Source organism: Desulfosporosinus lacus DSM 15449, assembly GCF_900129935.1.
Classification (GTDB): domain Bacteria; phylum Bacillota; class Desulfitobacteriia; order Desulfitobacteriales; family Desulfitobacteriaceae; genus Desulfosporosinus; species Desulfosporosinus lacus.
This window is the reverse complement of sequence record NZ_FQXJ01000014.1, coordinates 1-57671: the sequence shown is the minus strand read 5'-3', so window position 1 is coordinate 57671 and position 57671 is coordinate 1. Positions and strand designations below refer to the sequence as shown.

Genomic DNA, 57671 nt, shown 5'->3' with positions numbered 1-57671 from the left:
ATTTTACACCCTTCATCTGGATGAGAAAGAAAATGAACCCAGCATACCCATCTTCTACAGCTTTGATCATTTCATAGATATGCTTGCAGCCTCTCTGGGTAGGCGCATCTGGGAACATGGCAATACCTTCGGTTTCAAGGGTTACCCCTTTTACTTCTATAAACCCTCTCTGTTTTTCGGTTTCAAAGTACAAATCAAATCTAGAATTACCATAAACAATCTCTTTGGACAGCTTTGTAACATCACGAATTTCTTTGATTTTCCCTTCCGTTATACCATGATAGACAACCATATTTGGAATCTGTGAATCGATATTGATCAGAACATCTCCCTTGTATGCGGCAATAATAGAGTACTTTGTCTTCCGTTCTGGATTTTTTGCTTCTTCTAAAATCACCAAATTTCCTTCCTGGAGTAACTCTCCGCAGCGCCCCGTAGTCTTAACATGAACAATTTCTTCTTTATTGTCTAGAATCACATGCGCTATAAATCTATTAGGACGTTTTATAAATTTTGCGACTTTAACTGATGGATACTTCATGCTTGCACCTCTTTATCATTAGATCATAGCCTACCGTTAGCATTCTATCAAGAAGTTGAGGATTTCAAGGTAATCATTTCGGCCTTATAAACTATATGATTGGGCCAGATATATTGAAAAAGACGCCCTAGGGGCATCTTTTTTAGATTAATCCATTATTATTTGGTCTATTGCTGAAAAGCTTCCCTATCAAAGGACTCTGGCGGCTGTTCCATCCAGCCTCTTTCAATCATCAGCTTCATACCTTCCTCACCATATCTCGCAATTTCCACCATTAGGGCAGCATAATGAAAGGCTAAATCTTTCCTAAAAGATAGAGACATGGCATAAGCACATAAATAGATTCCTGCCGTAACAGATGTTGAAACCAGAAACATAATCAACTTATCTGAAAAAGGCGAGACGGTTGAGTCAGTTACTTCCATACTTACCGGCAAATTGCCCAGATGTTGTTCTTCCTTAAGAATTTTATTAAAGATATCAATCTGCTTTTGAGCAAGATCTTTTCCTTTCAGCAGATAATCTTTAATTTCTTGGTCACGCATAACTTGAATGAAACCCATTAACATAAGTATGCCAATATAATTTCTCTCAATAATGTAAAATATCTCGCCTAATTCCATTGCATTCAGGGGTCTATGCTCACCAAACCATGTTTCTAAGAGAGAATCTCGTTTTTGAATAAATTCTACTTGGTGAGGATAAGGCATTTTAGGAGGTCTATCATAAATACCTTTAGACAACATAAGGTTTAAAGCTTTCTTAAATAAGGCACCACTCAAATTTAAACATTCATAAAAAAATTCAACAACATCTGCACGTGCTACTTTAGTTATTGTCACAGCATAATCACTAAAAACCATTTGGTTAAATCTGTAGACATAGCTAAGTCCAAATAAGTCTGTGTAGAGGGCAGGGGCAGAAAAATTTATATCCTGGTCGGAAAAACCTTGAGGTACAGGGAAATTTTCGTCTGAGAATATCTCTCTAATTTTCGCTGTGAATTTATGCAGTAGATTAATTTGCTCATCAACTAGAGGCTTAATTTCTGAGTCCTGAATATAGGGCTCAAAATGCTTAAAGACGTATATATTTGACGTATTCTGCATGTATGTTTTCCATAAACCCGCAATCTCAGGAGTTGTTAAGTTTATGTGATGTTCTTTCATTAGTTCCTCCAAAAAGAATTAGATTTTTGAATAATATGTGCCATAGTCTTTGGAGTTATTCAGAATTTTTGCCAGCCTCCCTAATGGAAAATCATTGCTGGCATAAAGAAGGTTCAAACGCTCTTATTTCTTAATACTACAGAATCTGCGATCTTTCGATATTTGTAACTTTTTCGTAATATAATTTAAGGTTTTTGTAAAGCACTGATACTCTAAACTTGGTATGGTTAAAAGGAGAAATGGCTATGAGGGGAAAAATCCGAAGCCTGGCCTAAGTGGAGAGTGAAGACAACATGAATTGCAGCAAGAAAACGAAAAATCAATCGGATTTACAACAAAGGGGATTGCAGGGGAATTCCATCGGCTATATGCCGGGATTAGACGGACTGAGGGCATTGGCGGTGTTTGCCGTGATCGCTTACCATCTCAATCTGACTTGGGTGCCGGGAGGGCTCTTAGGGGTGAGTCTATTCTTTGTGCTATCCGGGTATTTGATCACTAATATTCTACTCAAACAATGGGAGCAATCCGGAGGGATTGACTTGAAGGATTTCTGGCTGCGCCGGGCCCGGCGGCTGCTGCCGGCTTTTTTTGTGATGCTGACAGGGGTGATGTCCTGGGTTATGCTTTGCGCTCCGGAACGCCTGGCAGCCTTGAAGCAGGAAGCGCTGGCAGCGGTATTTTATACCAGCAACTGGTATCTGATCTTCCATCAGGTATCCTATTTTGAAAGCTTCGGTCCCCCGTCTCCTCTGGGACATCTCTGGTCTTTGGCAGTAGAAGAGCAGTTTTATCTATTCTGGCCTCTTCTTTTAGTAATGGGGCTACGTGGTTTCCGTCAGCGCAAATGGATTATCGGGGGAACAATAGCTGTCGCTTTGACTTCCGCTGCAGCGATGGCGCTGATTTACATACCCGGTCATGACCCCAGCAGGGTATATTATGGCACGGATACCCGTGCTTTCGCTTTACTTGCCGGGGCAGTCCCGGCGATGGTATGGCCCAGTTGGAAGATGAACCCAGATCTGTCCGGCAAAAAGAAAATAGCGCTGGATTTGGCGGGAATCCTGGGGTTATTGGTCATACTTTTGATGATCGGGAAAACAAACCAATACCAGACCTCTCTCTATCAGGGCGGACTCTTGCTTTACTCTGTCGCGGCGGCTTGCCTAGTGGCAGTTCTGGCCCACCCGGCCAGCTATCTGAGCAGGTTATTTGGATGGGGCCCATTGCGTTGGCTTGGAGAATGTTCCTATGGGATTTACCTGTGGCATTACCCGGTCATCATACTGACAAATCCGATTGGGAATACGGAAGGCATGAATCTTTCCCGCACACTCTGGCAAATTGGCGTAAGTATTATCCTGGCTGCACTATCCCGCTACTTAATCGAGGAGCCGATCCGGTACGGACGACGAAAACAAGTTCGAAGGCGGAGGTCAGACCTGCAGTGGTGGCACAGGCCATTGGCCCTCAGTACCAAAATTTCATTGAGTATATTGCTGATGTTTTTAATATTGTTTGTGACCCTCAACGGAGGTATGCAAATTTCAGAAAAAGCTTTAGCGAAGAGCCCTGTGACTCAAAATCAAGCTCAAGTAGCTGACAAAGATGAGATCACCGGCATGGGACCTAAGGCGACAGATAAGAAAAATGCTATCAATGGGGATGATATTACGATCATCGGAGATTCCTTAATGATCAATGTAGAGCCTGTTTTGCAAAATCGCCTGCCAGGTATTGTAATCGACGCGCAACTCGGCAGGCAGATGTATCAGGCTCCGGATCTCATTTCCAAGCTCCAAAAAGAAGGTAAGCTCGGAAAAATTGTCATTATTGAATTAGGAACAAACGGTTCGTTTACAGAAAAACAGTTAACAAAGACCCTAGACTCCCTGCAAAGAACTGAGGAAATCTTGCTGGTGAATACCCGGGTCCCGAAGCCTTGGGAATCAGTAGTCAATGAGACCCTGACAAAGGTGGCGGAGTCCTACCCAAATACTAAACTGATAGATTGGCATTTGCTCAGTAGTGGCCATGAGGATTATTTTTATCCAGACGGTGTTCATCTGACCCAGTCGGGCATGAAAGCCTATGGGGAGATACTAATCGAAGCATTAATTTCTAATCAAAACGATGGAGAATAATCAAAACTCGAGCAATCTGATTTTCTCAATGCATAAAGGTAACCAGAGCATTTGGTGGAATATGCTATGAGATAGCAATTCGATTTGCAGCCGGTCATGTTTACATAACAGTGGGAACATGACTCACGCCATGTTCCTGATTGCCTTTGTGTTGATAAAAACGTTGGGGGACTAAGATATAAACAAATTATTTAAAACCTATAAATAGCTTTCAAGTGGAAACGAGGGAATCGTTATGGTAATATATAGGAAAATGAAGGGAGAGGATCAGGTTATGTCTTTACCAGAAGAGAACAAAAAACATACCTATTCTGATTACTTAACATGGCCTGAAAAGGAAAGATGGGAGATAATTGATGGTGTACCGTATTTGCAGTCAGCACCTAAATGGCAACATCAGAGCATATCTGGCGAGCTATACAGACAAATATCAAACTATTTAATTGATAAACCTTGCAGAGTGTTCGCATCTCCTTTTGACTTATGCCTGGTTGAATATGAAGAAAGCGATGATGACATCTTAAATATTGTACAACCGGATATTGTAATAGTGTGTGATGAAACTAAACTAAGGAAAACCGGATATTTCGGAGTACCTGCTCTAATCATTGAAATATCTTCACCATCAACGACTAGACAGGACAGGGTAATTAAGTTTAATAAGTATGAAAAAGTTGGTGTAAAGGAGTACTGGATCGTAGAACCAGACGGTAAATATATAAGCGTATTTACTTTACAAGAAAATAAACGATACGGTCGCCCAGAAGCGTACACGGAGAAGGATAAAGCGAAAATGTCTGTTTTCTCAGATTTCACGGTAGATTTAAAACCTGTGTTTGAAGGTATTTGAAGCTAGACAACCTGGATACCCCTGTTTTCAGCAAAATTCAAGGGATATGATGGGGAGTTGGAAACAATTAAGCAGCTCCGTCACCATGCCAGTCCTACTTTGAAATGCGCATTTCAAAGTAGGACTGGCTTTTCTTATTGACAATAAAGGAAATATCTGCTAGCATACAAACTGTATTAACTGTACTAAATAATATAGAACAGTTTGGAGGTAACTATGTTTCAATTGGATTATATGGATCATAGCCCTTTGTACGAACAGATTAAAGAAAAGATTAAAGCACTCATCATTAGCGGAGTACTGAAACCTGACGAGAAAGTTCCCTCTGTTCGTGAATTGGCCCAGTCCCTCACCATTAACCCCAATACCATTCATAAGGCTTACAAGGAACTTGAGCTGGAAGGATACATATACTCCGTCCGAGCCAAAGGAAGTTTTGTGACACCCATCTACAATAAAATCAATCAAGCAAGAAAGGATAACTTGCTGCTGGAGCTGGAGAAACTGGTTTCTGAGCTGGCCTACATGAATATACCTAAGGAGCAGCTCATTTCCAGAATTGAGGAACTATATGAAAGAGGGAGGCAGAAGAACAATGATTGAGGCCCAAAAACTGACGAAATCCTTTGGCAACTATAAAGTTCTCGAGGATCTGAATTTAAAGGTCAAAAAAGCATCCGTTTATGGCCTGCTGGGGCCTAATGGTGCCGGCAAGACCACTTTGATTAAGCATTTAGCCGGATTATATCGCCAGGATCAAGGCATAGTGACCATTGATAATCAGCCGGTCTACGAAAATCCTCAGGTGAAGGGTCAAATGATTTACATAGCTGACGATTTGTACTTCTTTTCTCAAGCAAGCATCGACGAAACAGCAAAGTTTTACTCCAAGATATATCCTGACTGGAATTGGGACCGGTATGAACAATTAAAGCAGGTATTTCCCATCGACAGCAAGAGAAGAGTGGTCAAACTGTCCAAAGGAATGCAGAAACAGGTGGCCTTCTGGCTGGGGATTTCCTCGATGCCTAAAGTCATGATTCTGGATGAGCCAGTCGATGGCCTGGACCCTGTCATGCGCAAAAAGGTCTGGAGCCTCATCCTCCAGGATGTAGCGGAAAGGCAGGTATCTGTCCTGGTATCATCCCATAATCTGAGGGAACTGGAAGATGTCTGCGATCATATCGGGATACTTCACAAGGGGAAGATCGTTGTGGAGAGGGAACTGGACGATATGAAATCGGATGTTCACAAGTTTCAGCTGGGCTTTGCCGGTGACATTCCGGAAGGGTTCCTGGCAGGTCCTGAAGTTTTGCACAGAACCCAGACAGGCAGCATACTGCTGCTGATTGCCAGAGGGGATAAGAATGAATTGCTGCAAACCATGAAATCAGCGAATCCGGTTATTTTGGATGTCCTGCCTCTGACACTTGAAGAAATTTTTATTTATGAATTAGGGGGGATGGGTTATGACATTCAAAATATCATTATTTAATAAAACCTTGATCTTAAGCGATTTGAAACGTTTTTGGTGGGTAAGCGCTCTCTATACCCTGGCTCTTATGGCCTATATTCCCTTCAGTCACCTTATGAAAGCCATGGGAATGGAGGTCCAAAACATTACCTGGATCCAAGACACTATCGACAGAATGCTGAGTTTTTCACAGGATGACGTTCAAGCTATTCTAATCTGTACTGTACCGGTTCTTATGGCAGCATTGATATTCCGTTACTTGCAGGTAGATAAGTCAGCCGTTATGATGCACAGCCTGCCTATTAAAAGGAGCTCTCATTATGCCAGCCATTGCCTGGCAGGGTTTATTCTTTTAATAATCCCCGCCGTCTTAAATTCTTTGATTATGATATTATTAGACTATTTTACGGTCCTGGGAAGCTTTTATACCCTGCCTAAGATTGTCACCTGGCTTGGACTTAATATCTTTTTTTGTCTGTTCTTTTATAGTATCGCCGTATTGGTCGGGATGTTTACCGGATCTTCCGTAGCCCAAATCGTATTTACTTATATCATCCAAATACTGCCTATAGGAATTTATGTTTTGCTTAAATTCAGCCTTGAGCAATTGTTGTTTGGCTTTGGTGAAGTCCCTTACTCACTGTTTATCGAGGATAAATATCCCTTATTTTTGTTATTCAATAGTGCCTTCCTGAGAAACCCGCATATGGCGGGCTGGTTACTTGCTTACATCCTGACAGCCGCCGCCTTTTTAGTCCTGGGCTGGTTTGTCTATAAACATAGGAGGCTGGAAACGGCCGGCGACATTATTGCCTTTCCGGCCTTCTATCCGGCATTTAAATACGGGATGACCTTCTGTTTAATGCTGGTTGGAGGAACCTATTTTTGCGGTGCTTCCAGACAATCCCTTCCCATGCTGATTCTGGGTTATGTTATTGCTTCGGCTCTGGGCTACTTTGTTGCGGAAATTTTGATCCATAAGTCCTTCAGGGTATTGCACCTCTATAAAGGTTATCTCTATTACGCCCTTGTCATTGTCATACTTTTGGGAGGCCTATCCCTGGATGTTTCGGGCTTTGTTAAACGAGTTCCCAGCCCAGAGGAAGTTGAAAAGGTTTATTTTGGCTATAACTATAACGATTGGTTCTATTTTGAAAAAGAAAAAAATCCCGAATTTCTGGAGTCCAGATACCAGGATAGTGGGTACTTCGAAGATAACCCGCCTATCCTGCTGGAAAGTCAGGAGAATATTGCAGGAGTGATTGAACTTCAGAAGCATTTGATCAAGGAAAGAAAGAGGGAGGCTGGTTCATCCCGTTATATCATTTACACCCTGAAAAATGGAGATTATATCCTTCGCCAATACAATATTAATGAAGCTGATCAGAGTGATGCCGCTTTCCTCAAGCCCATCTATGAATCCTTGGAGTACAAAAAATTGAAATTTCCGGCAATGCGTCTGGTGCCGGAGGACATAAAATTGATGTCTGTCAGAGATGACCGCAGCGGCAAACAACCGGTGAATCTCACAGGAACTAAGGACATCCGTGAATTAACGGAACTTTTGAAAAACGAAGGGATTAAGATGTCCTATGAGGATATGACCTCAAGCAGAGATTCTTATATGCGGATATCCGTATTGGAAAACAATAAGCGTAATGAACAAAACATCCTGGTTCAAAGCAGTTTTACCTCACTGCTTAATTGGCTTAAGGATAAGGGCTACTATGATCAATTTGCCCTGCATTTGGAGGACATCGAATCCGTTGAACTGGAAAAAGTTGAGGACAGAGCATACTCCGACAATGCTGCAACTCCCAGTCGGGTAACCATCAATGAGCGGGAAGTGATTGAGGAATTATTAAATATAGATCCCAGTACAAACTACATCAGCAATGATGTCAGCGCACGCTTTAACATACGGAATCATGTCTGGTCAAAACGGGTCAGTCTTGAGGCAGGGGTTTCGCCAAAATTAAAGGGATATTTCGCAGAGTTGGAGAAAGACAATTAATTAACGCTGCCACAGCCACGCCGGTTGGACTTTGAAAGGCGTCTTTCAAAGTCCAACCGGCATGGCATTATTTATTGGGGTTGGGAAAGGAATGAGCTAATGATGAAGGCCTGGCCTCGGGAAGGCCATATTGCAAAGCTCAGTCAAAAGGATCCAGGTAGGGAGATTCCCCAGGGCCTATGCCTGTCCGAGAAACGAAAGCGCTTTCGTTTCTCGGACAGGCTGTTTATAGGATATTACCTTATGCCCATAACTACTGAGATGGACCTGTTTCGCACCATGTTGAGGGAGATATTGTCACAAATCAAAACCTTTAGAGTATTAAATAAAATCAGAAACAAATTTTTGTAACCTTTTGTCTCTCAAAACCCTCTATATTATATAAAGCTTAGGTGTCATTGATAGCGTAAGTCTTAAGAAAGGGGAAACGCGGTTTTTCCAAAGATTTTGACGAAGGTTCAGGTAGGTCAACTAAATTTTTTCGATTTGGGATGCGTTATAGCTTATTCTATTGTCAGTGAAAAGGACAAAGGGAGTGATTATTTGAGTAGATTTACGTTTATTGCGTCTGATTATGAATTACGGGAAATTGATTTGTCCGGTATTATCAAGGGGACGGTTAAGGAATTAAGGGAAATGAATCTTAATCCTCGACCGGAATTGTCCTTTAATCTGGATAAACTTCGTGATGATGTTAAAGCAATCTTTATTCCTGATGGTATTGATACTGGTGGATTACAAATATCAAGATGTACCAATCCGCCCTATGGACTAGAAGAATATATTAAGAAAAGATACATTTATTGGCTTGGTGGGAGCTTTGGTATTAACTGGAGAAACCAACTTCAAGAGTATTTAAATACTAACATCCAAGAAGGTAAGCCTATTGGACTCTGGTCAATTTGGTTTGGATGGAGTGAATTTGAGGAAATGTTCTATAAAAAAATAGAGTTATCCAAAATAAATAGCTGTAATTTTGAATTATTAGATCAGAAGGATTGTTGCTTTATTATTGAGTGATATCATTCAATACATAATTCAGCATAGGAAAGTGGAGAAAAGGTAGTACTCTGTGAAATAACTTGAGTGTTGTCATTGATTGTCGTTCCCCGCAGGGGCCTGGACCCTTTGCGAAATGACTCCTTTCGCTGAAATAAAGTTCAAATTTTGAGTAGAAAACGCCCCCATGCGGTGTAATGATGCACCGCATAGAGGCGTTTTCTTTTTTGGGCTTGTCTAAATTACGTTGCTGATTTCCTTAGATATGCTTAAATCTTGCCCTCTGACTGAGATGGATTTGAAGATTTGCCTATGGCATAGTAATTGCTATTGTACATTACTTAGAAAGAAGGGAGGGCTGTAATTGATAACAGCAGGTGTGGACATTGGATCGACCTCATCAAAAGTTGTAGTTTTGGAAGAAGGCGAAAAAATTTTAAGCAAAGTCATAATACCTGTTGGTGCCGGAAGCAGCGGGCCGGCAAGAGCCTTTGAACAGTCTATTCGGGAGGTGAATTTGAGTCGAGAAGATATAAAAAGGGTGATTGCAACGGGATATGGCAGAAACACTTTTACAGGTGCAGACCAACAGATTACGGAAATAACCTGTCACGCACGTGGAGTTTATGAACTTGTTCCAGGTGTAAAAACAATTATTGACATCGGCGGTCAGGATGCTAAAGCTATCGGAATCGGAAAGGGTGGAACCGTCTCTAACTTTATCATGAATGATAAATGCGCAGCGGGTACCGGAAGATTCTTGGAGGTCATGTCCCGTATTTTAGAAATTAATATTGAGGATTTAGCAGATTTGGCAGCATCAGCAAAAAACGAGATTTCAATTAGCAATACTTGTACAGTCTTTGCAGAGTCTGAGGTTATTTCTCAGCTTTCCACCGGCACAGCTCGTGAGGATGTTGCAGCGGGTATTGTCCAATCTGTGGTTGGCCGTGTTGCAGGACTTGTTAAACGTATTGGCGTGCAAAGCGAGGTTGTTATGACCGGTGGAGTGTGCCTAAACTGGATGATCATTAAGGTGATGGAGAAAGAGCTTGATGTACCCGTAATAGCTTCTCCCATGGCTCAATTGACAGGTGCTCTTGGGGCTGCTCTATTGGCTTTCGAAAGTGCAAGCTAACCCCTCAGGAATGGGGTGGTGCTTCATGCCACCGCAATTTTCACTATTTTCAGTATATTGGGGCAATGATGCACCAGTCGCTGAGGCGTTCTGAAACGGCCGACTTTGATGAGCAACAGGGTGAAACTAATATTTGCCTGGGAAATAGAAAAATGAATCAGATCGAAAAAGGGGTGACTTTAAGTGCCTGAAAAACTTACGTCAAGAAATTTACTGAATCAATTGCAAACTCGTCATTATACGAATGCTTACGCTGCCAAAATGAAAGGACAATTAGTTGGCTGGGCAACGTCAATTTTTCCTCAGGAATTCTGTGAGACTATGGGTTTAACGGTAGTTTATCCCGAGAATCACGCAGCTGCCGTCGCTGCTAAGAGAGGAGCCTTACCACTGTTAGAGCAGGCTGAAAGCGAAGGGTATAGCGTGGATTTGTGCTCCTATGCCCGGATTAATCTTGCCTACATGAAATCTCAGGCAGCAGAAATCCCTATCCCACTGCCTGACTTCATTTTATGCTGCAATAATATTTGCAACACCCTAATAAAGTGGTATGAAAACATCGCCGCAGAACTTAATATTCCTATGATTCTTATTGATGTCCCCTATAACCATGGGTATGAACCAACTCCGGCAGCCATCGATTATATCAAGTCTGAGTTTGGGGAGTGTATCCGGCAGCTTGAAAAAATCACCGGCCAACAATTTAATCAGGAGCGTTTCCAAGAGGTTATGATACTATCCAACGAGAACTCACGCGCCTGGAAACGGGCGCTGGATTTGAATCAAGCAGTTCCGGCTCCCTTAAATGGCTTTGAACTATTTAACTATATGTCCCAAATGGTCTGTGCAAGGGGGCGCCAAGAAACAGGTGAATTACTCAAGCTCTTGATTGAGGAATTAGAAGAAAAAATCAGGCTGGGCAAGTCTTGCTATGAGGATGGCGAAAAATGCCGGGTGATGTGGGATGGCATCGCTTGTTGGCCTCATATTAAGCATAACTTTAAGGCCTTTGAAAAAAACGGGATCAATATCGTTTGCAGCAGCTATCCGGAAGCCTGGGTTTTGCTCTATGAACCGGGAAACCTTGATGAATTAGCCAAGGTTTATTCCATGATCGGCAACAACACTTGTATGGAATACCAAGCTGATAAAAGAGAGAGAGAGGTAAAGAACTTTAAGCTTGATGGGATATTGTTCCATGTGAATCGAAGTTGTAAGGTTATGGATTTTATGCAATATGAGCAGCAACGCCTGGTTGCAGCCCGAACGGATGTTTCCATCATGAATTTTGATGGAGACCAGGCTGATCCTCGTAATTTTGCTGCAGCTCAGTTTGAAACCCGTCTTGAGGCCTTAATGGAAATTGTAGCTCATAATAAGTCAGCTAAGAAAAGCAAAGAGGTGACGAATAATGACCCAGCTTAAGGATCTCTTGTCAGTGCTGGAAAACGTCGCAAATAATCCGGCACAGGTTATTAATAAATGCCTTGAGGAGAAGCGGCTGATGATCGGCTGTGCCCCGGAATATTGTCCGGAGGAAATTGTCTACGCTGCCGGAATGCTTCCCGTGGGTCTATGGGGTGGGTCAACCAGCATCAAAAACGCCAACCTGTATTTTCCTGCCTTTGCTTGTTCTTTAGTTCAGACCACCTTGGAGCTGGGGATGCGCGGAGTCTATGACCGACTTGCAGGGATTATTGTCCCTGCCCACTGTGATCATCTAAAGTGTTTCGGACAGGATTGGAAGGTTGCCGTACCCCAGGTAAGGTTTATACCACTTGCTCATCCCATTAATCGCAAATTGGAAGCGGCTGTTGAATACTTAAAAAGTGAGTATTTCCGGATCAAGAGTGTCCTTGAAGAAATTGGCGGCAAACCAATATCCGATCAGGCCTTAAGTGAAGCGATCGAGATCTATAACGATCATCGGAAAACCTTAAGAGAGTTTACCACGATTGCCCGGGATTATTGTACAACGATTACCCCTTCCCTCCGCCACAATGTTATCAAGAGTGGTTACTTCATGGATAAGTTGGAACATACCCAACTTGTCAATTCTCTGATTAGAGAGTTAAAAAAAGCCCCTCCCGAAGAATGGCAAGGGAAGAAGGTTATTTTGACAGGGATTATGGCCGAACCTAATGAAATTTTAGACATGTTCGAGGACTATGGATTGGCTGTCGCTGCCGATGATCTGGCTCAAGAAAGCCGGCAATTCAGAACGGATGTACCCCAGGGAAAAGATCCTCTGGAAGGATTAGCCCGTTATTGGAGCTGCATGGAAGGCTGTTCCTTACTATATGACCCCCAAAAGAACCGTCGCTTTATGCTGAAAACAATGGCGGAAGAGAGCAGGGCAGATGGTGTTGTGGCCTGCATCATGAAGTTTTGTGAAATGGAAGAATTCGATTATCCCATTTATAAGAAAACATTGGAGGAAGCTAAAATTCCCTTGCTTTATCTGGAATTAGATCTGGTAACACCATCTTTAGAGCAAGTAAGAACTCGAATCCAAAGCTTTGCTGAAATGATTTCTAGGAAACGATAATTAATAATTAAGTGGAGGGGTTAGAAATGTCCAAGATACAACAGTCTATAAGTAATCCCCGGCAAGAATACCAAAAGAAACTGGTTAAGGCTGAAGAAGCTGTCAAACTGATCCGTTCCCAGGATCGTGTTCAGTATGGGGAGTTTCTTTCGTTCCCTATCGAATGCGATGCTGCCTTAGCCCAATGTAAGGATGAATTATATGATGTCCGGATCTTAATGAGTACCTTAACCTCGGTTCCCCAGGTAGCCCTTTGCGATCCGTCCCACGAGCACTTCGTTGCTACTGATTTTTCCTATAGCTTAATCAGCCGGAAACTTGCCGATGCCGGGTTGTTGTTTTATATGCCCTCGACTTATCATGAAGCCTACAAAATTTTTAGACAGCTGCCGGATTCGGAACGCCCCACAGTAGGAGTAGTGACAGTGAGTCCTATGGACGAAAATGGGTACTTTAACTTTGGGACGACTTGTTCAATGAATCCTCTGCTCCCTGAGATGGTTGACCGCCTGATTGTTGAGGTTAATACCAACATGCCTCGGGTACATGGCCCGCAAAATTATCTGCATATATCACAAGTTGACCGGGTGGTAGAGGGGAAAAACCCCAAATTACTCCAGATTCCCAAACAAAGTTATTCTGAAATTGATGATAAGATTGCCGGCTATATCGTCAAGGAGCTTGAGGATGGGGCGTGTTTGCAGCTGGGTATAGGGAGCATGCCCAATCGTGTCGGTGAATTAATTGCCCAATCCGATGTGAAAGACCTGGGTGTTCACACTGAAATGCTGGTGGATTCCTTTGTCGATATTTATAATACGGGGCGGATAACCAACCTGCGCAAGACTATTGACAAAGGACAGTTTGTTTTTACCTTCGCTATGGGAAGTGATAAACTTTATGAGTTTATCCATAATAACCCCCTCTGTAAAGCAGCTGCTCCCGACTACACCAATGATCCTTTTGTGATCGCTCAAAATGATAAAGTCTTTTCAGTGTGCAGCTGCTTAGAAGTGGACTTATATGGGCAGGTATCATCGGAATCCATGGGAGCGCGCCAAATTTCGGGGATAGGCGGTCAATTCGATTTCATTTTCGCATCACACAGGTCTAAGGGCGGAAAAGGGTTTGCCTGCCTAAATTCCTCATACATGGACAAGGATGGCAATTTAACCTCAAGAATTGTACCCGGGTTAGAACCTTGCACTGCCGTGTCTTTGCCCCGCTATATTACCTATTACATCGTAACTGAGTATGGAATTGTCAATCTGAAGGGCAAACCGACTTGGCAAAGGGCAGAAGAACTGATTAGTATTGCCCACCCGGATCTCCGTGATGAACTTGTGAAAAAAGCAGAGAAATTGAAAATCTGGCGGCATTCCAATAAGCGTTAGTTATCCGGATCTTACTTTGAAGTACTTTGCCAAGGGGAGCCATCCCCGTGAAATGGGCAAATAACAAAGAGCAGGGGTCTCCTTTAGAAATACTTTTTGGGCCTGGAGCTCATACCTTATACTCTGCGGCAGAAAAATAGATTATAATATAGTCAGGTAATAATCAGTCTTGGCATTTCGGGTATATCTATAAGGCAATATCAGTAAAAACCGAACTGTGGTAATTTAGATTGTATAAGTATTGGACGTACTGGAGAGTGGAATAGGAATGACCGAGTGCAGTAATTCGTTAGAGAACTTTGATTTTCATAAGATATTTGAAAATTGGGACGACGGTGTTCTTATTACCGACTCACAGGGATTTGTTTTAATGCATAATCAAGCATACTTACGCTTAACGTTTTTGCCCTTCGATAGCCTGGTTGGGATGAATATGCGTGAGCTGATACGCAAAAAATACGCAACTAATGTCGCTTCGTTAAGGGTATTGGAGGATAGACAGCCGGTAAGCATGACTCACAGCAATGAAAATGGTACCATTGTTGTGAGTTCAAATCCTGTTTTCGATACACATGGCTCAATTGCTGTAGTAGTTACGTTTGTCCGGGAATTAACTGAAATTGTTCGCCTGCGCGAAGAACTAATGCAAGCCAAAGAGATTGAGGAAATGTACTTTAAATATAATCAAAAAGAGTACTCTACAACGCATAATGTACCCATAGCTGTCAGTAAAATGATGAACCACACCTTGGTATTGGCAGCAAATATCGCCCAGGTTGCTGCCAACGTTCTGTTAACAGGGGAATCGGGTGTAGGAAAAGATGTCATAGCCAACTATATTCATGAACAAAGTTCACGTAAAGAGGCGCCGTTTATTGCAGTGAACTGTGCCGCCCTTCCGGAAAACTTACTCGAATCGGAATTGTTTGGTTATGATTCAGGTGCTTTCACCGGGGCTGCCCGGGCTGGAAAACCAGGACTTTTCGAGGCAGCTCAAGGTGGCACTCTGTTTTTGGATGAAATAGGTGATACCTCTCAAAGTTTTCAGGCTACGCTTCTTAGGGTTTTAGAAACGAAAGAAATTAAACGAATAGGTGCGGTAAAACCAATTAAGATTGATGTTCAAATTATAGCAGCAACCAATCGTGATTTAGAAGACATGATAAAAGCGGGTGAATTTCGCTCGGATTTATTTTACAGACTTAATATCTTCCGAATAAAAATTCCGACCCTGCGTGATCGCCGTGAAGATATAATCCCCTTGAGCATGTACTTTATGAACCTCTTTAATAACCAGTATCATCGTCAGAAAAGGCTAAGCCACGAAGTATTGCGTCAATTAACGAAATATGACTGGCCGGGCAATATTAGAGAACTTCGCAATGTCATTGAACGTATGGTCGTCATGAGCAATGGGGATTATCTTAGCGTCTCAGAGTTGCCCGAATCTCTGCGAAATGATTTTGAGATGCATCCTTCGGTTATCGTAACCGGAATCATGCCAATTAACTATGCAATTGAGGAAACTGAGAAGCAGATCTTAACCAACGCTTTGCGAACCTACGTTAGCACTCGTAAGATAGGACATATATTAGGGATTGATCATTCAACGGTTGTTAGAAAACTTAAGAAATATAGGCTTAAGTGACGATAGTAAATTTTTTGCCCCGGGGTTAACACTTGAGAAGTAATTATAGCCTGTCCGAGAATCGAATGCGCATTCGATTCTCGGACAGGCTGTTTATATGGGCATAGTTGTGGTCAATGTACTCCATGATTTTCATAAAGGCATTGTAGCGGTATCAATTGGGAATATTTTTGTGTCTCTCAGGGGTGGACATTTTATAAAAAAAGTGGTATTTTTAATGGGAATTATCTTAATATTTGGACTTAATGTCTCCCTGGGGAGGACATTTGGTTTTACGAAGAGAGGTGCTTGAGCAAAGATTAGAAATATCATTTGACATTATATAGAGATTTATTATGGGAAGAATCAATTCGAATAAACTCTAAGAAATAAACAAAAGGGTGTGTCGAGATTGGATAAAAAAGAAATGTTTGCCTTAGTCAAGAGCAAAGCTGAGAAAGGATTATGGATGGAAAAGGTCCCCGTACCGGAAATTGGACCTAACGATGTTTTAGTAAAAATAAAAAAAACATCCATCTGCGGTACAGATGTCCACATCTACAATTGGGATACCTGGTCCCAAAAGACTATCCCTATACCCTTAACTATTGGCCATGAATTTGTAGGGGAAATAGCAGAAATCGGGAGTAATGTCAAAGGTCTTAAAATTGGGGAGAGGGTATCCGGTGAAGGTCATTTAGTTTGCGGAGCTTGCCGTAATTGTCTGGCAGGCAGAAGGCACTTGTGTAAAGACACAAAAGGTGTGGGAGTTAACCGCAATGGTGCTTTCGCAGAATATTTAGCAATACCTGCCAGCAATGTCTGGCGATGCAGCCCGGATATTGATGATGATATCGTTTCATGTTTTGACCCCCTGGGAAATGCCGTGCATACGGCCCTATCTTTTGATTTAATCGGGGAAGATGTTTTGATCACAGGCGCAGGTCCCATCGGGATTATGGCTGCAGCTATTTGTAAGCATGTTGGTGCCCGGCACGTTGTCGTGACTGATATTAATGAATATCGGCTGCAATTAGCCAAAAAAATGGGCGCGACTATGGTGGTCAACAGCAAAGAACAAAAAATATCGGAAGTTATACAACAATTGGGGATGAAGGAAGGGTTTGATGTTGGTCTGGAGATGTCCGGAAATCCTCAGGCTTTTTCGGACATGGTAAGTAATATGTATCATGGTGGAAAAATTGCACTGCTGGGTATTCAACAACCAAACACTATTATTGATTGGGATAAAGTTGTTTTTGGCTGTTTAACTATTAAAGGAATTTATGGCCGGGAAATGTTTGAGACTTGGTATAAAATGACGACTATGCTGCAAAGCGGTTTGGATATTTCCGGTGTTATAACCCATAGATTTGATATTCGAGATTATGAAAAGGGATTTGAAGCAATGAACTCCGGAATGTCGGGTAAGATTGTTTTGGATTGGTCTAAAATCTAAGTTGCTGGAGGAAAATCATGAAAACAGCTATTAAGTATATAAAGCAAGAAATTGAAACTATCAAAGAAACAGGTACCTACAAGGAAGAAAGGATCATTACCACACCACAAAGCAGCAGAATAGATACTCGAGACAAAAAACAAGTACTTAATATGTGTGCTAATAATTATTTGGGATTATCTAACAATCCGGACTTAATCGCTGCGGCAAAAGAGGGATTAGATAAGTGGGGTTTTGGTCTTTCTTCCGTTCGTTTTATCTGCGGGACTCAAGAAGCACATAAAACATTAGAGAGAGCGGTTAGCGATTTCTTGGGGATGGAGGACACCATCTTATATTCCTCTTGTTTTGATGCCAACGGTGGCTTGTTTGAAACTTTATTAGGAGAAGACGATGCTGTTATCAGCGATGAACTAAACCATGCCAGCATTATCGATGGAGTTCGTTTATCCAAAGCAAAGCGTTTGAGATACAAGAATAATGACATGGCAGATTTGAGGGCCAAGCTAAAGGAGGCGGGTAATGCCAAGATTAAACTGATAGCTACAGATGGTGTCTTCTCTATGGATGGATATATTGCTAATTTATCCGGTATTTGTGATTTAGCTGAGGAATATGATGCGTTGGTTATGGTTGATGATAGTCATGCTGTCGGATTTATGGGAGAAAAGGGAAGGGGGTCACACGAGTATTGCGGAGTGATGGGACGTGTGGATATTATTACCGGAACCTTAGGTAAAGCGTTGGGTGGTGCGTCCGGAGGATATACCAGTGGTAAAAAGGAAATAATCCAACTTCTTCGGCAGAGAAGCAGACCTTATCTTTTTTCAAATACTCTGGCACCTTCCATTGTTGCCGCAGCTATTAAGACACTGGATATGTTAAACGGTTCTACTGTATATCGGGATAAAGTACATGAAAATGCACATTATTTTAGAGAACAAATTGCCAAGATTGGTTTAGATGTGCAGCCAGGGACTCATCCTATTGTTCCTATTATGCTGTATGATGCTAAAAAGGCGACAGAATTTGCCAGACGAATGCTGGAAAAGGGAGTTTATGTAATAGCTTTTTCTTATCCCGTCGTGCCTCAGGGAAAGGCAAGAATCAGAATCCAAGTTTCGGCTGGCCATAGCAAAGAAGATTTGGACTTCGCGGTTACTTGTTTCAAGCAAGTCAAAGAAGAGATGGAACTCTAATCATGAATTTTCAATTTAGAAAGCATCCTTATCTTGAACTTACAGGGAGGAAAAGTGATTATGAAAAATCTGATCAACAACTGGAATAAACTGAGCCTGGTAAAACAAATAATTATAGGATTGATTATCGGTATCATCTTGGCTGTAACGATTCCAGACACAGCAAAACCCATCGCAATTTTTGGTTCTTTATTTGTAGGTGCTTTGAAAGGGATTGCACCTATATTGGTCTTCTTCTTGGTCATGTCGGCAATCTCTCAACACAAGAGTGGTCATCAAACCAATATGAAATCCATTATCGTCCTTTATCTTTTAGGAACATTCTTAGCTGGACTTGTGGCGGTTGTTGCAAGCTTCATATTCCCAATATCCTTAACACTTGCAGCGGGCGTTAATGATGTGACGCCTCCGGGAGGGGTCGTAGAGGTTCTCAAAGCATTACTGCTGAATGTTGTTGATAACCCTGTAAAAGCACTTTATAATGCCAACTATATCGGTATATTGTCTTGGGCGATACTTCTTGGCTTTGCTTTAAAAAATGCTCCTGAATCTACCAAAATGATGATTTCAAATTTATCTGATGCAGTGACAAAAATGGTTAGATGGGTCATAAAATTAGCCCCATTAGGTATCATGGGTCTCGTATTTGATGCTATTGCTACAAATGGAATTGAGGCATTATTTAGTTATGGGCAATTACTTGTACTTCTGCTTGGTTGTATGTTTTTTGTAGCTCTTGTTGTCAATCCAATCATTGTGTACGTGAATATTCGTAAAAACCCATACCCACTTGTGTTTAAGTGTTTAAGGGAAAGTGGTATTACAGCGTTCTTTACACGTAGCTCAGCTGCAAATATCCCCGTAAATATGACCTTGTGTGAAAATCTAGGTTTAGATAAGGATACGTATTCGGTATCCATTCCCTTAGGCGCTACCGTCAATATGGCAGGTGCTGCTGTTACCATTAGTGTTATGACCCTTGCGGCGGTTCACACTCTTGGCATTCAAGTGGATATGGCTACGGCCTTAATTCTTAGTGTGCTGGCGGCTGTAAGCGCTTGCGGTGCTTCAGGCGTAGCTGGCGGATCGCTATTACTGATTCCTCTAGCATGTAGCTTATTTGGGATCCCAAATGAGATTGCTATGCAGGTAGTTGGGGTAGGCTTTATCGTAGGTGTTTTACAAGATTCTTGCGAAACGGCCCTTAACTCATCCACTGATGTACTTTTCACTGCAACAGCTGAATTCGCTAAGATGCGTAAAGACGGAAAAGAAATCATTATTAAATCAACTTTCGCAGAGCAAAAATGAGTTTGTCCAGAACCCACTACCACATAAAAAAGACATGTCTTCTATGATAAAGATAGCTCAAAAAGCGAGTTGGGTTTAGCTGTTCCTGTGTCAGTTCAAGCAACTAAAAATCCTTGCAGCTTATACAGTTGCAAGGATTTTTAGTTACAGGAGAAAACTAAAGGCTTTTCTGTATAGGATCAGATAACTTTTTTGTTATCCGGGCCGGGTGTGGTGACAATGACTTTTTCCGGGGTGATAATAAGGGCACCCTTAGCAGTCATAGCCCCTTTGAACATGTCAGAAACTAGCTTTTTGAAAGTCTCCACAACAGGGCCCTCCGTCACGTACTCGGCCTTGCCTTTGACCTGATATCCTTCCATGGTCCCTCCATTGCAGGCAGAAACGGCTATCTTACCGTTCTCTTTAATATTGGCAAGGGTGGTTTCCAAAAACACATCACCTACCACTAGTTTGCCGTCATCGGTAACATCCTTGAAAGCTACGGGTACGGCATTCGGCTCATCCGAATATGTACTTAAATACCACATCTGTTCTTTGAGAAGCTTCACTACATTTGCATTCATTTGAAGAACCCTCCTATTTGATTTGCTCATTTTTGTACTTAACTTAAGTATAGTCAAGCTGCAGCGCGATTTGAAGATACCCGCAAATTTATGAGTTACTCATTAATTTCATAGTTACTGGTATTTTCAAAGTATGCCTTTTATAATGACGGTACAGGAGGGGGTTCGGAATGTATAAACCCAAGTTAGAAAAAGATATTCGCTGCCCACTGGAATATGGCTTAGACATTTTCGGCGGAAAATGGAAATCCCGGATTATCTGTGTTCTGGCAGAGAAAAAGGTTTTGCGGTACAGCTCTCTGCGCAAAGAAATGACCAATATCACGGACGCGGTTTTGGCAACGACTTTGAAAGAGTTAATTGCAGACGGAATTGTGCAAAGACAGCAATTTGATGAAATTCCGCCGAAAGTGGAATATTGCCTGACGGATAAGGGAAGATCCGTTCTACCCATTCTGCAAAGCATTTGCAGATGGTCGGGGGCATACCACAGGGAGAACAGCGAGTATATCCATTCGCAATGTCAAAAATGCGATTACAAATGCGAAAACTCAAGTGATTGAATTGGTCTATCCTAGCGCCGGTACTCTTACCTGTGAATAGAAGAGAAAGCTAATCTAATAATAGCGTTCCACTACTATAGATAAAGAGGCATGCGTACACCCTTATTAGGGTATCTAATTTACCGAGAGATAAAGGTCCTGTGAGGACGATAAAAAATCCACGCTAATAAATAGTGTGGATTTTTTGTTTTTGACCAAGCTGTACTTGAAAAAAATCTTTAAGTGTAAAATTTTAATAATTATGTAACCTTTTGGCATCTTAAAGCCCTCTGTATTATAGAGAAAGCTTAGGTGTCATTGATAGCTTAAGCAGATTTTTAGTTTAAATTCGCTTTAAAATTCCCTTTAATTGATTTTGTTCTTCAGGACTAAATTGTTTTAATACTTCTATATTTACTTCTTCAATAATTTTACCTATTGGCTCACGCAAGTTGGAGCCCTTTTCAGTTAATTGAACTTTAAAGGTTCGCCGATCTGTTATACCAATATTCCTCATAATCAATGCTTTACTTTCCAATCTATCAAGGATTCCAGTGATAGTTGAACCATCTAAACTCAAAACATTCCCAATTTGTTTGGGGGTTTGACTGCCCTCATCCCAAAGACATTGTAATACTCCATATTGCACAGGCGTTACGTTAAACGGTTCAAGTTCTGACTTTAAATATTTAAAAACTTTTTGTTGTGCATGAGTTAGTAAGAAATTAATACATTCAGCCATTTCCATAATTACTGCTCCTCTATTCTTTAGTCATATAACCACTATATTTCAAACTTATTAATTTTGTCAATCAAGTTTACAAAGCGTCAGAGGTGAAGAATGATTTTCTTAAAGGATAAATAAAAATCCAAGACTATCAACGGCTGGAGTTTGATATGCCTCGAAAGAGACGTGCATAGTGTAGTTAACAGCTTAATTGGCTAATTTAACTTGGAATTTCTCGGAAGGAACATTGAACCCTAAACTACTATTAATATACATATTTATACAATTTTATACATTTTAATTTGTTGACAAACTATTTGCTAGCAAGTAATATATTAATTATCAAACATGTTTGAATATTTATTAAATTGTAAATTCAAGGAGATGATATGGGATTTTAGTATTCGTTATGGAAACGTTAAATGTGGTAAACAGCGATGCTTATTAAAGATGAAAATGACAAATAAGCGTCACAGTCTTCCTTTTTTAAAACACAAAAGATCGTTAAGCAGTCTTGGGAGAAATTAATGCTTTAAGATCAGCGAAGTTTTCTTTCGAGTAGAGAATACCAAGCGTCCATGTGTTGACACATCATAATGTCGTAGAGGCGGACGTGCCACATTTTAGTAGAACGATGCCGTTCGGCTTCCAACTTGTAATTGATCTTTTTTCACGCTTGTTCGAGCGCTCAATGGATGAGCGGCGTTAGTAAATCAACTTCCATTTGTCTGAATCACGCAGTGTTTTAGGGAACAGCCGTAAGTTCTCCTTCGAGTGGGTGTGGTAGGTCTGTCCGTATTTTGTTTTAGAACAAAGGGTGGCACAGAGATTATCAATACCTCGGGATCGAGCACAACGCCATTTTTGACGAAGGAAACCCTTATCCCGACTGCCTCGGCGAATGCCGAGAGGCTATTTAAAATTCAGGAGGAGGCAATTAAAAATGGATTTTAATTTAACAGAAGAGCAAGAGATGATTAAGAAAGTGTCAAGAGATTTTGCCCAAAAGGAACTTTTACCTATCGTATTTGAGAGCGACGAAAAAAGTGAATTTCCTGTAGATCTTTATAAGAAGATGGGTGAGATGGGTTTGCTGGGCTTACCGTTCCCATCAGAATATGGTGGTTCCGACGGAGATTATTTATCCTACATCTTAGCCGTAGAAGAAATTTCCAAGGTGCATAGTGCCGTTGGTATCTCATATTCTGTAAATACCTCTCTCTGTGCAGGAGGAATATTTCAAAACGCTTCAGAGGAACAAAAGAAAAAATATCTTCCAGATCTATGTTCCGGAAAGAAATTTGGCTCTTTCGGATTAACTGAGCCAAATGCGGGCTCAGATGCAGCAGGTGTAAGAACTACAGCTAAAAAAAATGGAGATCACTATATATTAAATGGATCCAAATGCTTCATTACAAATGGCCCTCTATCAGAGACCTTCTTAGTATTTGCTTCAGTGGATATAAGTCTAGGAACAAAAGGATTAACAGCGTTTATTGTTGAAAAAGGTTTCCCGGGATTTTCAATAGGCACTATTGAAAACAAATGTGGGATAAGAGCTACTCAAGTTTCAGAACTGCTTTTTGAAGACTGTATGGTCCCAGTTGAAAACTTAGTGGGCAAAGAGGGAAAAGGTTTTGGCATAGCAATGAAAACTCTTGATGGTGGGAGATTCGGAGTGGCAGCACAAGGACTTGGTCTTGCAGAAGGAGCATTTGAGATAGCGAAACAATATTTGAAAGATAGAGTCCAGTTTGGCAAGCCTTTATTCAAGAATCAGTATTTAGCATTTAAAATGGCTGAATTAGAAATTGAAATAGAACAAGCTAAGTATCTATTGTATAAAGGAGTTCTTGATAAACAAGCAGGAAGACCTTATGCAGTTTCAGCGGCTAAGGCAAAAATGGCTTGTACAGATGCAGCCATGCATGTAACTGTGGAATGCGTTCAGATGCTTGGCGGAAATGGCTTCATGAAGGATTATCATGTTGAAAGAATGATGAGAGATGCTAAGATAACTCAGATCTATGAAGGAACAAATCAAATAATGAGAATGATTATTGCGGGAGAGATTTTTAAATAAATTTCCATTTTGAGTAATGAGATTTCCTGAAATTCGAGGTTGCAATGATGAAGAAGGAAATATTAAGCCCAACCGACGGTTTATGGAGTGATGTCGTTAAGTTGAAAGGAGAGAATGAATGAAAGAGTGTATTGCATGTCACTCTGGACAAATAAAACAGGTGGATATCATAACAAGAGATGGTGTATTTACCTTAATTGAGAATAGTGAAGTAGTTGTTAGTCCCCAAAGTCAAAAGATACTAAAGTTTGTGTGTTTAAATTGTGGATTTATAAACCTTTATGCAGAGGACTATTTTTAAAAGAAAACTGCTACCAAATAGTTTGCAACATGAATCCAAGGCAGCAAGTGGAATGGATACACGTCCCCATAACGTCGCTGTTATTACGCTCCTATCTATCACCTATAAGCGAAATTATATTTTTTCTCAGTTACTAATTAAGACTGGGACGGTATTATCATATCATGTTCAGTTTGCCTTAAAACAGAAAATTGACCCGTACTTATTAAATATAGACTAGTCTTATAATCAAGTCAACTATTTTTTTGAATATTGAATTAATTTATTGAGGAGATCTCTCTAAATGATATTTTGGTTCAGATCAATCTCTACCATTTGGGAATTATTTCACTATTCTAGTCTCAGATCCTTCCGGCCGGACAGATGCCTTTAATCCTGACTTGATGAAGTGTAAACAACAGAGAAAAGCCTGGAAGTTCTGTGTTAGCTTTTGTTGGTGGCAATCCCATACCATTTTCATTTGTACTGTTTAAGTATTCCAACCACTTTTAAAATTTAACGGAATTACGACTGACGTGTCCACATTAACTTAATAATCGGAATATCCTGATCAAATGCCCCGCAATTTGCGGGGCAGGTTAAATCACTGAGGATAACATTGGAGGAGGGGCCGTAATATGAAGAAGGTTATTATTCTGACAGCAGAAGAGGCTGTTGATTTAGTTAAAGATGGGAACACTCTTTGTACCAGTGGATTTGTTGGAAATAGTCTTCCGGAAGCACTTTTCAAGGCTATAGAAAAGAAATTTTTAGAGACTGGCTATCCTCAAAATATTACTTTGTTTTATCCAGCATCACAAGGCAGCAGGAACGGCACAGGCGGTGATCATTTTGCTCACGAAGGTTTGGTTAAAAGAGTAATAGCAGGTCATTTAAATACTGCTCCAAAGTTAGGCGAACTGTGTCTAGCTAACAAATGTGAAGGTTATAACTTACCACAAGGTGCTTTGGAATATATTATTAGAGATGCTGCGGGTCATAGGCCCGGTACAATTACACATGTTGGATTAGGTACTTTTATTGATCCAAGAAATGGCGGAGGTAAAATAAACGCCAGGACGACAGAAGATTTAGTAGAAGTTATAAAAATCGGCAATGAAGAAAAGCTTTTCTACAAAGCATTTCCTATAGATATCGCCTTCCTTAGAGGTACTTATGCGGATGAATATGGTAATGTAACCCTAGAAAAAGAAGTAGCTACTATTGAGGTTACCTCTATAGCACAGGCAGTTATAAATAATGGTGGAAAAGTAATTGTTCAAGTGGAAAAGGTTGTAAAAGGCGGTACTTTAGACCCCAGACTGGTACAAATACCCGGCATTTATGTTCATGCTGTTGTAGAAGTAGTTGATATGAAAGATCATGAACAAAGTGTTGGACATGAATATAATCCAGCACTTTGTGGGGAAGTAAGAGCACCTGAAGGTAGTGTGGAAATGACCCCCTTGACTATTAAAAAAGTTCTTGGCAGAAGAGCAGCTATGGAATTGGTAGAGGATACAGTTGTTAATTTAGGTGTAGGAACACCTGAGTATGTTGCTCAAGTTGCAAGTGAAGAAGGAATAGCAAGTTATATGACATTAACTGTTGAATCAGGGGCAATAGGTGGCAGTCCTCAAGGTGGAGCTAGATTTGGTGCTGCTTTAAATCCTGACGCTATTATTGACCAAAATAGTCAGTTTGATTTTTATGATGGCGGCGGTCTGGACATGGCATTTTTAGGCTTAGCTGAATGTGATGAAGAGGGTAACATTAATGTTAGTAAATTCGGCCCCAAAATACCGGGATGTGGCGGTTTTATCAATATCACACAAAATGCCAAAAAGGTATTCTTCTGCGGTACATTTACAGCAGGAGGCTTAAAAGAAAGAATTGAAGATGGCAAGTTAATCATAGAACAAGAAGGAAAGAAAAAGAAATTTATTAAACAAGTTGAACAGATTACATTTAGCGGAAGATATGCCATCAAATGCGAACAACCCGTTTTATATATTACTGAAAGAGCTGTGTTTGAATTAAAAGAAGAAGGACTTAACTTAATAGAAGTTGCTCCCGGAATTGACATTCAAACACAAATTATAGATTTAATGGATTTTGTCCCTACGGTTGACAAAAATATTAAGCTTATGGACTCAAGACTTTTTAGTGAAGAAAAAATGAACTTGAAAAAATAATCAAAGAGGGAGATTAATAGATGTTTACAATGGGGATTGATATTGGGTCCTCATCCTCAAAGGTTGTAATACTTGAAGATGGAGTTAAGATTATCGCTGGAGAAGTAATTCAGATTGGAACAGGTTCTACAGGACCTAAACGTGTACTGGATGAAGCTCTTTCCAAAGCAGGTCTTAAATTGCAAGACATGGCTAAAATTATTGCTACCGGCTACGGAAGATCTTCTGTGGAAGAAGCACACAAACAAATTAGCGAAATCAGTTGTCAGGCTAAGGGAGTTTTCTTTTTAGTTCCTTCAGTAAAATTAATCATTGATATCGGCGGTCAAGATGTTAAGGCAATTAAACTTGACAGTAAAGGCGGCGTTAAGCAGTTTTTTATGAATGATAAATGTGCCGCCGGAACAGGACGTTTTCTCGATGTTATGTCACGAGTACTTGAAGTTAATCTTGATGAAATGGCAGAATACGATGCTCGGGCAACAGAACCTGCCACGGTCAGCAGTACTTGCACAGTTTTTGCTGAATCTGAGGTAATATCTCAGCTTTCCAACGGAGTTGCTAAAGAGAATATTATTGCAGGGGTTCACCAGTCAGTTGCTAGCAAAGCCTGTGGACTTGCTTATAGATGTGGGGTGGAAGAGGACATTGTTATGTGCGGAGGTGTTGCTAAGGACTTAGGGGTTGTTCGAGCAATAAGCAAAGAACTAAAAAAACCTGTAATTGTAGCTCCTAATCCACAAATTACAGCTGCCCTTGGAGCTGCTATCTTTGCCTTCGAAGAAGTTATGGCAGCTGTTATATTTGCCTTCGAAGAAGTTAGGGGAGCTAATAAATAAAGGAAAGAGGTATGAGAGATGACTGATACAACAACTATGAGTGCCAAAGAATTGTTAGGTTTCTATCAGGAAGAATTGTATGAAGAAGCGAGACAGGCAAAAATAGAAGGAAAACTTGTTTGTTGGTCTGCATCCGTTGCTCCTTCGGAGTTTTGTGTAGCTATGGATGTAGCGATGATATATCCTGAAACCCATGCTGCGGGTATTGGGGCCAGAAAAGGTGCTTTAGATGTGCTTGAAGTTGCCGATGAAAAAGGCTATAACGTAGATACTTGCTCCTATGCAAGAGTAAATCTGGGTTATATGGAACTTTTAAAACAAGAGGCTTTAACAGGAATAACACCGGAAAAGCTTGAAAAATCCCCAGCGGCCAGAATACCCCTTCCCGATTTTGTCATAACCTGTAACAACATTTGTAACACCTTGCTTAAGTGGTATGAGAATCTTGCCGTTGAATTAAATATTCCTTGCATCATCATTGATGTTCCCTTTAATCATACAATGCCCATTCCACAGTATGCCAAGGATTATATTGCGGAACAGTTTAAGGAAGCTATTACTCAGCTTGAGGAAATTTGCGGCAAGAAATTCGACTACGACAAATTTTTAAAAGTACAGGAACAAACCCAACGTTCTGTTGCCCAATGGAACAGAATTGCTTCTTTGTCATCACATAAACCATCCCCTTTAAATGGTTTTGATCTTTTCAACTATATGGCCCTGATCGTTTGTGCAAGGAGTAAAGACTACGCAGAAATTACCTTTAAAAAGTTTGCCGATGAACTTGAAGAAAATCTTAATAAGGGGATCTTCGCCTTTAAAGGAAATGAACAAAAGCGGGTAACTTGGGAGGGCATAGCTGTTTGGCCGCACCTGGGACATACATTTAAAGGCTTAAAGAATCTTGGCAATATAATGACAGGTTCAGCCTATCCGGGTCTCTGGAATCTTACTTATACACCCGGGGATATGAGTTCAATGGCGGAATCTTATACCAGAATTTATATCAATACTTGTCTCGATAACAAAGTTAAGGTTCTTAGTGACGTAATTAGCGGCGGAAAGTGTGACGGTGTTATTTATCATCAGAACAGAAGCTGTAAGCTCATGAGTTTTCTGAATGTAGAAACTGCTGATATGCTCCAAAAAGAAAATCATTTACCCTATGTAAGCTTTGATGGAGACCAAACTGATCCTCGTAACTTTTCTCCTGCTCAGTTTGATACACGTATCCAGGCCTTAGATGAAATGATGAAGCAGAATAAGGAGGGAGTTTCCAATGAGTAGAATTGAAACTATTATCAGTGAATTATCTTCAATTTCAAATAATCCCCGCAAGGCCATGGAAGATTATAAGAAAGAAACCGGCAAAGGATCGGTAGGGGTTATGCCTTATTATGCTCCCGAAGAAATAATTCATGCTGCAGGTTTTCTTCCGGTAGGTATTTGGGGAGGACAAAAAAGTATTTCTAAAGCCCGTGCCTATTTACCTCCCTTTGCTTGTTCAATTATGCAATCCGTTATGGAAATGCAGCTTGAAGGGGTATACGACGATTTAGAAGCTGTACTTTTCCCCGTTCCTTGTGACACTTTAAAATGTCTTAGCCAAAAATGGAAAGGAACATCACCTGTCATCGTATTTACTCATCCTCAAAACAGAAAACTTGAAGCAGCAAATAAGTTTCTTGCTGAGGAATATAGGCTTGTTCGTGAAAAACTGGAAAAAATATTGAGTGTTCAGATTTCAGATGAGGCACTAAACAATAGCATTGAAATTTACAACGAAAATCGTCAAGTAATGCGTGAATTTACAGACATAGCTGCTAATTATCCTAACATTATTGATCCCATAAAACGTCATGCTATTATCAAAGCAAGATTTTTTATGGAAAAATCTAAACATACCGCTTTGGTAAAAGAATTGAATTCAGCGCTTAAATCCTTGCCTGTGGAAGCCTTTACAGGCAAAAAGGTTGTTTTAACAGGAATTATGGCTGAACCAAATGAAGTATTAGACATTTTAAAAGATAACGGTTTTGGTGTTGTGGCAGACGACTTGGCACAGGAATCCAGATTGTTCAGAAATGATGTTCCGTCAGGTACAGACCCACTCTATAGATTGGCTAAATGGTGGCAGGAATTCGATGGTTGTTCTCTTGCTACAGATGCGAAAAAATCAAGAGGTCCCATGCTGATGGATATGGTTAAAGCATCTAAGGCAGATGCAGTTGTGGTTTGCATGATGAAGTTCTGTGACCCTGAAGAATTTGACTATCCAATCTACTATAGACAGTTTGAAGAAGCCGGAATTAAGAGCTTATTTATAGAAATTGACCTGGAAACAACATCCTTTGAACAGACCAAAACCAGAGTTCAAAGTTTTAGTGAGATGCTGTGATTTCTAAGTTAATAGAACTTTAAATTATATCTCTTGTTGCTTGTTTGTAGCATGACTTTGTGGGAAGAGGTAGTATTTGCCCCTTCCCACTTTGTTTGTTCGGTATAGTACTTATTAAAGTTTAGCTTAAATTGAATTATTACATAACCAAGTGGTCTGACAGGCGTACCATATTCGAAGCGTTATAAAGGAGGGATAAGGATGTTAGCTCGTGAAGTCTTGGAAGAACTTGTTCGAGTGCTCGGCCGTGAATATGTCCTCACAGAGCAGGAAGACTTATTGACCTATGCTTATGACGCAACTGCGGCGATGAAACATCATAAGCCGGATGTTGTGGTTGCACCTCTAACGACAGAACAGGTGGCAGATGTGGTGAAAATCGCCCTGCGTTACCGTGTCCCTATTTATACACGTGGTTCCGGAACGAACCTCAGTGGGGGGACGATTCCCATTGAAGGGGGTATGGTTCTCTCCATGCTCCATCTCAACAAAATTCTGGAAGTAGACCAGGATAATTTAACGGCAACCGTTCAACCTGGGGTGATCATTCAGGCTCTCAATGATGAAGCGGCGAAACACGGCTTATTGTATCCGCCGGATCCCGGTACAGTCACCACGGCAACTATGGGTGGCTCGGTTTCGGAGTGTTCGGGTGGATTGCGCGGTTTGAAATACGGTGTAACCAAACATTATATTATGGGCTTGCAAATGGTCTTGGCGAATGGAGAAGTCACTCGTTGGGGAGGAAAAACGGTAAAGAACGTGACAGGGTATGATTTAGTGGCTCTCTTTACAGGAGCAGAAGGAACCTTGGGGATTATCACTGAAATAATCGTCAAACTCATTCCGGCTCCGGAAGCACGTAAGAGCATGTTAGCGGTCTTTGATGACGTCGATAAAGCCGGGAGGGCCATCGCAGCCATTATTCGCAATAAAGTTATTCCGGCGACACTGGAAATCTTGGATAATGTGACGATTCAGACCGTGGAAAACTTTGTGCATGCGGGACTCCCCATGGACGCGGAAGCGGTCCTCTTATGTGAAGTGGACGGCTACAAGGAAGTTGTCCAACGGGAAGCTGTTTTAGTGGAACGAATTTTGAAAGAAGAAGGAGCCGTTCAGTTAAAAATAGCTAAAGACGATAAAGAGCGCGACCTTTTGTGGTTGGCTCGTCGCAGCGCCCTGCCTGCTCTCGCTCAAAAACGACCGACCACCGTACTTGAAGATGCCACCGTTCCCCGGAGTAAGATTCCTGATATGCTTAAAGCAATCCGGAGTATTGCAACAAAACACAATCTGCAAATTGCTACCTTCGGGCATGCAGGAGATGGAAATCTACATCCCACAATTTTAACAGATGAACGCGACGCAGAAGAAATGAAAAGAGTGCACCTGGCAGTGGACGAGATTTTCGAAACGGCGCTGGCTCTGGGAGGAACCCTTTCCGGTGAACATGGGATTGGTATCGCCAAAATGAAATATCTTGACAGGGAATTTGGAAAAGCAGGCGTGGCGGCCTTGCGGCGCATTAAAAAAGCCCTGGATCCCTACTATTTGCTGAACCCTGGGAAGATTGTAAGGAGGGACTGATCGTGTCCGTATATGATTCACTGGATTCGATTGCCGAAGAACTCCATAAATGTATGAAATGCGGCAATTGCATGGCGGTATGCCCCATTTACAAGGAAACACGCCAAGAAGTCGGAGTTGCCAGGGGAAAGATTAGTTTAGCGGAATACATTCTCTCGGGCGAAACAGAGATGACTAAGGGTTTGGGGAGCCGTTTTTCCCTGTGTACGACCTGTATGGCTTGTAATACCAACTGTCCCTGTGGGGTCCGGTTTGATAAAATTATTCTGGCAGCAAGAGCGGAATCCGTCCGTAAAAAAGGGCTGCAGCCGGCCAAAAAAATAGCCTTTACTGCCTTGAAGATGCAGCGAGTGTTTGATTTCGGGATGAAGGCGGGAAGTATCTTCCAGGGTGTTGCCTTAAAAAACATACCGAATCGACACAGCAAATTAGCACGTATGCGCGTGGATGTAGGGATAGGTAAGGAGAAAGTCTTCCCCATGTTGTCCAAGAAGACCTTGCGCTCCGAGTTCCCTGCAGTGATTAAGGTTAAAAACCCCAAGCTGAGAGTTGGGTTCTTCACGGGCTGCATGATCAACTATTTTTACACGGACATCGGCAGAGCGGTCATCGAGGTGCTTAGGGAAAATGACATCGAAGTGGTCATTCCTAAGTTCCAGGCTTGTTGTGGTATCCCAGCCTCGGTCAATGGGGATGTGGCTTCAGCACGTACTTTGGCTAAACGCAATTTGCGGGCCTTTGAGAGAATGGGGGCAGATGCCTTAGTTGTCGCCTGTTCTTCCGGTGGTACTGCTTGGAAGCATGTTTTTGGAGAGCTGCTGGAAAATGATCACGAACTTAAAGCCTTGGCGGATAAATGGGCTAAAAAATCCTATGATATTTCTGAGTTCCTGATTCATCAAGTTCCCTTTAAGAAAGAAGGTTTGGGACGAGTAGCGCGTAAAGTGACGTATCACGAACCTTGTCACTTAAACCGTGGACAGGGGATTAGTAAAGAACCGCGGGAAATTTTAAAAAGCATTCCCGGTGTGGAATTGATTGAAATGAAAGAGCCGGGTCGCTGTTGTGGTATGGCTGGATCATTCAGCCTTGTACACCCGGATCTCTCCGGACAAATTTCTGATCGCAAAACAGCAGATATCCAGACGACCCATACGGATACAGTAGCAACGGGTTGTCCGGCTTGTCGGTTGCAGCTGCAAAGTGGGGTCGAAAATGCCGGATTTGACGAAGAAGTATTGCACACGGTTCAAATCTTGGCTGAGTCTTATCGAGTCGGTAAGGAAGAACTAATACATTCTAAATAGTTGGAATGATGGAAATGCTTTAAGCGTTTCCATTTTTTCGTAACAATATTAGAGTTTGTTTTGCTCTTATATAAATTAGCTAAATTAAAGGGGATTTTCTTTGAAGATGTTGACAGGGAGCAAACTGTTAGGCTTAGAAGCCATATTTCTTATGGCTTTGCCGGGACAGTTTATTCGTGGGGTTGTGGTGGTAGCTAAGACACACTCATGGTTGGGGGGGCTAGTAATGGTGCCTATCGCAGTTCTTACAGGCTATTATATTGCCGGAAAAATTTCATAAAAGTCTTAAAAGCGCCAATAGAATGCGGAGGCAGGTTCTGATTGGGAAAAAATCATAGAATGAAAGGACTTTAGTACTATGGATATGAAAAGTACACCGAATTATATAAAAATGAAGAATACATATGAAGTGGGAGAGGGATAGACTCTCTCCCTTACTTCGTTTATTCCCAAAAGATTTATAAGGTATTTTTAGAAGATAACTGCGAACCGAAGTGTTGCTTATCTTTTGATATTAATACCATCTATAGGGATAGGGTGCATAGGCATTGTAATATACGGATGGGTAATAGCGAGGTCTCGATACAGCAGCCCCTAAACCAAAACCAAGAGCAAAGGGAAGTACTCCAAAGCCAAACATAACGATCAACTCCTTCTAGATATAATATTACATAATATGGTAATGAGCAGATCTTGTGCACGTATAGTAATTTATGCAAGACACAGAAATAGCTTTTTATTCATTATCCTTCTTATCGAAGAAAAGGGCAGACATAATGATACAAACAAGTTAAAATAAAACAATGGAATTAAAGAAGGGATTATTTTATACTTAACTTAAATACTAAGCACCTTATGCACGATCCACACCTTCAGGCGCACCAGGTATCAGACCCCTGTAGTGATAAAATCAAGCCACCGTTGACAGGGGGCCGTGACTTAAGAAACGTAAAATTAATATGACTTCAGATTGCGTAGAAAACCTGAAAGGGCATTAAATGATATGCTTACAAAAGAATTACTAAGTTATATATTGGATATTGGAGAGCAAATGCTTGTCAGCGGTGCTGAAGTAAATCGCGTGGAGGACTCCATCAGTCGTATCTGCAAAGCATATGATGCAAAGCGGGTGGATGTATTTACTATCACGTCTAGCATCGTCGTATCTATTCATTTGAAAAGCGGAAATAATCTCACTCAAACCAGGAGGATCTTAAAATACTCAACGGATTTTGATAAGTTGGATAGGCTTAATAATCTTTCCTACCACGTTTGTGCACACACACCCGAGGCAGAATATATTAGAAACGAAATAGAAAAAATAGGTACTACACGCATGTATGGTCCGGTTGTCCAATATTTGGTATATGGTATGATTGCTGGATCGTTCACGATTTTCTATGGGGGCGACTTGAATGATGTAGCTGTTTCTGCGGTTATCGGCATGATATTGAAATTAGCAATCACTTTTATCCAAAGAGTTGATAAGAATGTTTTCTTTGTAAATATACTATGCTCGTTCGTTGTAGGCATGCTGGGGTTTCTGCTAGTTAGAATCGGGATAGGTCATAGCTTCGATAAGATTGCAATCGGAAATATCATGCTGCTGATACCTGGATTGGCTCTCACAAACTCAATAAGGGATATTATAAGCGGTGATACGATAGCAGGCCTACTGCGACTTTCTGAAGCTATTCTTGTAGCTTTGTCCATCTCTTTTGGATTCGGTTTGGTATCAGTTTTTGTTGGAGGCATGTTTAAATGATCCATACATATCAAATCATTACGGCTTTTATGGGTTCACTTGGTTTTTCGATTCTGTTCAATATTAAAGGAAGGAAAATAGGGTATGCTGCTTTAGGTGGTATGTTAGCATGGGTGATATACTTACTGGGTGGTTTCTGGCTAAGCGGGGAAATGATGCAGTACTTCGTATCGGCTATTATAGTAACCTTTTACTCGGAAATATGCGCCCGCATCGAGAAAACGCCAGCTACTACTTTTTTAACAGCAGCTATAATTCCACTAGTTCCTGGTCGGGCCTTATACTACACAATGAGCTATGCCATCGATGGCAAGTTCGGAGAGTTTGCCGAATATGGTTCTTATACAGTAAGTATTGCAGTTGCCATAGCAGCCGGTATTATGGTGGCATCTTCGCTGGCCAGAGTTTTTTTTGCATTACGCTCTTATGAATACCGTCATCATTTAATGTAAAAAGAGGGACGTTAAGCCTGCCCCACTTTAAGGTCATGAGAAATTTATGTCCAACCACACGACAGCGAGAGGAATGGTATTGCGACTATTAGCTAACTCCGAGATGATTGTTGACCGATTAGCTAAATATATGGATAATGGAATATATATAGCTAAAATGGAGGGGTTATTATGAGAGTTCCTTCGACGGAAGTACAGAATAATTTTGGCAAATACCTAAAATTTGCGGAGGTCAACGAAGAAATAATTGTGACCAAAAATGGAAGGGATATTGCCAGAATTCTGTCATGCGATGCCCCGAATAAAAGCCTCGTGGCAGAAGGCGCCTCAGAATATCAAACTCGTGAGGGAAGAGTGACTTATGAGGAGTTTCTGGAACTCGTGGAAGCTTCCGAGCAGCGGTTTGAGTTGATTGACGGCGTTATTTATAATCTCGCGTCGCCCTCTTTCGAGCACCAATATGCTGTTAACGAAATTCATGGAACCTTTTATAACTGGTTTAAAAATAATATAAATTGTATCCCCCTCACTTCGCCTTTTGATATTACCCTTTTTAAGGCTGAGGACAACATTTGTGTTGTTCAACCTGATATCATCGTTATCTGCGACAGGGATAAGATGGACAAAAACGGTAAGTACAAAGGAGTTCCAACCCTGGTGGTTGAAGTTCTTTCACCCTCTAGTAGAAGTAAGGATACTCTTAAAAAGTTGGAGCTTTACAAGCAATGCGGTATTAAGGAATACTGGATGGTTGATCCTAAAAATAATCTGGTATATATTTATATGCTTGATAAAAATGAAATAACCGACAGCACGGCCTTTCAAAAAGGCGCCCATGACTATGTTGAGTCAGGATATTTCAGGGGACTGAAGGTAGCATTGACTGATATGTTTTTATAGAGATGGGAATATCGGATAGTATATGTCTGAAAAATTTCCTGACTTGACTATGCATAAGTCCTCTCTTTAATTTGACTGAGAGGACTTATGTTTTGCGGAAGCTTAAGCAGAAAGCACTCAATAAGAAGAAAAAGTAAAGGCATCCTCAATGTGTGTCTGTACTTTGCCTTTTACGCCATGATAGTTCAAAGCATAGGCCAGATTATTATAAATGGACATAGGAAAGGGCAGAGGCTACAGGGAAAACCAGGCCGATGTCCTTTTTAATCTTGTTAAGGGAATTTGCTGAGCGGACTTGCCCCCGGAAAAAGGATCTCACAGAATACTCTGGTCCGGTTTTCTTCCTCAATGAGGGTTGATCGTCCTGAGCAGCGTAGTTTTACGACTTTGACAGTAAAAGACCATTTACAGAGGTTAAATTGCAGGGCGATGAAAATTTTATCTCGGCCGATGGGGCTGAGCTGGTTCAGTTCACCAAGTCAGGAACATCCACCTATGTGGAATTACAACCCCTTATTTAAAAGTCTATCTCTTAATGTACTCGTGAAAAACTCTATTGAAAACAGAGAGTTATCAACAGAAATAGAAGAGCTTAATATACTCTTAAAAGATAAATAAACCGGACGTAGGTAACTTGATTAATGACAAATGTTATAAAGCAAAACCTGAACCATGCTTGGCATGGTATATACATTAGGTAATCGATTGCTTGCCCAGAATATTGAGAAGAAAGAAGAGGGAGGATATGAGAGATATTAACGAAAGGCTTAACTACTTAATTCAATCAGTACCTGCCAAGGTCAAACAGTATTCAGAACAAGAATTTTCAGTCCGCATAGAAGGCAGGTGGTCGAAAAAGGAAATATTGGGCCATTTATGTGATTCCGCTACTAACAATCATCATAGGTTCATAAAAATTCAGTTTGAAAAGCAGCCTTTTGTGATAGTGCCTTATGACCAAAACAATTGGGTCCTGATTCAGGATTATCAATACATGCCTCTCGATGAGATTATTTCCCTCTGGTCGGTTTTAAATAGACATATCCTTAGAATCATCTTAAGAATCCCGGAAGAGAAACTGGTTTATTTGTGTGACATAGGTGATAATAAATCCTTCACCTTCGTAGAGCTGGTTCAGGATTATCTGAGACACATGGAGCATCACTTAAGACAAATCTTTGGTACATCGGAACTTTAAGTGGAAGATATCGGCTGGGTTTTGCCATGAATTAAGGTGCAAAACTTCAGCGTATAAGTCATTCACATGGTGCTTAAGGATTTCCGGAAGGTATATGAATATGGAAATAAGAGAAAGCGAGAAAGCGAGAAAGCGAGAAAGTGAGGAGCATTTATATGCCTTCCAGATTAAATAAGCTGGTCGAAAAATCCCAGGGGTACTTTTTCTTGTTTATTTTTCCTATTTGCTGTATAGACTTTTCTTTTTGCTTACAGTCAATACTTTAGATTCTCCGGGGAGGATCTGCAGTTTAATATAATTCCGTTCACAACGATCATTACCTATATGAGTAGGGTCAGTGATGATAATATTGATGTTTGGTTTTTTAATTTGTTTGGCAATGTACTAGCGTTTATGCCCATGGGTTTTCTGCTGCCTCTTATTTTTAATAAGCTCAATAGTGCTAAAGCTATTGTGATTACTACCTTTATAACAAGTTTTGTCCTGGAAGGAATACAGCTAATCTCAAAACTCGGGACGGCGGATATTGATGATGTTATTTTAAATATACTCGGTGGATTCTTGGGCTATCTATTGCTGATGAAGAACCTAAAGCTACTGAGAAAATCTGTACGACTGGAAGAGGATTAAGATTGTTCATGTGCGGAAATATTCCAATGAGGAAAGTAAGGTTGATCTGCCGGAAAGCGACAGCAAAATTGCGTGGGAAGATTTGTGGTTGGCTGATTTGTATGAGGTGGTTAAAAATTCGGCGGTTTGAAGTCTGGCTCATCTAGAATAGTCAATCTCAAAAGCGCCGAATTTTTAAACCGGATCTCTTTTAAATAATTATATACCCTTGGTTTTTCAGCACAGGTTTTCAAACAGGAAGAAATCTGGGGACAAGGACTCGACGGAGATTTCCGTCTTTTTTATTTTCTTTGCGAAAAATCGCTTCCTGCTTCTCCGCAAGGATCATTGAGACTTCTCTCGCAAATTTAAAAAAGCTTAGCGAGGCAACTTTATTATTTCTGCCTACGATTCTTCTCTTTCACCCTATGGGTAGTTGTTGGTTGCACATCATACATTTGCCAAAAGTTATAAATAAACATAACCATTAGGTATTGGAATTATATTAAAATTTTGGTATAATTCAGGCAGTTGTTTAATGAGAAGGATGATGTAAGAAGGTCTCAGCAAGTCTTTTCGCATTACGGTAAAATAATAAACATAAAAGAGAGTGTATAAAATGACAAGCATTATTAATCTACAAAGCAAATCGGAGAATAAGATAAAACTTGCACTTAAAAACATTACTGTTACTTTTTCTTCATCGAATGGACATCAAGTTTTAGCAGTTAATGACGTATCGTTAGATGTTTATGAACAAGAGTTCATTGCTTTGATTGGTACCAGTGGCTGCGGTAAAAGCACACTTTTGAATGTGATGGCCGGGTTGATTACTGCCGACTCCGGACAAGTTCTCATTGATGGTGTAGAAACCGTTGGTATAAATCCTAAAATCGGTTATATGTCTCAGCTTGATTCCTTACTACCTTGGGCTACCGTAATGGATAATGTGGCTCTCGGTCTTGAATTGCGGGGCATATCGAAAAAAGAACGCAGGGCTATGGCACGGGAATTGATTGTTCGCATGGGTTTGACAGGATTTGAATACAGTTATCCCCACGAACTGTCAGGCGGTATGAAGAAGAGAGTGACCATTGCTCGTGTATTGGCCATTGATCCGGAAATTTTATTTATGGACGAGCCCTTTGGTCCGCTAGATGCCTTCACTAAGGAAATTTTGCAGGATGACATCTTGAAAATTTGGCATGAAACCAAGAAAACAATTGTTTATGTTACTCACGATTTAAGCGAAGCTATCTCATTGGCCGACAGAGTCGTTTTAATCAGCTCTCGTCCAGGTAAGGTGAAAGCCGAGTATAACATCCCTTTGCCGCGACCCAGAAATGTAATGGATATCAAATTTGATGCCAATTATGTGGATATTGAGAAAACCATTTGGCTTCAATTGAAAGAAGAGGTTATTAAGGGTAAGGAAGGAATAGGGCATGTCAGCAAAATTTCGTAACATTCGCATCCCAGCCTTGATACAAACGGTACTGTTAGTCATGGCGCTTTTCCTGATCTGGGAATTAGCCACAAGAGCTGGAAAAGTCGATACCTTTTTTTTCAGTAGCCCCAATCTGATTGGAAACGATATTGTGAAAATGTGGACTAGTGGGGATATCAGCAAGCATGTTGGCATCACTTTTAAAGAAGCTTTCTATGGCCTAATTTACGGTGGAGTGTTTGGAACCTTATGTGCTTTTATCTTTGGCATGAATAAAAAACTACATAACATTTTATTCCCTATTATTGTTGGGATGAACGGTCTTCCTAAGTTGGCATTAGGTCCCCTCTTAATTTTTTGGTTTGGCATCGGTATCGAATCAAAAATTGTGATGTCTGCTGTCATGGTATTTTTCATCTTTTTATTTAACATATATGCTGGTTACTGCAATGTTGACGTAACCCTGATTAATGCCGTGAGAATGATGGGAGGTAATCAATGGCAAATCATTCGTAAGGTTATCTGGCCTTCTTGTATACCCTGGTTCTTGGTGAGCTTGCGCACAGGTTTGGGAATGTCCATAATGGGGGCTATTGTTGGGGAATATATCGGTGCTAATAAAGGTTTAGGTTGGATGATTCAGAATGCTGGCGGCACCTATAATATTACCCGTGTAATTTCGTGTATAGTTCTTCTGATTATTTTAATGGCTAGTCTTGATTATTTCGTCAAATTTCTTGAAAAGAAGATTTTACGGTGGAGACCAACCGTAGATTGATAAAAACTGGAGGAGAAGTTGAAATGAAAAGAAAAGGAATTTTGGTATCTTTAATTGTATTGTTAGGTTTTTTAATGGTGGTATTGGCAGGTTGCAGCGATAAGGCTAGAACAAAAACGACATCGGCTGAAGCAACTAAAACGAATGTGCATCAAAAAATAACAATCACTGAACCCTCCAGAGGGGAATTATGGGCACCGATTTATCTGGCTCAAACTCTGGGATATTTTAAAGAGGCCGGATTGGAAGTCGATTTCCAAACGGTTACTGGTGGAGACCCTGGTGCACCGGTTCTAGCGGGAGAAGCCCAATTCGGCTTAAGAGGTATTGAGATGCCACTTATTGTTACTCAGGCCGGTAAAGAAGTAAAAGTTCTTGTTTCAACTTCACAAAAATTTCCCTACGCCTTTATTGCTCAAGGACCGAAATTTACTACGATTGAATCCTTGAAGGGTCAGGTTGTTGGCGCTTCTACCCCAAGTGGTTCTCCTACCGCTTGGATAAAGGCTTGCTTGAGCTATGGTGGATTAGATCCCAGTACCGACGTTCAGCTTCCCAGTATGCAAAACTCAGCTTATATAGCAGCAATGAAGAACGGTAATGTTGCAGCGGTCTGTGGCTCTAACGGTTATCTAGTTAATAAACTAATGGCAAACGGCGGAGTAATGTTAGTAGATGGCCGGGATACTGAAGTGTTTAAAAAGATTATGGGTTCCGAGACTTATGAAATGTATATCATGTTTGCGACGGATAAATATATAAAAGAAAATCCGGAAACAGTTCAAAAGGTTGTAACTGCGTGCGCCAAGGGGATTCAATGGGTCAACATGCATTCTACCGAAGAGATTGCGGATGCCTTATTGCCGCTATTCCCTGACAGAAAAGAAGAACTCCTCATAAGTATTGCAGACTCGAAAAAACATGATCTGTATAGTAAGGATGGCAAGCATACCAAGACAGGATATCAAGCGGCGTTAAAATTAGGTGAATATGCCGGTATTGTTACTCAGGAAGTTCCTGAAGAAAAAATCTATAATGAGTCCTTCCTAGATACTGCCCGGAAAACATTAAACAATAAGCAATAAAAATTCTTATACAGGAGGTATTTCTATGGATGACGACCAACAAACATTTCAAACAGCATGTGCAATGTGCAATGGAATGTGTGGGTTAGAAATAACCTTGGAACATGGTACTATCGTAGGAATAGGTGCACTTAAAGGCTCTCTTTCCCAGGGCCATCTTTGTCCAAAAGGTAAAGCCATTGCAGAAATAGTACATGCTCCTGATCGGCTTAGAAAACCAGTCAGGAAAACTAGCGATGGGCAATGGCAGGAAATCTCTTGGGACGAGGCTCTGGATATAATCACAGCTAAGCTACACGATATTAAAGCTAGATTTGGCGCGCAAGCGGTGGCCGTTCACGTTGGCCAAACGGGTGTGAGGAAAGAATTCACTCCATATTTAGAACGATTTTGTAACGTGTTTGGTACCCCGAACTGTTCATCTTCGGGAAGTCATTGTCATGTTGCGAAAGCAATGGCTAATGTTCTCACTTATGGGGCACTTCCTGTCCCGGATTATGCTAATAGCGCTTGTATTGTTTTGTGGGGCTCTGATCCTGTCGTGTCCTGCCCACCCTTAATGAAAGATATCAATAAAGCATTGGTCAGCGGTGCCAAGCTCCTGGTTGTAGATCCACGAGTCACGCCCTTAGCGAGGAAAGCTGACATTCACTTGCAATTGAGACCCGGAACTGACGGCGCTCTAGCCTTGGGTATATTAAATGTTATCATCCAGGAAAAGCTTATAAATCAGGATTTCGTGAATAAATGGACGATTGGATTCACTGAGCTGACCGAATTAGTTAAAGACTATTCTCCAGCTAAAGTTGAACAAATCACCTGGGTTCCTGCGGATAAATTAATCGACGTTGCGCGACTCATTGCCCTATCTTCCTCAGCTTGTGTTACGTCAGGGCTTGCACTCGAACTGCAGACTAATGGTTTTCAGGCCCTGCGTGCCATTGCCATTTTGCAGGCCATCACCGGAAACTTGGATGTTTCCGGAGGAGCATTGTTTGTGCCGCTAGCCAAGCTTGCTTCTCTAGTACCAGAAAACATAGCTAAATCAAAGGAATTGGCCATCGGACAAAAGGAATATCCATTTTTTCATGACCACACCCATCGAGCCCAGGCAAATTTGTACGCGGAAGCTATCCTTACAGAAAAGCCCTATTCGATCAAGGGAATGATTGTTGCCGGTAGCAATCCGGTCCTTACTTGGCCCAATACAGAAAAGGTTATAGAAGCCCTATGCAAGCTGGAATTTCTGGTAGTTATGGACCATTTCATGACAGAAACCGCTAAGTTGGCTGATTTGGTGCTTCCTGCGTCGACTTTTCTAGCGCGCACTGAGTTATGGAATGGCGCCAGTATTTATGGCGTACAGAAGCTTGGATTGTCTCCACAAGTGCTAAAAGAGGAAGAATGTCTTACAGATTGGAACTTCTGGAATCAGCTGGCTCAAAAAATGGGCTACCAAGAAAGTTTCCCTTGGGGAAGTGAGGAAGAGGCATTAAACTTCAGATTAAAACCCCTCGGTTTAAGTGTAGAAAGCTTAAAACAGTACCCCGAAGGGTATGACTATGGAAGCAATAAATTCAAAAAATATGAAACAACGGGCTTTAAAACTCCTTCAGGGAAAGTTGAGATTTATTGTAAAGAGCTAGAGGAACAGGGCTGTGAAGCCCTGCCTGTTTATGTGGAACCCTATACTAGTCCTCTCTCCACAGCAGAAATGGCTAAAAAGTATCCACTGATTTTAACTGGAGCAAGAAATGTGGGATATTATCATTCCCGATATCGGAATATTCCTTCGCTTCGCAAACTGTCGCCAGAACCGCTCGTGGAACTTCACCCAGACCTAGCCAAGGAGCTAGGAGTAGAGGATGGTGAGGAAGTGATAGTAGAGTCTTGGCAAAAAAAAGGGATTACGCTTAAAGTAAAAATTACGGAGACCATTGATTCCAGAGTTATTTCTATTCCCCATGGATGGGATGAGGCAAATGTCAACTTTTTAACCGACGATTTAGCATTGGATCCGGTTACAGGTTTTCCGGCATATAGATCCCTGTTGGCACGTCTTACTAAAAAAGCTGATTGCAAATGTTCTTCCGCATTATGACTGCAATAAAAGAGGGTGATAAATGGGTATGGCTACCTTAACATCGTTAGAACGGATGAAGGCTTTAAGCAATAAACAAGGCTTGGATAGGGTCCCGGTAAATCCCAGTGTGAGCCTACATGCTGCAGCCATTAGTAATATGTCTGCTAGGGAGTTTTATCTCGAACCAGAAAAGGCATTTGAGGCCCAAATATGGGCGAAAGAATTCTACCAGTATGACTCAGCACCATCTTATGGTATTCCTGAATGGAGCGGGTGGGATTTCGGTGGAGATCTCCAAATTCCCTCCTCTCCTCGGATTTCTTTACCAAAACTAACCAGACATGCCGTAGAAAACCCCCTAGACTTAGAGAACCTGCGGATCCCCGATCTGGAAACCGCTCCTGCCTTCAGCAAGATGCACCAGTTTGCCAGATTGGCTCGTGCTAAGGGTTATTCAGTCTCTATTCCTGGTGGGTCCCCCATGGGTATTGCAGGGACGATCGTTGGACTTGATCTATTATTACGCTGGTTGCATAAAGAACCTGAGTTAGTGCACAGGGTGTTGCGTTTAGCCACAGATTATCTCCTGCAAATTGCTGATCAATACATAACAGAGTTTGGGCCTGAAAACTGTTCGGTTTTTTCCACCTATCCGTTGGAGTGTCAAGCGTTGGTATCCCCGAAAATTTTTGAGAAGTTTAGTCTGCCATATGTAAAGGAAATATGTGTCAAGTTGAAAGCTAGGGGTGTGAAAAAATGGGTCTTTCATCTCTGCGGTGATCATACTCGGAACCTGCACCTCTGGACCGAAGAAATCCGACCGGAAGTGAGGTCTACTATTACCATCGGTCACGAGATGGACATTCAGCATGTAGCCCGTGTTTTTGGGGAGAACATAATTATTGGTGGTAATATTCCAACTGTTTTACTACAGACGGGCACTCCGAGAGAAGTATTAGAAGCAAGCAGGGGAATCATTGAAAAAATGAAAAATCATTCTGGTGGTTATATTTTGATGCCGGCTTGTGCTCTACCCCCTCTGACGCCACCGATCAATGTTTTTGCCATGGTTAAGGCGGTCACCCTTTATGGTCAGTACGATAATTAGTTTTATAGGATCACTTATGAGGTTTAAATCCAAAGCCGGAAATGAACATTGAAAGAACACCTTGCAGCCGGAGAAACTACAAGGAGTCAATTACGACAAAAAAGCTTGTGGATTCTCCTTGACACGATCCACTTTTTGGATATAATTTTAACCATATTAATAATTTTTTCTTAGGTGCCCTGTAAAGGGAGAATAGGGAACCGGGTGTAAGTCCCGGACGGGCCCGCCACTGTATAGGTTAGCCGATGCCAACAACCACTCCAAAGTTGGGGGAAGGGGCATAATGGCGATGATCCTGAGTCAGGAGACCTGCCTAAGATAAGAGTGACCTTTACCGAGACAAAAAGGTCCTGTGAGGATGATGGAAAATCCACGCTAATGTTTAGTGTGGATTTTTTATTTTTATAAGGAGGAGCAAAATGAGAGCTGCTGTACTGGAAGCTATTGAAAAGCTGACCCTAACAAATCTGGAGACTCCCCAATGCGGACCGGGAGAAGTCCTCATCAAGACCAAGGCCTGTGGAATATGCCGTACGGATCTGAAATGCTTAATGCACGGACAAAAAGATTTAAAAACCCCGCGGATCTTAGGGCATGAGGTCGCCGGCACTGTGGTCGCCAGAGGTCAGAGTGTCAATCAGGTCTCTGTTGGGGACAGGGTTCAGGTATCCCCCGGCATACCATGTGGTACTTGTAACTATTGTTTAAGGGGTCAAGATAACTTATGTGATTCTGTCCAGATTATTGGATTTCACGTGCATGGTGGCTTTGCTGAGTATTTATTAGTTCCCTCCAGAGGGGTCAAAAATGGAATAATCCAGACGATCCCTGATCATATTTCCTATGCAGAGGCTGCCCTCACTGAGCCTTTGGCCTGTTCTGTCAACATGCAAAATTCTTTAGTCGTCTCAGCTGAGGACTCTATGCTTATTATTGGTGCGGGACCCTTAGGAATCTTAAATTCCAAATTAGCCAGAGCTCGTGGAGTAAAGAAAATTATTGTTGCTGAGATCAACGAAAGGAGACTAAAAAATGCGGAAAAGTTTGATTTTGATTACTTGATCAACTTAGATCAAAAAGATTTAGTTAATGAAATAATGCTGCTTACAAATGGTGATGGAGTGGATGTCGCTATTCCCTGTTGCCCGGGTATAGAGGCCTTTAGCCAAGGAATAAATGCTTTAGGAAAAAGAGGACGTTTCGGCTTTTTCAGTGGAATAATAGGGAATGCAGCCTTGGGCTTTGATTTCAATATGATTCACTACAAAGAGCTATCGGTTTCAGGAGCCTATGGGTGCTCTCTATCTGATAACAGAAATGCCTTGGGACTAATAGCTGAAAATAAAGTCAATGTGAAAAATATGATCACCCAAAGACTTTCATTAGATGAAATACAAAGCGGTTTAGAGATGGTGCGAACGATGTCTGAAACATCAATTATCGTAGAGTTTTAGGAGGGTATTCTTATGTCAATGGAAAAAGCCAAAGAATTCGGGTCAATCATAGCCAGGTTAATTCATGCCCAAAATATCACTAGGAATGAATCCAAAGCAGTATTTTCTCAAATCCTCCGTAATGAGCAATCGGATATGCATCAAGGAGCCTTTTTAGCCGCTCTGGCAGCGAAAGGGGAAACGGCCGAGGAGATTGCTGGAAGTTGGGAGGCTATTTATGAACTTGATACGGTAAAAGTAATTTCTGAAACGGAGTTTCCCCTAGTGGATAATTCCGGTACCGGAATGGATGCTTTCAAAACCTTCAATATCAGTACGGCTGCTTCGATTATCGCTGCAGCCAATGGAATTACCATGGCCAAACATGGATCCAGAGCTATTACCTCCTATTGCGGCACCATTGATATTCTGGAAGAACTGGGTGTCGACGTCGAATGCAATACAGATATAGTAAAAAAAAGCATTGAAAAGGCAGGGATCGGAATATTCAATGGGATGAGTCCTAAGGTTCATCCTCAAGCGTTAGGAAGAATTCTTTCTCAAATTTCTTTTGGGACGGTTCTCAATATCGCGGCCTCTCTGGCCAACCCAGCTCTGCCAAAATACGGAGTGCGTGGGGTATATGCAAAAGAAATGTTAGAACCCGTTGCCAAGGTAATGAAGGAGGTTGGTTATCTAAAGGCAATCGTTGTCCATGGAGTGACTGAAGATGGAACTTTAGGGATGGATGAAGCGTCTAACTTGGGAGAGACCTTTATTGCTGAATTAAAGGAAGACGGTAGAATAGTACAGTATTCATTTACTCCCGAAGACCTGGGGATCAAGCGAGGCAATCGAGATGAGGTAGCATCACTCAATAACCTGGAGCAAGAGGCCATCCGCATGATAGCCTTGTTAAATGGCAAAGATTTGGGATCCCGCTCAGATATTGTGTGTTTAAATGCCGCTCTGATATTTTATCTCATGAACCAATGCGCCACAATAAAGGCAGGGTTTAACCAAGCCAAAGAAATTATTGCTAGTGGAAAAGCCATTGGTAAATTACGAGATTGGGTAGAGGAACAAAATCATAGTCCTCAAAAAGGATTAGACAAATTGGAAAAACTAACTCAGAAGGCTTTAGCCATGTAAATTGTTTACTAACGTTTACTTTGTAAATGAGAGAGGATGAGCAGCTATACAACTTTATGCCTTAAAATTCAAGGATAAATTTCTAAGGGTATCTAGGGAAAGTTATCAATGTGTTGAAATGGATAAAGCCAGTGTCTTCCCACTGGAGAAATTCTCTGTAATTGAGGAACATCTTAAAGGAGCTAAAAAGAGCGGGATGGTCGATGCTCGGATCGTAGAGCTGATTGTAACCGAAAAGATAACAAGTATTTGAGTTAGCTATTGCCTCCGTTGCCTTCTCAGTTGTTCGTGCAATAAGTTGTCTTTATCAATTCATTTTCTGTGGCAGTGAATGCAATATTCTAGAATTCATCGTGCAGCCCTTGCCCAAATCACAGTCAAGCAGCGTAATATCCACGCAATCACGCCAATTTAGTTGAATAAAAATTTTTCCGAAATCACCAACTGCTTATAATGAGGTGATTAAAATTCGGCGGTTTTGAGGTCTCACTAATCTAGATTAGTCACCTCAAAACCGACGAATTTTTATATTGAAGGCTGTAAGTTTAAATTGCCTACGTAAACCGGATAGCTTGAGCTTTAATGTGCCCACCATGGGGCATGTTTTAGTTATTAGCATTTATAAAGGAGCTAAATCAGGTTTGCAGAAATTACGATGTTTTAACGAAGCCTAGAAGGCCAGTTTTAGCTCAGCGTTGATTTTCTTGTGAACATGGTATACCCCTTCATACATTAGAAAATGAGAATATTGCTATTGAAAAGGAGTGCCTCCCAAATAAAAGGAATCGAAGATGTGTATACCCGGTATCATTCTTAGGTATTTGACAGATAGTCAGTTCGTTACTTATAATGGGGCTCTTGAATATCGAGTAATATGTGACAGGAGAAGGGAAATAATGACATGCTAAATGGTTATCTATTAATTATTTTCGCTGCAATAGGCTATGGGGCTTTGCCCATATTCGTGAAATGGGGGTATAACCTGGGTTTAACCATGGATCTCATGTTATTCTCACGATTTTTCATAGCCAGTAGCTTAATGGTTTTTATCCGGTTGGTCAGTAGAAAAAAGGGCTTCAAGATATCGAAATCTTGTTTTGTTTTATTAACCCTCCAGGGATTACTGTTTTTTGGATGTTCATATTCCTACTTTCTATCCATTAAGTATATGTCTGCCACCCTTACTAATATATTGCTTTATACCTATCCTCTAATGGTTGTACTTATGTCCGCCATGATTTTTAAAGAGAAAATATCCTTTGTTAAAGGAGTAACTTTGCTTATTGCCTTTTTCGGTTGCTTGCTGGTTGTAGATGTTGTAAATATGTCAGGGCAAAAAATCAGCATGCCGGGCTTTTTTTATGGTGTGTTATCTGCCCTATTTTATGCCCTTTACAATATCCTTGGACAGTATCTTTGCGAAAAGGCGGATCCATTTACTGTATCCGCTTCTACAAGCATCATTTGTTTGTTCGCTACTATTGCCATTTATCCCTCGACCAATGTCTTTTTGGGTCACACCCAGTTAAACCTGTGGATCGTGGGCCTTGGAACTGCCATATTATGTACGGTTATCCCTCTTTTTTGTTATCAAAAAGGGCTATCTCTTTTAGGAGCCAGCCGAGCTTCTATCTTAAGTACCATGGAACCTGCAATAACGATCGTATTGGCTGGTTTCATTCTAGGAGAAACACTGACAAGCAGCCAACTGCTTGGAGGATTACTTATTATATCCGGGGTTTTGCTACTTAAATTAGATAAATTGGAGCGACCCTATCCTTTCAAACGTCATATGAGCCATAAAGCGTAAATTTATCTGGTGCGCCAGGCATAGCGATTAACTAGCCGGTGAAAGTCCGTTAGGAAGGCATGTTACGACTTTGGTTTCAAAAGTGAATGGTTCGCCTCTTAGGCAAATGGAATAACAAGCAGGAGGCTTTTGATAAGATGTTAAGATAGGACCTCCTTTTAGACATAATAAAAGGCACCCAAAATTGAGTGCTTGTATGCTATAATTTATTTGTAACAGAAAAAGGCTTGCAGGGCGGTCGGCATTCCTCCGAAGGGAGGTGATGCCATGGAAGTATACCAGACTTTGATGCTGATGATTTCATTTGCAACATTGGTAGTGTTAATACTTTCATTCCATAAACGGAAATAGACCGCCTCTGCCTAAGGATTCGGTCTATTCCGCACTCTTTGACGCCGTCCGCTCTTTAAGTGGCTGTTACATTTGGAGTCATGCGAACAACATGGCTCCTCTTTTACTATAGTATACCACAGTTTGATTTAAAATATCACTCTTGGATAGTGTTAGACGTATGAATTTAGAGCTAGATCATTGGCATAAGTATTTTATAGGTTTTTTCATAGTGACCTGCTACTTTATCCTCCATGCTTTTGGGATTAGAATATAACAGTTATTTATAAAACTGTTTTTAAGTATTGTGACCTTAACCAACTATTCTTACAAAAAATGACCAAATACAAATCAGGTGCGGCGAACATAAAAAGTCCGGAGCCAATTCCTGATGCGAATAAGCGGCTGTTCAATCGTGCACGTATATGATTGAACAGGCCGCTTATTCCATTCAACAGGTGACTTGAGTATTCCTTCCATACTCCTCCACAATGAAATCCATAAAGTACCGACTGGCAATGGGCAATACCTTCTTGTTTTTAAAGGCCAGGGAGATGGTGCGGACAATGGGTGGGGACAGCTCCAAGGTTGCGATATGATAAGGGGACCTGCTGATGATTAGTTTCGGCAGAATAGATATTCCCAAGCCGCTTTCAATCATGGACATAATCGTATAGTCGTCATGAACACGGTATTGGATATTGGGGTGGAGATTTTCCCGTTTAAAAAACTCCATGGGCACGCTTAATTGACCTTCATCTAAAAGGATAAAGGCTTCATTGACCAGGTCCTGGAGTAAAGTTTTCTTTTTGCGAGTTAAGGGGTGGTTTTTAGGCACCACTACCAGCATTTCGTCTTGTTGGAGGGGGATGGTCTTGAGTTCTGATACAGCTTGAGCGTCGGGATTGACAAAGCCGAAATCCACGCTTCCTTCTTTAATTAACTGGGCAATGCTAGTGTACTCCCCCTGGTGAAGTTCGAAGCATACCGAAGGGTACCTGGCTTTAAAATCTCTGATCAAATTAGGCAGCCAATTGCTGGAAATGCTTGAAAAGGTGCCAATGCGAATAATCCCTTTTTGCAGTCCTTGCATTTCCCGGTGTTTTTCCTCAAGCTCCCGGTGGGAATTATGGACCGCTTTAATGTAGGGCATGAATTCTTCGGCATCAGGCGTCAGGGCGATCCCCTTGCGCGAACGCAAAAGGAGTATGGTAGAGAGTTCATCCTCCAGGGCGCGGACCATCTGGCTGATAGCGGATTGGGTGTAACCGAGTTCCTCAGCGGCTTTGGTAAAACTTCCTGTCTCGATGATTTTCATAAAAGCTTGATAGCGGTTCATTGCTCACCTCATATACATTAGAGATTCTTATATGTACATTATGGAAATTCGTTTTACTTATGTCAAGAGGGGAGAGTATGATGATAAGAAATATGAGGATTGATAAGAGGTAAGTTTCAATGAGCAACAAGATTATTCCCTGGAAAAACGGAATCAAGGACGGTATCCCCATCGCTCTCGGCTACTTCGCGGTTTCTTTTACCTTTGGCATTGTGGCGAAGAAGGCCGGGCTGACGCCCTTTCAGGCCGTCTTCATGTCCGGAGCCAACCTGACTTCAGCCGGACAATTCGGGGCACTGGCTTTAATCGGAACTTCCGCGACTTATCTGGAAATGGCCCTGACCCAACTGGTCATTAATTTAAGATATTGTCTGATGTCCTGTTCATTATCGCAAAAATTCGAGGCAGGAGCAGGCTGGCCTCATCGCTTTCTGGTGGCCTTCGGCGTTACGGATGAAATATTCGGGGTATCCGTTTGCAAAGAAGGTAAACTGAACCCTTTCTACAATTACGGTTTGATGAGCGTCAGTATACCGGGCTGGATGCTGGGTACCTTTTGTGGTGTTGTTTCAGGGGAGATTTTACCCGCAAGGATCATCAGCGCCTTAAGTGTTGCCCTGTACGGGATGTTTATCGCTGTGATCGTTCCGCCGGCCAAGGGAAACAAACTGTTGACGGGAATCATTTTGTCCTCCATGTTGCTGAGTTTGTTATTTTCCCAAGTACCCATCCTTAGTCAAATCTCGCAAGGGTTTAAAATTATTATTTTAACGGTAGTGATAGCAGGAATTGCCGCACTCCTGTTTCCGGTGAAGGAGCTTGCAGATGAAAGGTAATACTTATCTCTATATTCTGGTCATGGCAGGCGTTACATATTTGATCAGACTCATTCCCTTGATATTCATGCGTAAGGAAATCAGGAATGTCTATCTCAAATCCTTTCTATATTATGTTCCCTATGTCACCCTGGCGGTGATGACCTTTCCCGCGATCTTAAGCGCGACGGCAAACCTATGGTCCGCCTTGGCAGGATTCAGTGTTGCTTTAATCCTGGCTTATAGCGGCGGCAGTCTGTTCAAGGTTTCCATACTGGCCTGTCTATCAGTCTTTATTATTGAGTTGATGGTTTAAAGCAGATGGAATTAATGAAATTTATTGAGGATGCAGCACGGTTTTGGAACTGCCAGTTTATTATCTCAACTCATTCGCCGTTTTTACTTGCCTTGCGGGGAGCAAAAATATATGATCTTGACGAGAATCCCGTGGATGTTAACATACTATGAGTTTTTTAAACGATATGAAAATGACTTTTGTATATCAATAGAGTAGGGGGAGAAAGTGTAATACGTATTCCATCTATGTTATAATTTGGTTGTTAATATGTGTAAAAGAGGGTGATTCATGGATGACCTTAATAGAAAATAGACTTGTTTCTTATGAAGAAGATTTCCTTCCACATCTGTTGAAACATGCCTACAAAGAGATATATTGCAAGGCTTGGTTTTTCACGAAAGCACCATGTGCAATTTGAACCAACCTTTTCCGAAAGTGGAAGTATATATAGGCAATGGAAGCATAGCGGCTGCCTGGATTATGGTGGAGATAATAGATTGCTGAAAGGAGGAAGCTTGTACGAAGAATCTTACGCGCGTAAGATTCTTCGTACAAGCCCGGGAGAAGGCTCTCTTATTTATGATGATGTAATAAATTTTAATTGATTTAAACTGAAAATGATATAAAATAACTAAAAGCACTTTTACAATAAGCTATTACAAGAGGGAGGACATTTTATGGAAGAGTTTAGTTCTAAAACGGAAAAAAATTTATGGGAAGCTTTTCTAGGAGAATCTCAAGCTCGTAATAAGTATACCTACTTTGCATCCATAGCCAAAAAAGAAGGGTATGAGCAAATTAGTTCATTTTTTTTGGAAACGGCAGAAAATGAGAAGGAACATGCTAAACTTTGGTTCAGAGAACTTGGCGGTCTTTCAAATACTATTGAAAATATGAAAGCGGCGGTAGCCGGAGAAAACAGCGAATGGACGGATATGTATCCAAGAATGGCTGCTGAAGCCCGGGAAGAAGGATTAGAGCATATTGCCAAGCTATTTGAAAGTGTGGCAAAAATAGAAAAAGAACACGAGGAACGTTATAAGCAGCTTTTAGAGAACCTGGAAGAGGGCAAAGTCTTTAAAAAAGATGGCAAGGTTTATTGGAAATGCAGAAACTGCGGTCATATTCATGAGGGAAGAGAAGCACCTGAGATATGTCCGGTCTGTGAACATCTCAGAGCATATTTTGAAGTTCGAGAACAAAACTTTTAGGATGTTTCTTGACAAAAATAGCAGCAACTAAAATTCGTTCAAACCTGCGACGGCGGAAGTAATATAAAATAACAAACGTACATTATAAAACATAAAATAAATCATAAAACAGTCTATGAAAAGAGGGGGTCCTTATGAAATGGGTTGTTCTCCTCATATTCGCTTCGGCTGTTATAGTATGGTTTATAGAACTGGCAAAAAATGAGTGACGCCCCTACAAGGGCGTTTTTTTTATACAGTCAGAAAGTATAAACTTGCGTTATATACTGCAAGAAGATTTAATACGTGCGAAGCCAGTGTCTTCGGGCGCTAGCCAAGTTTTCTAATGTATTGAATCGATTATTTGCTGGCCAAATCGGCAGGCTGAGGAGATGATGATTCAAAGGACAGCTCTGATTTATCCGGTTTGGTGTTCATTCTGGATAACTGCAGTACAGCCAGCCAGACAATGGTAAAGCCAATCCATTGCCCAAGGTCAATGGTCTGGTGTAAGATCAGCCAGTTAAGAAGCAAGCCTGTTGCCGGGAAGGCAAGTTCAGCAATGGTGGCATGAGAAGCTTTCACTCCATCTAACCCATGGTAGTAAAGCAATAGACTTATAAGGCTTGGCACGAGGGTTTGAAATAGGAGGTTAGACCAAACGGGTGTCAAACTAAGGGCTTTACCCATGCTCTGCCAGTCTGGGTGTTGTGCCAAGACCATAACTGTCAACAGAGGCAGGGCTACGGCGAAGCGAAGAGCAGTTAGAGTAGTAAAGGATACTTTGCCGGCCAGGTGTTTGCCCATAACGGTGGATCCTCCCCAAAGTGCAGCAGCTCCGATGGCAAACAGTGATCCAATGAGCTGCGAAGTATTCTCGGCAGCTGAAGGAATGTGCAGTCCGAAGGTAAGCAAGTAGGCTCCGATGAGTGCAGCAATGAATAATTTCCAGTAGTTTTTCTGCAAACGCTCTTTTAGTATTAAGGTGGCGAGGAATACAGCAAATAGAGGCTGGATTTTTTGCAAGATGAGCACAACGTTAGGATTGCCGTAAGTAAAGCCGGCTGTAAATAAGACTGAGGCTAAGGCTGATCCTCCCCAGCCTATGAAGAGGACTGCCAACCAGTCATTAAGTTTAAGTTGCTTAAGTTCATGGCGTTTCCGGAGAAGCACAGGGAAAGCGAAGAAAAATAGTAAGACGTGTTCCAGCCAGACAATCTGCGAAGATGTCAGATTGTGCAGCAGTGAAACGATAAAGACACCATCAAGTCCCCACATAGCAGCTCCAAGGGCGATCCACCAGATACCCAATGAAGATGGCTGTTTGTTTTGAGTCAAGTTCGAACCCTCCATATCCTAATACTGTATTTGAATTGAACCTTCTCATGTCAAAAGAAAGAATTATTAACATGAAAAATACCTCGTAAATAATTTCTATTACGAAGCTGGCAGTGCCAGAAGCTGTCTTGGCTTAGGCTGGTCATTAATCCCCCTAAGAAAACGAAAAGTAAAATGGTTACACCGCCATTAGACAAAACCCGGGAGAGTATCGTTAAAGAACGATTCGTACCAAGCAGCCTTTAAATTGAGATCAACTCCTATTATGACAGAAGCAACGATTGCGGTCAAAGGAAGGAAAGGGTGAATCCAAGCTCAAAAACAATTGGAACTATAGTAGTTGCCCCATAACCACACTGAATTGATGAGGATAGAATCGAATTCCCAAGCCGAAGACTTGGGAATTCGATTCTTTATCTTATCTAAATCATTTCTATTTTACTTTTAACGGTATTCCGTTAATCATTTGCAGGGCATACTGGTATCCTGTATATACTTAAATAAATTAATGGGCGGGGTAAAAGGAGATTTCAGCATGGGAAAAATATCTCTGGATGAAAGGCTGAAAAGAGAAAAGGAAAAACTGCACAGGCTTGTTGAGGAAGCCATAAAAAATGAAATTCCGATTATACAGGATGAAGCAGTTATGAGACAGAACCGCAAAGTTGATGCCTTGGTGGTCGGACTGCAAAAAGAACTGGGGCATCACATGAGAAAGGAATAAGACATCGAGATAAATAGCTTAGCTATCGGAAACCAAACTTGCTCGCTGTGAAGGTGGTCAGAAACGGGAAAGAAGTTATTTGGATCAATCCGGTTGCAGCGAGGTCGATAGGGACAACGTCGTTCTGGATTTTTCAGCTGATATCAAGAAGTCGTTTAAGAAGCGATGAAAATTCAGCAGTATCGACGTTAACCTCAAGAATTGTTTCGTCCTTGGGATCATCAGGATACATCACAAAGGTTAGTTTACCGGGTTCCGATTCAAAGATTTCCAGCACATTCTTATCATCAAGGATTTCAATCTTAAGCTTACCGGACATATAAACAACCCCTTTGTGATGATAAACGAAGATTAACGCAACTCAATAGTTTCGCGGGTTGACCAACCCATGATGTCATAAACAATTCAGTAACCAATAGCAGCTTCTAGTAGGTTGAAGAGGCCCCAGATACTAGCTGCGGTTGCTATCCATCCTTTGAAAAATCCCATAGCGGCTAAACCAAATAAAACCAAGCTAATAACAACACGTATTCCTCTGTCTAAAGCGCTTAAATTTCTCTGAAAATTAAGTTCCACAATACGTCCCTCACATTTAATTAAAGATATGTTAATCTTTCCCCCAAAAACTTAAAGGTATTCCTTGAGACTGATAGGCTAAATGGCAGAAAATGAAAATGTCATTCTTCCCTTGTTATAACGATTTCTTATCCGTGGGAGCCCCGAACTTGACGCTGTGGTCATTAAGGTCCGAGAGGCTGAGCGCAAAAACCACTACATAGGCACTAAGGGGTGATTCCACAGATAGGTAGTGCAGCAGGTTGATTTAGAAAAAAATCTTTATAGTGAAGAGGACTGCCGGCAGCTATGACGCTGTCGGCAGTTTCCTTTTCCCTTTGAACAGTTAAGCCTGGGGAGGGTCATAAAGACTATTTGTTGTCGTATCAATGACCTTGATATCCCGTATTCTCGTCAGGGCATTGCTGGGTGTTAAGAATATATCGCTGGCGATAAGGGAATTCATAGCAGGGCTGATCAAGTATGGAGATGGCTGGATGTTGAGAAAAAGACCATGGAAAATAAGAAGCTAGCGGAAAATTCGAATTTAAAGAGCTACCAAAGGGTGAGTAATGAGCTGGCGGCTGCCCAGATCAAGCTGCTCACGTTTAAAATCGCTTTTTTCTTCGTGAGCTTGGAAAAAGCGTTCAAGGAACTGAGTTATGAGATGGATTTGCTGGCAAAGGTTGATGACCAGGTGCATGGGGAGTATGCGAAGATGCTGAATGGGTTTTTGATAAGACGATGGAGGAAAGAAAGGGGAAGTACCTAAAGTAATGGGCAGTTTTTTTAGAGGGTTTTCTTCAGTGTTACACAGGAACTACTCGGCGGAACGTATTTTGAGCCGGTGGCTGATATGGGGGAACTTCTCAAAGATTGGTCTGCTGAAGACTGCGAAGCATTCGGGCAGCTTTTGAAAAAATTCAATCATACCTTGTTGAATTTAACAAAAGAAGTCAAAGAATAGGGGGGCAACTATATTTAGTTCAAATCTAAGCATTAAAAGGCCCGTACATTCTATATATGAGGAGATTGAAAATTCGGCGGTTATGAGGTCACTAATCTAGATCGGAGACTTCATAACCGCCGAATTTTTAAACTGAGTTCGTGATGCAAATGGGAATCGTTGCAAGACTTTCCTTATCATCATGGGGCAAAAAACGACAGAGTGCTGGCGAGATTTTTTTAATTACGAAGGGAGGATATTGAGGGAAAAATGTGGAAATAAGCTATGACACTTATATTGGAGGTTAACAACAACCCATGTATAGCTTTATTGCAATCATAAGCTTACTTGCGGCGGCTATAGTTTTTTTAATTAAATTTGTACTCCGAATGCTATAAGAGAAAGAGCACTGACCAAGGGGGAAAGAAGATGATAACCAAACTAAAAATTCCTGGGGTATTGAAAGTTATAATATGCTTAATGCTTGTAATGATACTCCTCTTTCTGACACAGGGCTGTTCGGAAACCGGGAATTTGGGAGAATCGGCACAGTCTCAGATACCGGCAGCGCCAAGCGCGGTTCCAAAAGCAATCACTCTGACCCCATCGGAGGAGGCCGCCGCCATCGGCATCACAGCGGCAAATTATCCGCGCATCGACGGCTCGACTTCCACCCTGCCCCTCGTACAGAGAATCTACAAAAGGATGTTCCATACCTCTGACAACATGGAAGACAGGTGGCCGGGCCTTCCGGAAAAAGCCTCCAAAACCATGAAGTCATATGAGCTGCTCATCGCGGGAGACGTTGATTTAATCCTTGTCCCGGATCCATCAAAAGAGGTCGCGGAGGTTGCGGAAAAGGCCGGAACGGAGCTTGAATATATCCCGGTCGGTGCTGAAGCCCTTGTGTTTATCACACACGAGGACAATCCCGCAAGCAATATTGATGCCTCTCAGGTGCAGAAAATCTATTCCGATATGTCTATTACCGACTGGTTTGAGCTAGGAGGTAAAAACGGGCGCATCGTGCCGATTTGCCGCAACGCCGATTCCGGTTCCCAGGCGCAGTTGGAGAATTTGGTGCTCGGAGACAAAAAGATAAACTCGGCCGTCGAGGAAAACTACATGGAGCGGGACATGAACGGGATGCTGCAAATGGTGGAGGAATACCGGTATTTCGCCCACGACAGCGAGGAAAACGCATATGCGTTGGGCTATACCCTTTACTACTACATACAGATTACCCAGAGTGTGATCGGCAAAATGAGTATCAAAACCCTCGCCTTTAACGGAGTCGCTCCGACGGCGGAAACGATTTTGGCAAAGGAGTATCCCCTTGCCATCAATTACTATGCAGTCATGCGGAAAGACCTGCCGGAGGACCATCCGGCGCGTAAGATTGCCAAATGGCTTCAAACGAGTGACGGTCAATGGGAGGTCGCCGTTTCCGGCCTGGGCTCTCTCAAGACGTTATACGAGCCGCTGCAATAAGCGAACTTGGCCCCTGGTACCAGCTCGGGCAAAATTCAATTTAACCTGAGTGGAGCAAGAATTCTCCCACCTCGTTAGGTGGGGGATGAATCGCGACCTTCGTTCTTCGCCAGATAATCTATAGCTAACTTCTCCAATATCTTACTAACGTCTGTTTTCTCTAATATTGCCTGTATCTTTAGACGTTCTATGATACTTTCCTCAAACATTGTAGTAAATTTCTTTCGCATTGCCTCATTCTCCCTCTTGTCATGAACGTATAAACGTATACAATGGTATTATAGCAAACAGGAGGTGAAAGTACAATGTTGAAAGGTTTCAAGTACCGTATATATCCTAATCAAGAACAGCGAATCTATTTCGCAAGAACCTTTGGATGCACTAGATTCATATACAATCGCATGCTTGGAGACAAGATTGCCCATTAT

Annotated in this window: 56 protein-coding genes, 3 pseudogenes and 1 riboswitch (1 of these 60 running past the window's edge); of the genes and pseudogenes, 47 read left to right on the top strand and 12 right to left on the bottom strand. The window is 41.5% G+C overall.

The window, feature by feature from the left end; genetic code table 11:
* Both sfsA and BUB11_RS17540 read right to left on the bottom strand, forming a co-directional pair.
* A protein-coding gene (gene sfsA, locus BUB11_RS17545; protein WP_073031058.1) for a DNA/RNA nuclease SfsA crosses the window boundary here: on the bottom strand, positions 1–541 show its 5' portion. It extends 149 nt beyond the left edge of the window; only the first 541 of its 690 coding nucleotides appear in the window; the start codon lies at positions 539–541; its stop codon lies off the left edge, out of view.
* Positions 542–708: 167 nt separating this feature from the next.
* Positions 709–1710, bottom strand: a complete 1002-nt coding sequence (locus BUB11_RS17540) for a DUF3231 family protein (RefSeq protein WP_073031057.1) — start codon at positions 1708–1710, stop codon at positions 709–711.
* Positions 1711–2003: 293 nt separating this feature from the next.
* On the opposite strand from BUB11_RS17540, the gene BUB11_RS17535 reads away from it, so the two are divergent.
* From BUB11_RS17535 to sstT, 14 genes are all read left to right on the top strand, one after another.
* Positions 2004–3857 (top strand): acyltransferase family protein, encoded by a 1854-nt coding sequence (locus BUB11_RS17535; RefSeq protein ID WP_073031056.1) that lies wholly within the window; start codon positions 2004–2006, stop codon positions 3855–3857.
* A 274-nt stretch (positions 3858–4131) separates the two neighbouring features.
* Entirely contained in the window at positions 4132–4707 is a 576-nt protein-coding gene (locus tag BUB11_RS17530; RefSeq protein WP_073031141.1) for a Uma2 family endonuclease, read from the top strand.
* A gap of 216 nt (positions 4708–4923) precedes the next feature.
* Positions 4924–5310: a GntR family transcriptional regulator gene (locus BUB11_RS17525; RefSeq protein ID WP_073031055.1), complete on the top strand. Its 387-nt coding sequence runs from the start codon at positions 4924–4926 to the stop codon at positions 5308–5310.
* Complete coding sequence (locus BUB11_RS17520; RefSeq protein ID WP_073031054.1) at positions 5303–6202, top strand: ABC transporter ATP-binding protein; 900 nt, start codon at positions 5303–5305, stop codon at positions 6200–6202. The genes BUB11_RS17525 and BUB11_RS17520 overlap by 8 nt, the downstream gene beginning before the upstream one ends.
* Complete coding sequence (locus tag BUB11_RS17515; protein ID WP_073031053.1) at positions 6177–8195, top strand: DUF6449 domain-containing protein; 2019 nt, start codon at positions 6177–6179, stop codon at positions 8193–8195. The genes BUB11_RS17520 and BUB11_RS17515 overlap by 26 nt, the downstream gene beginning before the upstream one ends.
* A 543-nt stretch (positions 8196–8738) precedes the next feature.
* The gene (locus BUB11_RS17505; protein WP_073031140.1) at positions 8739–9215 is read left to right on the top strand and encodes a hypothetical protein; all 477 of its coding nucleotides are present in this window, start codon (positions 8739–8741) and stop codon (positions 9213–9215) included.
* A 343-nt stretch (positions 9216–9558) separates the two neighbouring features.
* Positions 9559–10332 (top strand): acyl-CoA dehydratase activase, encoded by a 774-nt coding sequence (locus tag BUB11_RS17500; protein WP_073031051.1) that lies wholly within the window; start codon positions 9559–9561, stop codon positions 10330–10332.
* A gap of 183 nt (positions 10333–10515) precedes the next feature.
* Positions 10516–11757: a 2-hydroxyacyl-CoA dehydratase subunit D gene (locus BUB11_RS17495; RefSeq protein WP_073031050.1), complete on the top strand. Its 1242-nt coding sequence runs from the start codon at positions 10516–10518 to the stop codon at positions 11755–11757.
* Complete coding sequence (locus tag BUB11_RS17490; protein ID WP_073031049.1) at positions 11744–12880, top strand: 2-hydroxyacyl-CoA dehydratase subunit D; 1137 nt, start codon at positions 11744–11746, stop codon at positions 12878–12880. The genes BUB11_RS17495 and BUB11_RS17490 overlap by 14 nt, the downstream gene beginning before the upstream one ends.
* Positions 12881–12906: 26 nt before the next feature.
* Complete coding sequence (locus BUB11_RS17485; RefSeq protein WP_073031048.1) at positions 12907–14274, top strand: acetyl-CoA hydrolase/transferase family protein; 1368 nt, start codon at positions 12907–12909, stop codon at positions 14272–14274.
* A gap of 241 nt (positions 14275–14515) precedes the next feature.
* Positions 14516–15922, top strand: coding sequence for a sigma-54 interaction domain-containing protein (locus tag BUB11_RS17480; RefSeq protein WP_143187645.1), 1407 nt, complete (start codon positions 14516–14518; stop codon positions 15920–15922).
* A gap of 391 nt (positions 15923–16313) precedes the next feature.
* Positions 16314–17360, top strand: coding sequence for an L-threonine 3-dehydrogenase (gene tdh, locus BUB11_RS17470; RefSeq protein ID WP_427846320.1), 1047 nt, complete (start codon positions 16314–16316; stop codon positions 17358–17360).
* A 17-nt stretch (positions 17361–17377) separates the two neighbouring features.
* Positions 17378–18559 carry a glycine C-acetyltransferase gene (locus BUB11_RS17465; RefSeq protein ID WP_073031045.1) on the top strand — a complete coding sequence of 394 codons (1182 nt, stop codon included), beginning with the start codon at positions 17378–17380 and terminating at the stop codon, positions 18557–18559.
* Between the two features lie 60 nt (positions 18560–18619).
* Complete coding sequence (gene sstT / locus BUB11_RS17460) at positions 18620–19870, top strand: serine/threonine transporter SstT (protein ID WP_073031044.1); 1251 nt, start codon at positions 18620–18622, stop codon at positions 19868–19870.
* A 179-nt stretch (positions 19871–20049) separates the two neighbouring features.
* On the opposite strand, the gene BUB11_RS17455 is transcribed toward sstT, so the two are convergent.
* Positions 20050–20436, bottom strand: coding sequence for a pyridoxamine 5'-phosphate oxidase family protein (locus BUB11_RS17455; RefSeq protein ID WP_073031043.1), 387 nt, complete (start codon positions 20434–20436; stop codon positions 20050–20052).
* Between the two features lie 170 nt (positions 20437–20606).
* On the opposite strand from BUB11_RS17455, the gene BUB11_RS17450 reads away from it, so the two are divergent.
* Positions 20607–20999 (top strand): winged helix-turn-helix transcriptional regulator, encoded by a 393-nt coding sequence (locus tag BUB11_RS17450; RefSeq protein WP_073031042.1) that lies wholly within the window; start codon positions 20607–20609, stop codon positions 20997–20999.
* A 322-nt stretch (positions 21000–21321) separates the two neighbouring features.
* Here BUB11_RS17450 and BUB11_RS17445 read toward each other — a convergent pair whose 3' ends face one another.
* Positions 21322–21726, bottom strand: a complete 405-nt coding sequence (locus BUB11_RS17445) for a MarR family winged helix-turn-helix transcriptional regulator (protein WP_073031041.1) — start codon at positions 21724–21726, stop codon at positions 21322–21324.
* 922 nt (positions 21727–22648) lie between these two features.
* Between BUB11_RS17445 and BUB11_RS17440 the strand changes: the two genes are divergently transcribed.
* From BUB11_RS17440 to BUB11_RS17400, 8 genes are all read left to right on the top strand, one after another.
* Positions 22649–23788, top strand: coding sequence for an acyl-CoA dehydrogenase family protein (locus BUB11_RS17440; RefSeq protein ID WP_073031040.1), 1140 nt, complete (start codon positions 22649–22651; stop codon positions 23786–23788).
* Between the two features lie 918 nt (positions 23789–24706).
* Positions 24707–26263 carry an acyl CoA:acetate/3-ketoacid CoA transferase gene (locus BUB11_RS17430; RefSeq protein WP_073031038.1) on the top strand — a complete coding sequence of 519 codons (1557 nt, stop codon included), beginning with the start codon at positions 24707–24709 and terminating at the stop codon, positions 26261–26263.
* Between the two features lie 20 nt (positions 26264–26283).
* On the top strand, positions 26284–27102 hold the full coding sequence (locus tag BUB11_RS17425) for an acyl-CoA dehydratase activase (protein WP_073031037.1): 819 nt from the start codon (positions 26284–26286) through the stop codon (positions 27100–27102).
* An 18-nt stretch (positions 27103–27120) separates the two neighbouring features.
* Positions 27121–28389 (top strand): 2-hydroxyacyl-CoA dehydratase subunit D, encoded by a 1269-nt coding sequence (locus BUB11_RS17420; protein WP_073031036.1) that lies wholly within the window; start codon positions 27121–27123, stop codon positions 28387–28389.
* A complete protein-coding gene (locus tag BUB11_RS17415) occupies positions 28382–29500 on the top strand; it encodes a 2-hydroxyacyl-CoA dehydratase subunit D (protein ID WP_073031035.1) in 1119 nt (372 codons plus the stop codon). The genes BUB11_RS17420 and BUB11_RS17415 overlap by 8 nt, the downstream gene beginning before the upstream one ends.
* Positions 29501–29701: 201 nt before the next feature.
* Positions 29702–31090: an FAD-binding oxidoreductase gene (locus BUB11_RS17410; protein ID WP_073031034.1), complete on the top strand. Its 1389-nt coding sequence runs from the start codon at positions 29702–29704 to the stop codon at positions 31088–31090.
* A 2-nt stretch (positions 31091–31092) separates the two neighbouring features.
* A complete protein-coding gene (locus BUB11_RS17405; protein WP_073031033.1) occupies positions 31093–32397 on the top strand; it encodes a (Fe-S)-binding protein in 1305 nt (434 codons plus the stop codon).
* Between the two features lie 100 nt (positions 32398–32497).
* The gene (locus tag BUB11_RS17400; RefSeq protein WP_073031032.1) at positions 32498–32677 is read left to right on the top strand and encodes a hypothetical protein; all 180 of its coding nucleotides are present in this window, start codon (positions 32498–32500) and stop codon (positions 32675–32677) included.
* 234 nt (positions 32678–32911) lie between these two features.
* Here the strand turns inward: BUB11_RS17400 and BUB11_RS28830 are convergent, their stop codons facing one another.
* Positions 32912–33037 (bottom strand): hypothetical protein, encoded by a 126-nt coding sequence (locus BUB11_RS28830; RefSeq protein WP_282434020.1) that lies wholly within the window; start codon positions 33035–33037, stop codon positions 32912–32914.
* Between the two features lie 363 nt (positions 33038–33400).
* On the opposite strand from BUB11_RS28830, the gene BUB11_RS17395 reads away from it, so the two are divergent.
* The 16 genes from BUB11_RS17395 (at position 33401) to BUB11_RS29110 (ending at position 48568) form a co-directional block, all read left to right on the top strand.
* Entirely contained in the window at positions 33401–34162 is a 762-nt protein-coding gene (locus tag BUB11_RS17395; protein WP_073031031.1) for a threonine/serine exporter family protein, read from the top strand.
* Positions 34159–34614: a threonine/serine exporter family protein gene (locus tag BUB11_RS17390; protein ID WP_073031030.1), complete on the top strand. Its 456-nt coding sequence runs from the start codon at positions 34159–34161 to the stop codon at positions 34612–34614. The genes BUB11_RS17395 and BUB11_RS17390 overlap by 4 nt, the downstream gene beginning before the upstream one ends.
* A gap of 171 nt (positions 34615–34785) precedes the next feature.
* Positions 34786–35514 (top strand): type II toxin-antitoxin system Phd/YefM family antitoxin, encoded by a 729-nt coding sequence (locus tag BUB11_RS17385; protein ID WP_073031029.1) that lies wholly within the window; start codon positions 34786–34788, stop codon positions 35512–35514.
* 348 nt (positions 35515–35862) lie between these two features.
* Positions 35863–36132, top strand: coding sequence for a hypothetical protein (locus BUB11_RS27110; protein WP_143187644.1), 270 nt, complete (start codon positions 35863–35865; stop codon positions 36130–36132).
* Between the two features lie 127 nt (positions 36133–36259).
* On the top strand, positions 36260–36712 hold the full coding sequence (locus tag BUB11_RS17380; RefSeq protein ID WP_073031028.1) for a DinB family protein: 453 nt from the start codon (positions 36260–36262) through the stop codon (positions 36710–36712).
* A 324-nt stretch (positions 36713–37036) separates the two neighbouring features.
* Positions 37037–37342 carry a VanZ family protein gene (locus BUB11_RS28355; protein WP_242947590.1) on the top strand — a complete coding sequence of 102 codons (306 nt, stop codon included), beginning with the start codon at positions 37037–37039 and terminating at the stop codon, positions 37340–37342.
* A 598-nt stretch (positions 37343–37940) separates the two neighbouring features.
* The gene (locus BUB11_RS17370) at positions 37941–38786 is read left to right on the top strand and encodes an ABC transporter ATP-binding protein (RefSeq protein ID WP_073031027.1); all 846 of its coding nucleotides are present in this window, start codon (positions 37941–37943) and stop codon (positions 38784–38786) included.
* Positions 38767–39546 (top strand): ABC transporter permease, encoded by a 780-nt coding sequence (locus BUB11_RS17365; protein ID WP_073031026.1) that lies wholly within the window; start codon positions 38767–38769, stop codon positions 39544–39546. The genes BUB11_RS17370 and BUB11_RS17365 overlap by 20 nt, the downstream gene beginning before the upstream one ends.
* A 23-nt stretch (positions 39547–39569) precedes the next feature.
* Positions 39570–40631: an ABC transporter substrate-binding protein gene (locus tag BUB11_RS17360; RefSeq protein WP_073031138.1), complete on the top strand. Its 1062-nt coding sequence runs from the start codon at positions 39570–39572 to the stop codon at positions 40629–40631.
* A 25-nt stretch (positions 40632–40656) separates the two neighbouring features.
* Entirely contained in the window at positions 40657–42732 is a 2076-nt protein-coding gene (locus BUB11_RS17355) for a molybdopterin-containing oxidoreductase family protein (protein ID WP_073031025.1), read from the top strand.
* Between the two features lie 22 nt (positions 42733–42754).
* Entirely contained in the window at positions 42755–43822 is a 1068-nt protein-coding gene (locus tag BUB11_RS17350) for a uroporphyrinogen decarboxylase family protein (protein WP_073031024.1), read from the top strand.
* Between the two features lie 155 nt (positions 43823–43977).
* Positions 43978–44153: riboswitch (cobalamin riboswitch) on the top strand.
* An 88-nt stretch (positions 44154–44241) separates the two neighbouring features.
* Complete coding sequence (locus BUB11_RS17345; RefSeq protein WP_073031023.1) at positions 44242–45276, top strand: zinc-dependent dehydrogenase; 1035 nt, start codon at positions 44242–44244, stop codon at positions 45274–45276.
* A gap of 12 nt (positions 45277–45288) precedes the next feature.
* Entirely contained in the window at positions 45289–46407 is a 1119-nt protein-coding gene (trpD, locus tag BUB11_RS17340; RefSeq protein WP_073031022.1) for an anthranilate phosphoribosyltransferase, read from the top strand.
* A gap of 118 nt (positions 46408–46525) precedes the next feature.
* Complete coding sequence (locus BUB11_RS28825) at positions 46526–46660, top strand: hypothetical protein (protein ID WP_282434019.1); 135 nt, start codon at positions 46526–46528, stop codon at positions 46658–46660.
* 648 nt (positions 46661–47308) lie between these two features.
* Positions 47309–48217 (top strand): DMT family transporter, encoded by a 909-nt coding sequence (locus BUB11_RS17335; protein ID WP_073031021.1) that lies wholly within the window; start codon positions 47309–47311, stop codon positions 48215–48217.
* A gap of 267 nt (positions 48218–48484) precedes the next feature.
* The gene (locus BUB11_RS29110) at positions 48485–48568 is read left to right on the top strand and encodes a putative holin-like toxin (protein ID WP_366557028.1); all 84 of its coding nucleotides are present in this window, start codon (positions 48485–48487) and stop codon (positions 48566–48568) included.
* Positions 48569–48998: 430 nt separating this feature from the next.
* On the opposite strand, the gene BUB11_RS17330 is transcribed toward BUB11_RS29110, so the two are convergent.
* A complete protein-coding gene (locus tag BUB11_RS17330; RefSeq protein WP_073031020.1) occupies positions 48999–49886 on the bottom strand; it encodes a LysR family transcriptional regulator in 888 nt (295 codons plus the stop codon).
* A gap of 119 nt (positions 49887–50005) precedes the next feature.
* On the opposite strand from BUB11_RS17330, the gene BUB11_RS17325 reads away from it, so the two are divergent.
* From BUB11_RS17325 to rbr, 4 genes and pseudogenes are all read left to right on the top strand, one after another.
* Positions 50006–50722, top strand: coding sequence for an AzlC family ABC transporter permease (locus BUB11_RS17325; protein WP_073031019.1), 717 nt, complete (start codon positions 50006–50008; stop codon positions 50720–50722).
* The gene (locus tag BUB11_RS17320) at positions 50712–51017 is read left to right on the top strand and encodes an AzlD domain-containing protein (RefSeq protein WP_073031018.1); all 306 of its coding nucleotides are present in this window, start codon (positions 50712–50714) and stop codon (positions 51015–51017) included. The genes BUB11_RS17325 and BUB11_RS17320 overlap by 11 nt, the downstream gene beginning before the upstream one ends.
* A pseudogene (locus BUB11_RS17315) lies at positions 51017–51215 on the top strand (AAA family ATPase); the annotation flags it as partial. The gene BUB11_RS17320 and the pseudogene BUB11_RS17315, both read left to right, overlap by 1 nt.
* Before the next feature lie 461 nt (positions 51216–51676).
* Positions 51677–52210 carry a rubrerythrin gene (gene rbr, locus BUB11_RS17310; protein WP_073031017.1) on the top strand — a complete coding sequence of 178 codons (534 nt, stop codon included), beginning with the start codon at positions 51677–51679 and terminating at the stop codon, positions 52208–52210.
* A 339-nt stretch (positions 52211–52549) separates the two neighbouring features.
* On the opposite strand, the gene BUB11_RS17305 is transcribed toward rbr, so the two are convergent.
* Complete coding sequence (locus BUB11_RS17305) at positions 52550–53527, bottom strand: DMT family transporter (protein ID WP_073031016.1); 978 nt, start codon at positions 53525–53527, stop codon at positions 52550–52552.
* A gap of 131 nt (positions 53528–53658) precedes the next feature.
* Positions 53659–53776: pseudogene (locus tag BUB11_RS28350) on the bottom strand (cytochrome C biogenesis protein); the annotation flags it as partial.
* A gap of 286 nt (positions 53777–54062) precedes the next feature.
* Here BUB11_RS28350 and BUB11_RS17300 point away from each other — a divergent pair.
* On the top strand, positions 54063–54251 hold the full coding sequence (locus BUB11_RS17300) for a hypothetical protein (protein ID WP_073031015.1): 189 nt from the start codon (positions 54063–54065) through the stop codon (positions 54249–54251).
* 133 nt (positions 54252–54384) lie between these two features.
* On the opposite strand, the gene BUB11_RS17295 is transcribed toward BUB11_RS17300, so the two are convergent.
* The 3 genes and pseudogenes from BUB11_RS17295 to BUB11_RS17290 all read right to left on the bottom strand — a co-directional run.
* Positions 54385–54570: a hypothetical protein gene (locus tag BUB11_RS17295; protein WP_073031014.1), complete on the bottom strand. Its 186-nt coding sequence runs from the start codon at positions 54568–54570 to the stop codon at positions 54385–54387.
* 86 nt (positions 54571–54656) lie between these two features.
* Positions 54657–54827, bottom strand: coding sequence for a YgaP-like transmembrane domain (locus tag BUB11_RS27865; RefSeq protein WP_143187643.1), 171 nt, complete (start codon positions 54825–54827; stop codon positions 54657–54659).
* Between the two features lie 325 nt (positions 54828–55152).
* A pseudogene (locus BUB11_RS17290) lies at positions 55153–55272 on the bottom strand (DUF2922 family protein); the annotation flags it as partial.
* 48 nt (positions 55273–55320) lie between these two features.
* On the opposite strand from BUB11_RS17290, the gene BUB11_RS17285 reads away from it, so the two are divergent.
* Positions 55321–55578 carry a hypothetical protein gene (locus BUB11_RS17285; RefSeq protein ID WP_242947589.1) on the top strand — a complete coding sequence of 86 codons (258 nt, stop codon included), beginning with the start codon at positions 55321–55323 and terminating at the stop codon, positions 55576–55578.
* Positions 55579–56181: 603 nt separating this feature from the next.
* Positions 56182–57243 carry a PstS family phosphate ABC transporter substrate-binding protein gene (locus BUB11_RS17275; RefSeq protein ID WP_084110369.1) on the top strand — a complete coding sequence of 354 codons (1062 nt, stop codon included), beginning with the start codon at positions 56182–56184 and terminating at the stop codon, positions 57241–57243.
* Between the two features lie 74 nt (positions 57244–57317).
* Here the strand turns inward: BUB11_RS17275 and BUB11_RS27860 are convergent, their stop codons facing one another.
* Positions 57318–57473: a hypothetical protein gene (locus BUB11_RS27860; RefSeq protein WP_200797944.1), complete on the bottom strand. Its 156-nt coding sequence runs from the start codon at positions 57471–57473 to the stop codon at positions 57318–57320.
* Between the two features lie 75 nt (positions 57474–57548).
* Here BUB11_RS27860 and BUB11_RS17270 point away from each other — a divergent pair.
* The coding region (locus tag BUB11_RS17270; protein ID WP_159436950.1) for a helix-turn-helix domain-containing protein at positions 57549–57671 on the top strand (123 nt) is incomplete at its 3' end.

Excerpts from the sequence above, each read along its gene's own strand:
- BUB11_RS17410 (WP_073031034.1), top strand. The coding sequence starts at position 29,702 with ATGTTAGCTCGTGAAGTCTTGGAAGAACTTGTTCGAGTGCTCGGCCGT.
- BUB11_RS17325 (WP_073031019.1), top strand. The coding sequence starts at position 50,006 with ATGAGCAACAAGATTATTCCCTGGAAAAACGGAATCAAGGACGGTATC.
- BUB11_RS28355 (WP_242947590.1), top strand. The coding sequence starts at position 37,037 with ATGAGTAGGGTCAGTGATGATAATATTGATGTTTGGTTTTTTAATTTG.
- BUB11_RS17530 (WP_073031141.1), top strand. The coding sequence starts at position 4,132 with ATGTCTTTACCAGAAGAGAACAAAAAACATACCTATTCTGATTACTTA.
- BUB11_RS27110 (WP_143187644.1), top strand. The coding sequence starts at position 35,863 with ATGAGGGTTGATCGTCCTGAGCAGCGTAGTTTTACGACTTTGACAGTA.
- rbr (WP_073031017.1), top strand. The coding sequence starts at position 51,677 with ATGGAAGAGTTTAGTTCTAAAACGGAAAAAAATTTATGGGAAGCTTTT.
- BUB11_RS17425 (WP_073031037.1), top strand. The coding sequence starts at position 26,284 with ATGTTTACAATGGGGATTGATATTGGGTCCTCATCCTCAAAGGTTGTA.
- BUB11_RS17525 (WP_073031055.1), top strand. The coding sequence starts at position 4,924 with ATGTTTCAATTGGATTATATGGATCATAGCCCTTTGTACGAACAGATT.
- BUB11_RS17335 (WP_073031021.1), top strand. The coding sequence starts at position 47,309 with ATGCTAAATGGTTATCTATTAATTATTTTCGCTGCAATAGGCTATGGG.
- BUB11_RS17485 (WP_073031048.1), top strand. The coding sequence starts at position 12,907 with ATGTCCAAGATACAACAGTCTATAAGTAATCCCCGGCAAGAATACCAA.
- BUB11_RS17540 (WP_073031057.1), bottom strand. The coding sequence starts at position 1,710 with ATGAAAGAACATCACATAAACTTAACAACTCCTGAGATTGCGGGTTTA.
- BUB11_RS17385 (WP_073031029.1), top strand. The coding sequence starts at position 34,786 with ATGAGAGTTCCTTCGACGGAAGTACAGAATAATTTTGGCAAATACCTA.
- BUB11_RS17350 (WP_073031024.1), top strand. The coding sequence starts at position 42,755 with ATGGGTATGGCTACCTTAACATCGTTAGAACGGATGAAGGCTTTAAGC.
- BUB11_RS17285 (WP_242947589.1), top strand. The coding sequence starts at position 55,321 with ATGGAAAATAAGAAGCTAGCGGAAAATTCGAATTTAAAGAGCTACCAA.
- sstT (WP_073031044.1), top strand. The coding sequence starts at position 18,620 with ATGAAAAATCTGATCAACAACTGGAATAAACTGAGCCTGGTAAAACAA.
- BUB11_RS29110 (WP_366557028.1), top strand. The coding sequence starts at position 48,485 with ATGGAAGTATACCAGACTTTGATGCTGATGATTTCATTTGCAACATTG.
- BUB11_RS17295 (WP_073031014.1), bottom strand. The coding sequence starts at position 54,570 with ATGTCCGGTAAGCTTAAGATTGAAATCCTTGATGATAAGAATGTGCTG.
- BUB11_RS17355 (WP_073031025.1), top strand. The coding sequence starts at position 40,657 with ATGGATGACGACCAACAAACATTTCAAACAGCATGTGCAATGTGCAAT.
- BUB11_RS17450 (WP_073031042.1), top strand. The coding sequence starts at position 20,607 with ATGTATAAACCCAAGTTAGAAAAAGATATTCGCTGCCCACTGGAATAT.
- BUB11_RS28825 (WP_282434019.1), top strand. The coding sequence starts at position 46,526 with ATGGATAAAGCCAGTGTCTTCCCACTGGAGAAATTCTCTGTAATTGAG.
- trpD (WP_073031022.1), top strand. The coding sequence starts at position 45,289 with ATGTCAATGGAAAAAGCCAAAGAATTCGGGTCAATCATAGCCAGGTTA.
- BUB11_RS17455 (WP_073031043.1), bottom strand. The coding sequence starts at position 20,436 with ATGAATGCAAATGTAGTGAAGCTTCTCAAAGAACAGATGTGGTATTTA.
- BUB11_RS17395 (WP_073031031.1), top strand. The coding sequence starts at position 33,401 with ATGCTTACAAAAGAATTACTAAGTTATATATTGGATATTGGAGAGCAA.
- BUB11_RS17360 (WP_073031138.1), top strand. The coding sequence starts at position 39,570 with ATGAAAAGAAAAGGAATTTTGGTATCTTTAATTGTATTGTTAGGTTTT.
- BUB11_RS17365 (WP_073031026.1), top strand. The coding sequence starts at position 38,767 with ATGTCAGCAAAATTTCGTAACATTCGCATCCCAGCCTTGATACAAACG.
- BUB11_RS17380 (WP_073031028.1), top strand. The coding sequence starts at position 36,260 with ATGAGAGATATTAACGAAAGGCTTAACTACTTAATTCAATCAGTACCT.
- BUB11_RS17465 (WP_073031045.1), top strand. The coding sequence starts at position 17,378 with ATGAAAACAGCTATTAAGTATATAAAGCAAGAAATTGAAACTATCAAA.
- BUB11_RS17515 (WP_073031053.1), top strand. The coding sequence starts at position 6,177 with ATGACATTCAAAATATCATTATTTAATAAAACCTTGATCTTAAGCGAT.
- BUB11_RS17275 (WP_084110369.1), top strand. The coding sequence starts at position 56,182 with ATGATAACCAAACTAAAAATTCCTGGGGTATTGAAAGTTATAATATGC.
- BUB11_RS17390 (WP_073031030.1), top strand. The coding sequence starts at position 34,159 with ATGATCCATACATATCAAATCATTACGGCTTTTATGGGTTCACTTGGT.
- BUB11_RS17320 (WP_073031018.1), top strand. The coding sequence starts at position 50,712 with ATGAAAGGTAATACTTATCTCTATATTCTGGTCATGGCAGGCGTTACA.
- BUB11_RS17535 (WP_073031056.1), top strand. The coding sequence starts at position 2,004 with ATGAATTGCAGCAAGAAAACGAAAAATCAATCGGATTTACAACAAAGG.
- BUB11_RS17300 (WP_073031015.1), top strand. The coding sequence starts at position 54,063 with ATGGGAAAAATATCTCTGGATGAAAGGCTGAAAAGAGAAAAGGAAAAA.
- BUB11_RS17490 (WP_073031049.1), top strand. The coding sequence starts at position 11,744 with ATGACCCAGCTTAAGGATCTCTTGTCAGTGCTGGAAAACGTCGCAAAT.
- BUB11_RS17330 (WP_073031020.1), bottom strand. The coding sequence starts at position 49,886 with ATGAACCGCTATCAAGCTTTTATGAAAATCATCGAGACAGGAAGTTTT.
- BUB11_RS17420 (WP_073031036.1), top strand. The coding sequence starts at position 27,121 with ATGACTGATACAACAACTATGAGTGCCAAAGAATTGTTAGGTTTCTAT.
- BUB11_RS28830 (WP_282434020.1), bottom strand. The coding sequence starts at position 33,037 with ATGTTTGGCTTTGGAGTACTTCCCTTTGCTCTTGGTTTTGGTTTAGGG.
- BUB11_RS17445 (WP_073031041.1), bottom strand. The coding sequence starts at position 21,726 with ATGGAAATGGCTGAATGTATTAATTTCTTACTAACTCATGCACAACAA.
- BUB11_RS17415 (WP_073031035.1), top strand. The coding sequence starts at position 28,382 with ATGAGTAGAATTGAAACTATTATCAGTGAATTATCTTCAATTTCAAAT.
- BUB11_RS17520 (WP_073031054.1), top strand. The coding sequence starts at position 5,303 with ATGATTGAGGCCCAAAAACTGACGAAATCCTTTGGCAACTATAAAGTT.
- BUB11_RS17345 (WP_073031023.1), top strand. The coding sequence starts at position 44,242 with ATGAGAGCTGCTGTACTGGAAGCTATTGAAAAGCTGACCCTAACAAAT.
- BUB11_RS17440 (WP_073031040.1), top strand. The coding sequence starts at position 22,649 with ATGGATTTTAATTTAACAGAAGAGCAAGAGATGATTAAGAAAGTGTCA.
- BUB11_RS17370 (WP_073031027.1), top strand. The coding sequence starts at position 37,941 with ATGACAAGCATTATTAATCTACAAAGCAAATCGGAGAATAAGATAAAA.
- BUB11_RS27860 (WP_200797944.1), bottom strand. The coding sequence starts at position 57,473 with ATGCGAAAGAAATTTACTACAATGTTTGAGGAAAGTATCATAGAACGT.
- BUB11_RS17430 (WP_073031038.1), top strand. The coding sequence starts at position 24,707 with ATGAAGAAGGTTATTATTCTGACAGCAGAAGAGGCTGTTGATTTAGTT.